56 protein-coding genes (2 of these 56 cut by a window edge) are annotated in these 56,863 nt (G+C 58.0%); 22 read left to right on the top strand and 34 right to left on the bottom strand.

The window, feature by feature from the left end; all coding sequences use genetic code 11:
- The 8 genes from K3J57_RS14295 to nosZ form a co-directional block, all read right to left on the bottom strand.
- Positions 1–315 carry the 5' portion of an ATP-binding cassette domain-containing protein gene (locus tag K3J57_RS14295; protein ID WP_259778403.1) on the bottom strand. The gene continues 546 nt to the left of window position 1, outside the view, so the window shows 315 of its 861 coding nt (coding positions 1–315); the start codon lies at positions 313–315; the stop codon falls past the left edge of the window.
- Positions 316–333: 18 nt separating this feature from the next.
- The gene (locus tag K3J57_RS14290) at positions 334–1,317 is read right to left on the bottom strand and encodes a NapH/MauN family ferredoxin-type protein (RefSeq protein WP_259785446.1); all 984 of its coding nucleotides are present in this window, start codon (positions 1,315–1,317) and stop codon (positions 334–336) included.
- Entirely contained in the window at positions 1,314–2,108 is a 795-nt protein-coding gene (locus K3J57_RS14285) for a 4Fe-4S dicluster domain-containing protein (RefSeq protein WP_259785445.1), read from the bottom strand. The genes K3J57_RS14290 and K3J57_RS14285 overlap by 4 nt, the downstream gene beginning before the upstream one ends.
- Entirely contained in the window at positions 2,105–3,331 is a 1,227-nt protein-coding gene (gene nosD, locus K3J57_RS14280) for a nitrous oxide reductase family maturation protein NosD (RefSeq protein ID WP_259796415.1), read from the bottom strand. Before nosD ends, K3J57_RS14285 begins: the two co-directional genes overlap by 4 nt.
- Before the next feature lie 203 nt (positions 3,332–3,534).
- The gene (locus K3J57_RS14275) at positions 3,535–4,716 is read right to left on the bottom strand and encodes a hypothetical protein (protein ID WP_259792679.1); all 1,182 of its coding nucleotides are present in this window, start codon (positions 4,714–4,716) and stop codon (positions 3,535–3,537) included.
- Between the two features lie 67 nt (positions 4,717–4,783).
- Positions 4,784–5,506 carry a c-type cytochrome gene (locus K3J57_RS14270; RefSeq protein WP_259773512.1) on the bottom strand — a complete coding sequence of 241 codons (723 nt, stop codon included), beginning with the start codon at positions 5,504–5,506 and terminating at the stop codon, positions 4,784–4,786.
- Between the two features lie 18 nt (positions 5,507–5,524).
- Complete coding sequence (locus tag K3J57_RS14265; RefSeq protein WP_259796411.1) at positions 5,525–6,181, bottom strand: c-type cytochrome; 657 nt, start codon at positions 6,179–6,181, stop codon at positions 5,525–5,527.
- A gap of 79 nt (positions 6,182–6,260) precedes the next feature.
- A complete protein-coding gene (nosZ, locus tag K3J57_RS14260) occupies positions 6,261–8,558 on the bottom strand; it encodes a Sec-dependent nitrous-oxide reductase (RefSeq protein WP_259785441.1) in 2,298 nt (765 codons plus the stop codon).
- 184 nt (positions 8,559–8,742) lie between these two features.
- Between nosZ and K3J57_RS14255 the strand changes: the two genes are divergently transcribed.
- Positions 8,743–9,204, top strand: coding sequence for a copper chaperone PCu(A)C (locus K3J57_RS14255; RefSeq protein WP_173486188.1), 462 nt, complete (start codon positions 8,743–8,745; stop codon positions 9,202–9,204).
- Between the two features lie 36 nt (positions 9,205–9,240).
- On the opposite strand, the gene menA is transcribed toward K3J57_RS14255, so the two are convergent.
- From menA to K3J57_RS14235, 4 genes are read right to left on the bottom strand one after another with little or no spacing between them, the layout of a single operon-like run.
- Entirely contained in the window at positions 9,241–10,158 is a 918-nt protein-coding gene (gene menA, locus K3J57_RS14250; protein ID WP_259792663.1) for a 1,4-dihydroxy-2-naphthoate octaprenyltransferase, read from the bottom strand.
- Complete coding sequence (locus K3J57_RS14245; protein ID WP_259785436.1) at positions 10,155–10,922, bottom strand: ubiquinone/menaquinone biosynthesis methyltransferase; 768 nt, start codon at positions 10,920–10,922, stop codon at positions 10,155–10,157. Before K3J57_RS14245 ends, menA begins: the two co-directional genes overlap by 4 nt.
- A 3-nt stretch (positions 10,923–10,925) precedes the next feature.
- On the bottom strand, positions 10,926–11,189 hold the full coding sequence (locus tag K3J57_RS14240) for a hypothetical protein (RefSeq protein WP_173486191.1): 264 nt from the start codon (positions 11,187–11,189) through the stop codon (positions 10,926–10,928).
- 2 nt (positions 11,190–11,191) lie between these two features.
- The gene (locus tag K3J57_RS14235) at positions 11,192–11,350 is read right to left on the bottom strand and encodes a hypothetical protein (RefSeq protein ID WP_173486192.1); all 159 of its coding nucleotides are present in this window, start codon (positions 11,348–11,350) and stop codon (positions 11,192–11,194) included.
- Between the two features lie 218 nt (positions 11,351–11,568).
- Here K3J57_RS14235 and K3J57_RS14230 point away from each other — a divergent pair, with 218 nt between their 5' ends.
- Complete coding sequence (locus K3J57_RS14230) at positions 11,569–12,255, top strand: Crp/Fnr family transcriptional regulator (protein WP_173486193.1); 687 nt, start codon at positions 11,569–11,571, stop codon at positions 12,253–12,255.
- Between the two features lie 9 nt (positions 12,256–12,264).
- Here the strand turns inward: K3J57_RS14230 and K3J57_RS14225 are convergent, their stop codons facing one another.
- From K3J57_RS14225 to K3J57_RS14195, 7 genes are all read right to left on the bottom strand, one after another.
- The gene (locus tag K3J57_RS14225) at positions 12,265–12,519 is read right to left on the bottom strand and encodes a cytochrome C oxidase subunit IV family protein (RefSeq protein ID WP_259785428.1); all 255 of its coding nucleotides are present in this window, start codon (positions 12,517–12,519) and stop codon (positions 12,265–12,267) included.
- Position 12,520: 1 nt separating this feature from the next.
- Complete coding sequence (locus K3J57_RS14220; protein WP_259792660.1) at positions 12,521–13,087, bottom strand: cytochrome c oxidase subunit 3 family protein; 567 nt, start codon at positions 13,085–13,087, stop codon at positions 12,521–12,523.
- Positions 13,084–15,036: a nitric oxide reductase activation protein NorD gene (locus K3J57_RS14215; protein WP_259773506.1), complete on the bottom strand. Its 1,953-nt coding sequence runs from the start codon at positions 15,034–15,036 to the stop codon at positions 13,084–13,086. Before K3J57_RS14215 ends, K3J57_RS14220 begins: the two co-directional genes overlap by 4 nt.
- A 6-nt stretch (positions 15,037–15,042) precedes the next feature.
- On the bottom strand, positions 15,043–15,852 hold the full coding sequence (locus tag K3J57_RS14210) for a CbbQ/NirQ/NorQ/GpvN family protein (protein WP_173486196.1): 810 nt from the start codon (positions 15,850–15,852) through the stop codon (positions 15,043–15,045).
- Between the two features lie 141 nt (positions 15,853–15,993).
- Positions 15,994–17,355, bottom strand: coding sequence for a cbb3-type cytochrome c oxidase subunit I (locus tag K3J57_RS14205; protein ID WP_259785426.1), 1,362 nt, complete (start codon positions 17,353–17,355; stop codon positions 15,994–15,996).
- Positions 17,356–17,372: 17 nt separating this feature from the next.
- Positions 17,373–17,825 (bottom strand): c-type cytochrome, encoded by a 453-nt coding sequence (locus tag K3J57_RS14200; protein ID WP_173486198.1) that lies wholly within the window; start codon positions 17,823–17,825, stop codon positions 17,373–17,375.
- A 169-nt stretch (positions 17,826–17,994) separates the two neighbouring features.
- On the bottom strand, positions 17,995–18,588 hold the full coding sequence (locus K3J57_RS14195) for a L,D-transpeptidase (protein WP_259773503.1): 594 nt from the start codon (positions 18,586–18,588) through the stop codon (positions 17,995–17,997).
- Between the two features lie 174 nt (positions 18,589–18,762).
- On the opposite strand from K3J57_RS14195, the gene dalA reads away from it, so the two are divergent.
- Positions 18,763–19,272, top strand: a complete 510-nt coding sequence (dalA, locus tag K3J57_RS14190) for a divisome-associated lipoprotein DalA (protein WP_259792656.1) — start codon at positions 18,763–18,765, stop codon at positions 19,270–19,272.
- A gap of 30 nt (positions 19,273–19,302) precedes the next feature.
- On the opposite strand, the gene lpxK is transcribed toward dalA, so the two are convergent.
- The 3 genes from lpxK to K3J57_RS14175 form a co-directional block, all read right to left on the bottom strand.
- Positions 19,303–20,292 (bottom strand): tetraacyldisaccharide 4'-kinase, encoded by a 990-nt coding sequence (gene lpxK, locus K3J57_RS14185; RefSeq protein ID WP_259796408.1) that lies wholly within the window; start codon positions 20,290–20,292, stop codon positions 19,303–19,305.
- An 11-nt stretch (positions 20,293–20,303) separates the two neighbouring features.
- Positions 20,304–21,533: a 3-deoxy-D-manno-octulosonic acid transferase gene (locus K3J57_RS14180; protein WP_259796406.1), complete on the bottom strand. Its 1,230-nt coding sequence runs from the start codon at positions 21,531–21,533 to the stop codon at positions 20,304–20,306.
- Positions 21,534–21,617: 84 nt separating this feature from the next.
- Positions 21,618–22,535, bottom strand: coding sequence for an alpha/beta hydrolase (locus K3J57_RS14175; protein ID WP_259796405.1), 918 nt, complete (start codon positions 22,533–22,535; stop codon positions 21,618–21,620).
- A 231-nt stretch (positions 22,536–22,766) separates the two neighbouring features.
- On the opposite strand from K3J57_RS14175, the gene K3J57_RS14170 reads away from it, so the two are divergent.
- From K3J57_RS14170 to K3J57_RS14125, 10 genes are all read left to right on the top strand, one after another.
- The gene (locus tag K3J57_RS14170) at positions 22,767–25,592 is read left to right on the top strand and encodes a molybdopterin oxidoreductase family protein (RefSeq protein WP_259796403.1); all 2,826 of its coding nucleotides are present in this window, start codon (positions 22,767–22,769) and stop codon (positions 25,590–25,592) included.
- Entirely contained in the window at positions 25,592–26,326 is a 735-nt protein-coding gene (locus K3J57_RS14165) for a 4Fe-4S dicluster domain-containing protein (protein ID WP_259792629.1), read from the top strand. The genes K3J57_RS14170 and K3J57_RS14165 overlap by 1 nt, the downstream gene beginning before the upstream one ends.
- Complete coding sequence (locus tag K3J57_RS14160) at positions 26,326–27,198, top strand: dimethyl sulfoxide reductase anchor subunit family protein (RefSeq protein ID WP_259796401.1); 873 nt, start codon at positions 26,326–26,328, stop codon at positions 27,196–27,198. The genes K3J57_RS14165 and K3J57_RS14160 overlap by 1 nt, the downstream gene beginning before the upstream one ends.
- Positions 27,199–27,276: 78 nt before the next feature.
- On the top strand, positions 27,277–27,888 hold the full coding sequence (locus tag K3J57_RS14155; protein ID WP_259776162.1) for a ribonuclease D: 612 nt from the start codon (positions 27,277–27,279) through the stop codon (positions 27,886–27,888).
- Between the two features lie 119 nt (positions 27,889–28,007).
- Entirely contained in the window at positions 28,008–28,172 is a 165-nt protein-coding gene (locus K3J57_RS14150) for a hypothetical protein (RefSeq protein ID WP_173486208.1), read from the top strand.
- A gap of 118 nt (positions 28,173–28,290) precedes the next feature.
- Positions 28,291–28,905, top strand: a complete 615-nt coding sequence (gene lptC, locus K3J57_RS14145; protein ID WP_259792624.1) for an LPS export ABC transporter periplasmic protein LptC — start codon at positions 28,291–28,293, stop codon at positions 28,903–28,905.
- Positions 28,905–29,402, top strand: a complete 498-nt coding sequence (locus K3J57_RS14140) for an LptA/OstA family protein (protein ID WP_375542810.1) — start codon at positions 28,905–28,907, stop codon at positions 29,400–29,402. The genes lptC and K3J57_RS14140 overlap by 1 nt, the downstream gene beginning before the upstream one ends.
- Positions 29,402–30,178: an LPS export ABC transporter ATP-binding protein gene (gene lptB, locus K3J57_RS14135; RefSeq protein ID WP_173486210.1), complete on the top strand. Its 777-nt coding sequence runs from the start codon at positions 29,402–29,404 to the stop codon at positions 30,176–30,178. Before K3J57_RS14140 ends, lptB begins: the two co-directional genes overlap by 1 nt.
- Positions 30,179–30,409: 231 nt before the next feature.
- Complete coding sequence (gene hpf, locus K3J57_RS14130) at positions 30,410–30,985, top strand: ribosome hibernation-promoting factor, HPF/YfiA family (protein ID WP_259796399.1); 576 nt, start codon at positions 30,410–30,412, stop codon at positions 30,983–30,985.
- 36 nt (positions 30,986–31,021) lie between these two features.
- A complete protein-coding gene (locus K3J57_RS14125) occupies positions 31,022–31,486 on the top strand; it encodes a PTS sugar transporter subunit IIA (RefSeq protein WP_259796396.1) in 465 nt (154 codons plus the stop codon).
- Between the two features lie 69 nt (positions 31,487–31,555).
- Here K3J57_RS14125 and K3J57_RS14120 read toward each other — a convergent pair whose 3' ends face one another.
- From K3J57_RS14120 to cysQ, 7 genes are all read right to left on the bottom strand, one after another.
- On the bottom strand, positions 31,556–32,971 hold the full coding sequence (locus K3J57_RS14120) for a sulfotransferase family 2 domain-containing protein (protein WP_259796393.1): 1,416 nt from the start codon (positions 32,969–32,971) through the stop codon (positions 31,556–31,558).
- A 26-nt stretch (positions 32,972–32,997) separates the two neighbouring features.
- A complete protein-coding gene (locus K3J57_RS14115; protein ID WP_173486214.1) occupies positions 32,998–34,695 on the bottom strand; it encodes a DUF5927 domain-containing protein in 1,698 nt (565 codons plus the stop codon).
- Positions 34,692–35,678 carry a glycosyltransferase family 2 protein gene (locus K3J57_RS14110; protein WP_173486365.1) on the bottom strand — a complete coding sequence of 329 codons (987 nt, stop codon included), beginning with the start codon at positions 35,676–35,678 and terminating at the stop codon, positions 34,692–34,694. Before K3J57_RS14110 ends, K3J57_RS14115 begins: the two co-directional genes overlap by 4 nt.
- Before the next feature lie 177 nt (positions 35,679–35,855).
- Positions 35,856–36,809, bottom strand: a complete 954-nt coding sequence (locus tag K3J57_RS14105) for a glycosyltransferase family 2 protein (RefSeq protein ID WP_311196487.1) — start codon at positions 36,807–36,809, stop codon at positions 35,856–35,858.
- A 111-nt stretch (positions 36,810–36,920) separates the two neighbouring features.
- The gene (gene galU / locus K3J57_RS14100) at positions 36,921–37,814 is read right to left on the bottom strand and encodes a UTP--glucose-1-phosphate uridylyltransferase GalU (RefSeq protein WP_259773490.1); all 894 of its coding nucleotides are present in this window, start codon (positions 37,812–37,814) and stop codon (positions 36,921–36,923) included.
- Positions 37,815–38,073: 259 nt separating this feature from the next.
- A complete protein-coding gene (locus K3J57_RS14095) occupies positions 38,074–38,877 on the bottom strand; it encodes a 3-deoxy-manno-octulosonate cytidylyltransferase (protein ID WP_259796391.1) in 804 nt (267 codons plus the stop codon).
- 28 nt (positions 38,878–38,905) lie between these two features.
- Positions 38,906–39,676 (bottom strand): 3'(2'),5'-bisphosphate nucleotidase CysQ, encoded by a 771-nt coding sequence (cysQ, locus tag K3J57_RS14090; protein WP_375542846.1) that lies wholly within the window; start codon positions 39,674–39,676, stop codon positions 38,906–38,908.
- 168 nt (positions 39,677–39,844) lie between these two features.
- Between cysQ and K3J57_RS14085 the strand changes: the two genes are divergently transcribed.
- Both K3J57_RS14085 and K3J57_RS14080 read left to right on the top strand, forming a co-directional pair.
- Positions 39,845–40,666, top strand: a complete 822-nt coding sequence (locus K3J57_RS14085) for an ABC transporter permease (RefSeq protein ID WP_173486217.1) — start codon at positions 39,845–39,847, stop codon at positions 40,664–40,666.
- The gene (locus K3J57_RS14080; protein ID WP_259792609.1) at positions 40,663–41,280 is read left to right on the top strand and encodes an SH3 domain-containing protein; all 618 of its coding nucleotides are present in this window, start codon (positions 40,663–40,665) and stop codon (positions 41,278–41,280) included. Before K3J57_RS14085 ends, K3J57_RS14080 begins: the two co-directional genes overlap by 4 nt.
- Before the next feature lie 14 nt (positions 41,281–41,294).
- Here K3J57_RS14080 and K3J57_RS14075 read toward each other — a convergent pair whose 3' ends face one another.
- The gene (locus tag K3J57_RS14075; RefSeq protein ID WP_259796390.1) at positions 41,295–41,888 is read right to left on the bottom strand and encodes an alpha-ketoglutarate-dependent dioxygenase AlkB family protein; all 594 of its coding nucleotides are present in this window, start codon (positions 41,886–41,888) and stop codon (positions 41,295–41,297) included.
- Positions 41,889–42,104: 216 nt separating this feature from the next.
- Here K3J57_RS14075 and dnaK point away from each other — a divergent pair, with 216 nt between their 5' ends.
- The 3 genes from dnaK to radC all read left to right on the top strand — a co-directional run bounded on the left by dnaK (position 42,105) and on the right by radC (position 46,083).
- Positions 42,105–44,027, top strand: a complete 1,923-nt coding sequence (gene dnaK / locus K3J57_RS14070; protein WP_259785395.1) for a molecular chaperone DnaK — start codon at positions 42,105–42,107, stop codon at positions 44,025–44,027.
- Between the two features lie 63 nt (positions 44,028–44,090).
- Entirely contained in the window at positions 44,091–45,236 is a 1,146-nt protein-coding gene (dnaJ, locus tag K3J57_RS14065) for a molecular chaperone DnaJ (protein ID WP_055187192.1), read from the top strand.
- A 106-nt stretch (positions 45,237–45,342) separates the two neighbouring features.
- Positions 45,343–46,083, top strand: coding sequence for a RadC family protein (gene radC / locus K3J57_RS14060; RefSeq protein WP_259796387.1), 741 nt, complete (start codon positions 45,343–45,345; stop codon positions 46,081–46,083).
- A gap of 84 nt (positions 46,084–46,167) precedes the next feature.
- Here the strand turns inward: radC and K3J57_RS14055 are convergent, their stop codons facing one another.
- From K3J57_RS14055 to secA, 3 genes are all read right to left on the bottom strand, one after another.
- Positions 46,168–47,727, bottom strand: coding sequence for a phosphate ABC transporter substrate-binding/OmpA family protein (locus K3J57_RS14055; protein WP_259776153.1), 1,560 nt, complete (start codon positions 47,725–47,727; stop codon positions 46,168–46,170).
- Between the two features lie 115 nt (positions 47,728–47,842).
- Positions 47,843–49,036, bottom strand: a complete 1,194-nt coding sequence (locus K3J57_RS14050) for a hypothetical protein (protein ID WP_259792601.1) — start codon at positions 49,034–49,036, stop codon at positions 47,843–47,845.
- A gap of 214 nt (positions 49,037–49,250) precedes the next feature.
- On the bottom strand, positions 49,251–51,944 hold the full coding sequence (gene secA, locus K3J57_RS14045; protein WP_259796386.1) for a preprotein translocase subunit SecA: 2,694 nt from the start codon (positions 51,942–51,944) through the stop codon (positions 49,251–49,253).
- Positions 51,945–52,123: 179 nt separating this feature from the next.
- Between secA and K3J57_RS14040 the strand changes: the two genes are divergently transcribed.
- The 4 genes from K3J57_RS14040 to K3J57_RS14025 all read left to right on the top strand — a co-directional run bounded on the left by K3J57_RS14040 (position 52,124) and on the right by K3J57_RS14025 (position 55,321).
- The gene (locus tag K3J57_RS14040) at positions 52,124–53,014 is read left to right on the top strand and encodes a peptidylprolyl isomerase (RefSeq protein ID WP_259796384.1); all 891 of its coding nucleotides are present in this window, start codon (positions 52,124–52,126) and stop codon (positions 53,012–53,014) included.
- Positions 53,015–53,025: 11 nt separating this feature from the next.
- The gene (argJ, locus tag K3J57_RS14035; protein WP_259796382.1) at positions 53,026–54,327 is read left to right on the top strand and encodes a bifunctional glutamate N-acetyltransferase/amino-acid acetyltransferase ArgJ; all 1,302 of its coding nucleotides are present in this window, start codon (positions 53,026–53,028) and stop codon (positions 54,325–54,327) included.
- Between the two features lie 190 nt (positions 54,328–54,517).
- Positions 54,518–54,916 carry an 8-oxo-dGTP diphosphatase MutT gene (mutT, locus tag K3J57_RS14030; RefSeq protein ID WP_055187475.1) on the top strand — a complete coding sequence of 133 codons (399 nt, stop codon included), beginning with the start codon at positions 54,518–54,520 and terminating at the stop codon, positions 54,914–54,916.
- Between the two features lie 264 nt (positions 54,917–55,180).
- Complete coding sequence (locus tag K3J57_RS14025) at positions 55,181–55,321, top strand: hypothetical protein (RefSeq protein ID WP_173486229.1); 141 nt, start codon at positions 55,181–55,183, stop codon at positions 55,319–55,321.
- A gap of 159 nt (positions 55,322–55,480) precedes the next feature.
- On the opposite strand, the gene infB is transcribed toward K3J57_RS14025, so the two are convergent.
- Positions 55,481–56,863: the 3' portion of a translation initiation factor IF-2 gene (gene infB / locus K3J57_RS14020; protein WP_259785385.1), read on the bottom strand. The gene runs 1,110 nt beyond the window's last position; only the last 1,383 of its 2,493 coding nucleotides appear in the window; its start codon lies beyond the right edge, outside the window — the gene reads right to left on this strand; its stop codon occupies positions 55,481–55,483.

The following is a 56,863-nucleotide window of genomic DNA, read 5'->3' as shown; positions in this document are numbered from 1 at the left end:
GACCGGATCCGCCGCCGATCCCTTGGCCGAAAAGGCCAGCAATTCCCCCACCGGCATTCGCAGGGGCGGCGGCATCTGCGGCACAAAAGCGACCCGCGACAGCATATCAAGATCGCGACGCCCCTTGCCTGCGCCATCAAACGCAATCCCGCCAGCAAAGCGGTAATGGCCGAGCAGGCACCGAAACAGCGTTGTTTTCCCTGCCCCGTTCGACCCGATAAGCGCAATCCGGTCACCGGCTTTGATCGACAGGGTCAGCTCATCCAGAACGGCCCGTTTTTCGAACCGTTTGGTCAGCTTGTTGATACGAATCATGCCCATGAGGACCTCTCGTTAAAGAATGTTGTCCAAGCCACGCAGCTTGAAGCTCAGCGCACCTTGCGGACAGGCATCAACGCACAGGCCGCAACGGGTGCAATCGGGCGCAATATATTCCTCGGTGTCCTGCGCATAACCCATCTTGGTGATGTCCAGCACATGCGGCACGAGGCACACCGCCCGGCATTCCCCTTCATGCACACATTTGTCGAGTTCGTATTTGATCTGGATCGGTGCAGCCGTGCCAATCACCCCATATGTGAGACCCATCGGGCAGGCATACCGACACCAGAAGCGGCGCGAGAAAAAGATCTCGATCGAGAGCAGGAACACGACCCAGAGGATGGCCAGCGTCGGGCCGTAGATCAGCGCGCGTGATACGATGCCAACCGGGTTGATATATTCAAACACGGTATAGCCGGTGACCAGCGCCAGCCCCATGAACACAAACCACAAGACCACGCGCATTCCGCGATGGAACGGGTGATCCTTGACCCAGCCACGCTTGGCCAGAAACAGGTGAACAGCCTCGGCCCATTCCGCCAGAAGGTGATAAGGACAGGCCCAGGAACAGAAGGCACGCCCGCCAAAGAACCACCAGATGATCACCACGGTCACCGTGCCGATCAAGAGGTTCAACATCACCTCTTTGAAGGCCAGCATGACCTGCATGGCAGCCGTGGGATCAGCCATGTGGAAGCCAAGGAAACGGGACGCGGTCAAGGCCCCTTCGACCAGCTGCACATCCCAGGCAAAGGACACGATGAACATCACATTGATCACGATGATCGAGGTCCAGCGCGCATATTTCCACTTCCGGTTCACCACCGGATATTCCAGCTCATGCGCAATCAGATCTTTGCGGATCTGTGTCTGTTCCGGCGTTTTTTGATGTTTTTTCATCTCCCGCGCGGCGTCGGTCTCTTCCTCTTTGGTGGGGCGGCGGCTTTCAGCCCCAAACATCATGGCGAGCTTGTGCAGATACCATTTCATGCTCATGAGACCGCTCCTTTCTGGCGTTCCAGACTCAGCTCCGTATCAATCACGATGGCCGCCGGTTCGGTCGGGCACATCATTTCACAGGTGCCGCAACCGACGCATTTATCCGTGACAATCGGTTGGTGACGCTTTTCATCCGGGGCATCCGAGAGGGGTTCGAGGTAAATGGCATCCTCGATCGGGCATTCACGCACACAAAGGTCGCACAGTTCCAGATCATAGGGGTGGTCGGCCACCTTGATCGGGGTCCAGCGGTCGATCTCGCGATAGCGCAGCAACCCTTCGAAATCCTGTCCGCGCGCATGACCTTCGAAGCCAAGCCCCTGCATGGCGAGACAGGCTGCAGGATCCGCCAGTCGGGCAAACCCGATTGAGACCTCTTCCTTGGTTGAAATATCATGCGACAGCGCGCCGGTCGGACAGGCCAGCACACATTGCACTGCGTCACAGCTGAAGTCACAGGCCTGCCCGCGGGCGTCGATATAGGGCACACCAAGACCATAGCCCTCATCGCCATCCGCCAGCTTGATCGCCTCGACCGGGCACACCTGCACGCATTGTCCGCATTTGATACAGGCCGCCAGGAACTCATCCTCGGGGATCGCTCCGGGGGGACGCAGGCGGTCATGCACCTCGGCCGCCACCGGATACCATCCGACAAGACCTGCCGCCACGGCCGCCACACCGGCGGCACCTGACCGCACCAGCATCCGGCGCCGTTCAAGCTCACGACGGGTCAGTCTTTTTTTCGCAGGTTTCTGCGGCTGGGCCTGAGGTGTGTCCTGTGTCATTGCATCAACATCTCCAAAGCGGATTTCGGCTGGGCGTCTTCCTTGGCTTCCGCCAATGTCTGGCCAGTGGATTTATCCATCATAGGGACCTGTTCGCGCACCAGAAGGCGCGGTTCGGAAAAGGGGGCAAGCCGTTCCACGAAATCCAGCGCCGCCAGGGCCAATCCCCCCCGGAAAAACGACGCATCGGGCACTTCCATCCAGATCCGGTCGGCGTAGTTGTAGATCTCGTAAGGTACGTCACCCTTGGCATCCGCATCCTTGTCGAACCCTGCGTAATCGTCCCAGTAATTGCCTTCCCAGCCCTCCCGCAGGGCGGTGCCACGTCCGCGCACGGAAACCTGGGTGAAATTCGACATCATCGCATTGCGCTGGAAGTGATTGCCGGTCCAGTCGGTGTGAAACTCAATTCCGATCCCGTTATAGGCAATCACGTTATCGGTGAAATAGTTGTCCATATCCGGGTCCCAGGGCGACGGGTCCAGATAAATCCCGGTGGCATTGCCGACAATATTGTTGTTATCGATCTGCGCCCCCGAGCTTTCCTTGAAGCCGACACCAACACCAGAGGCCCCCCAGGCGCGCAGGATCTGATTGTTCCGAACGATCGTGTTATTGGCATACATCAGGAACACGCCGACCACGCAATCCGAGATCTCATTGTCTTCGACAATGTTCTTATGCGCATACATGAAATGGATGCCATACCGGCTGTCGCTGATCTTGTTGCGGCGGAAAATATTGCCTTCGGAATACCAGATCACGATATCGCGGGCATCACTGATCTCGCTGTCTTCCACCTTGTTGTTGTTTGAATAGTAGATCCGCATCGAATCGCCACGCAGCCCCATCGACATGTCCTTGGAGCTGATATGAACCCGGCGGATCACATTGTTGTTCGCCTGGTTCATGTCGATGCCAAAAAGGGCATTTTCGATGGTCACATCCCGGATCGCGTTGAAGCTGCCATTGATGCGAAGGCCGGCATCAACTTTATTATGCAGTCGGCCAGAGTTCTGCAGCGTGAGGTTCTTGAGTGTAACCCCATCGGTTTCGATCGTGACAATGGTGCCGATTCCGCCACCATCAATCACAACCCCTTCGCGCCCATCGATTGTGATGGGGCGGGTCAGAACGATCTGTTCGGTATAAACACCCGCAGGAGGCACGATTTCGGCGCCATCAGGGGCGGCGTCGATCATGTCCTGCAGGGTATTGGCCATGACAGGGCCCACCCACAGGGTGAGGGCCAGCACCATCAGCAGTGCCGAAAAAATGTTGCGAACCAAATCAGCGACAGCGTTTGGGTGCGAAACACCGGCAGGGTTTTCAGGCCTTACCGGCGCTTCGGTCTTATGCTGAGCGGATTGAGAGCCGAAACGCCTTTGGGAACGGATACGTGGCATTGCTCTTATCCTTATTAAGGTTACATCTTCGCAGCGCCCGGTCCGGCCAGACGCACCTGCTTCAACCGGATCAGGGCCGCCAGCAACAACAAGGCAGAGGCACCCAGCATCAGGAAGAACCCGGTGGCAGGATAGGAATGGGTGGTGAACTGGGCCACTTTACCATCCCCGAACACGGTAGGCATGAAGGGCTTCAGGGTGAACGCCCCCATTTCATTCAGGCTGTGACCATACCACCAGAGCCATCCAGCATATTCCGCCAGGAACCCTACCGGCAATACCATCGGCGCAATGATCAGGATCCAGTGGAAAATGGACCGCACCGACCAGGCTGCCAACACCATCAGGGCCATGAAAGCCATGACAGCAGCATAAAGGATTTGGGCCACACCATCCATGGTGCGCACCAGGGGATCATTGCGTTCAGGTTCGTTGAACCAGCGGGCCAGGGATTTTGCGTAATGCCACTTGAACACCTGCATGATCGACCCATTCCACTCTTCACGCTTGTAAGAGGGGATTTTCTTCTGCTCGGTCTCATAGGCATATTTCAGCGTGGCAATCAAAAGCTCGCGCTCATCCCCTTCGGTAATCGCCTGCGCCTCGTCCCGTTCGCTTTCCTCAAGCGATTCTTTCAGCATCTGCACGATGGGTGGCAAATGCGATGAAGACGTGCTGTCGCTGGCATCCTGACCAAGCGAGACCACCATCCCATCAAGATAATTGGTTGTCGTCAGCCGTATGCCGTTCTCACCATACATAGCGAGTGTCATCCAGGCGGCCACTGCCCCAAACCCGCCGACGGCAACCACCATGCGTGGAATGCGACCGGGGGCCGCAAAGGTCAGGGCCATCACACCAAGCATGGTGAACAGGAAGGGTGAGAATGCTTTTTCAACCGGACCACCCGAGGCAATCGGATACATGCCGACATAGTGGTTGATCGTGTCCATCTCATGCACACAATCCAGCGCTTCGGTTTCGCGCACCTCCTGACTGTCACGGATTTCACATCCGTTTTGCACCGAATCCATGTGGAACAGAATACGGATCCCCTGCGGGAAGGTGGCTTCTGGATAGTTCGGGGCGGTCAGCGAAACCCACCAACCGGGCGAGAAAAAAGACGCGCCAATCAAAGCGACGGCGAGAACGGTAAGCACGCGGTAGACAATACCACGGCGGTCTTTTTGGGTGTTGGTCATCGGTGCGTGCCTTTTGGCATATCTTCAGGAAGGTTCGGGCGACCGCTTGGCCGCCCGTCCGTTTTACTTACCAGTCAAAGTCCGGGTTGACCCAGTCAGGATCACCAACCATCTCTGCAGGCGGCTTCAGACGGCTGACATAGTCCAGAACGGCCTTGGTATCGCGTTCCGTCATCCATTCGATCTGTTTCACCATATCCGGGTTCGCGTTGCGGCGTTTGCCATCGCGGATCCATTCATACTGGCGCACAAGATAGTTGTAGTGCTGACCGTAGATAGCGGGATAGAACTTCTCGTTCGAACCTTCGCCATTGTCGCCGTGACACTTCACACAGTTTTCTTTGTAAAGCTTCTCACCGTGCTCCAGATCATCCCCTGCGCCCACGCCCGGGTTCGGGTTCATCGGCAGTTTCGAGATATAGGCCGCCACGTCTGCAATCGACTGCGATCCGCCAATTTCCTGCGGCAGGGCAAACGGGTACATGGTCGGGTTGTCACGGTTCAGCGCGCGAATGTCAGCGAGCTGCTTGATGATCACGTTCGGGTGCTGACCCGAGATCTGCGGGAAGGTCCCGTCGGTCAGACCCCAGCCATTGAGCTGGTGACAGGCCGAGCAGACCTCATACACATAAAGACCGTTTTCCAGATCGGGCTCCAGACCCAGGGCTTCGTCCTGTTCGCCGCCCCCCTGGTTCCAGCCATCTGCCGGAGTATGGCTTTTATCCGCCATGGCTGCCGAGGCGCCCAGCGCCAGGGCGGCGGCGAAAATTGCTGTTACTGCCTTTTTCATGTCGCGCTTCCTTTCAGGTTATTTGCTTGGGCGTTCATTCTGGCTGAGCCAGGTTGCGATTGCCGCGATATCTTCGTCCGAGGCACGTTTGATCACGCCGAACATCAGTTTGGATTTGCCAGAGGTGCGCACCTTGTCGCGCATCTCGGTCATCTGGCGCACCAGATAATCACGATCCAAAGCGGCAATGATCGGATAGGCCTTGTTCGAGGCCTTGGTGCCATCCTTGCCATGGCAGGATTTGCAGCCCAGACGTTTGTAGGCCGCAGCCCCTTCTTCCAGGGTTGCCTCATCCGGTGCGGGATCCAGAACTTCGGGGGCAGCCGGGTCCTGGGCAGCCAGATATTTGGCGACCGCCTTGATATCTTTCTTGTCGAGAAGGTGCATGATATCAGCCATGCCCTGGATGTAAGGGTGCCCGGTGGCTTCGTCGACCGTGCCAACACGACCACCCTCTTTGATGATCTCAAGCTGCGAGATCAGGTATTTTTCGTTTTGGCCAGCCAGGGCTGGGTAAGACATGATCGGTTTGGCACCGTTGCGGCCATGGCAGGCCAGGCATGTCTTGGTCATATAGACCCGTTTACCGGCTTTAAGGGCATCGTCCTGCGCCAGTGCAGGGGCGGCCATGGTCCCGGCGATGCCAAGGATGAATGCGGAAATAAGAGCGCGCATAACGGTCTATCCTGATATTGGTTTCGGGGGAATGGGGGCGGCGCAGAACGCCGCCCCCTTGCCTGTCATGGGGTAAAGATCACTCGACCTTCACAGCACCGTTTTCGTCCAGGAAGTTTTTCGCACGCAGACCGATGTCAGCGGCTTTCACCTGATACTGCCACCACTGGCCGGCCCAGAGGGTCGCGTTCTGCCAGTCTTCAGCTTTGGCCAGCTCTTCGGCTTTGGCCTGTGCTTCAGCGGCAAAGCCCAGCTGGTCGGTGGCGTCTTCCACAAGCGAGACAACTTCCGGGAAGTCCTTGAAGTTGCGGCCGGTGATATAGGCAACCACGCTGTCGATGACGGCTTGGGTTTCCATGTTCACGGCAAACTGCTTGTCGTAATCGGCCTGACCGTAGGTGGTGCCTTCCGTCAGTTCAGCATTCTCTTCCACGAAGCCTTCCGGTTTCACAACCAGATAGCCTTGCATTTCGAGGTGCAGGGCCGAGCAGAACTCGGTGCAGTAGAAGGAGAACACACCCGGTTTGTCAGCGTGGATCTTCGCGGTTGCGGTTTTACCCGGCTCCAGCGAGAGGTTCACGTCGAAGGTCGAAACCGAGAAACCGTGGGTTTCGTCTTCGGCACGTTCCGAGTTGGTGATGATGAACTCAACCGTGTCGCCTTCGTTCACTTCGATGATTTCCGGAGTGAAGTGCGAGCGAATGGCGGTCATGTAGACCTTCACGTTGGTGCCGTCACGCTCGATACGTTCCTGACCCGGACGAACTGCACCTTCGTGCTTGCCGCCGGTGCGGGAGTTGGTGCCGTAGCGATAGCGGACCAGCGGTTTCAGCTTCTCGGCCGAAATGGCGGTTGCGTAGTGGGGTTCACCCAGCGGCACCGGCATATCGTAAAGCAGTTCCATCTTATCGCCCGAGATGTCGATCAGCTGGTGGTTCTGCGGGTGCAGAGGACCAACCGGGTTGAACCGGTCAATGGCCAGCTTGTTCAGCGAGATCAGGTATTTACCTTTCGGGTTAACCGTCTCACCTTCCATCGCCACAAGGTGGCCGATGTTGTAGTGGATCGAAATCTTGTCGAGGACTTTACCTTCACAGTAGTCCCATTTCGCAACTTGGCTGTCCACGTAAAGCGAGGTGTAAACCACACATTCCTTGCTGTCATACTGGGTGTGAAGCGGACCCAGACCCAGCGGAACCTGTACGTGAATAGCGTCTTCCATGGCGATCACAGGGATGCCATAGGGATCGGTGCCCGAGAATTTCTTGGCGTCGATCGCTGCTTTGATTTTCGAGAAGGAGTAAACCGAACCCTGGGTGTCGAGCTTACCACCAACGATGATGTATTCACCGTTTGGCGACACGTCCACACCGTGCGGCGATTTCGGTTCAGCAACCAGGAAGACCAGACCTTCGTCGATGGCGGTTTGCATCGAAATGACCGGGTGATCGTTGATCATGGTCACGTTACCGGATTTGTAAACCTCTTCGGCTTTCTTCCAGTTGATGATGTGCAGATAGTCGGTGTCAGCCTGCGAACAGCCTGCTTCGAACGGCGGACGGCCGCTTTCGATACCACCCACATAACGTTCCGCACAGAACGAGTTGGTGAAGGACCAACCGTCGGAAACACCTTTACCGGCATCCGACAAGTCTTGCGAGTAGGGCGGCAGTTCGATCGAGAAGGATTTGCCTTCGTCGATGCGGCCAGCTTCGCGGTCAAACTTCCAATAGGTGACAGCACCGCGGAATTTTTCGTTGAATTCGGACAGCGGTGCGAAACCACGGCCCAATACGCCCGGATATTGTGCAGCCTCGATCACATATTCCGAGTTCGGGGTCACGAAAGTACCACCATGCTCGGATTGCAGGATCGGGTTCACAACAATCTGCTGGGTTTCAAAGTCATGCAGCGAAATCACGCCCACACGCGGGGCGGATTTGTCGTTGATGAACAGGTATTCCCCGTCCACATCACCGTTGGTTTCGGTAATGGCCGGGTGGTGGGTATCACCCCAGTGAATTTCGCGGCCATCAATCTTGCCGGATTCCAGAATGGCTTTCGATTCTTCGTCAAATCCATAGCCTTGCCAGGGTTCCGGGGTGAACACGGATACGTATTTGAGAATACGCATCGACGGAACACCATAAACCATCACCTGACCGGACTGACCACCCGAGGAAAATACGATAAACTCGTCGCGCCCCCCGGTCGGCGTATATGTTTTTGCGGCGGCCAACAGGTCTTTTTGTGAAAGACCGCGGCGTTCCATCACCTCGTCCAGAGACTCAGCGGTGACCGCATTGGTCCCCATTGCAAGTCCCAGGGTGACGACGCTCGCTGTGGCGCCAAAGCGCTTGCGAATATTGCTGATCATTTTGCGTCCTCATGTCCGGGCAGTGAGCGCGTGTAGTCGGCACGCCTGGACCGATGCCCGGTGACCGGTCCACCGCCTTTTGATCACGAACCCGCGAGGTCCACCTTGATAAATGTTAAGAATAAAAAATGAAATGCGAATACGATTGGGTATACTTTACCCGTGAAACAAAGGACCGTTTCCAATGGATTTCCGCTCGCTGATCGCCGCCTCTGTTGCGGCGTGCTTTGTGATTGCACCCCCTGTTTTTGCCGAAGATGTTGCCACCGATAATCTGGAGATTTCTGGCGGTTTCAGCCGCGCCTCTCCCAAGATGGCCAAGGCCGGGGTGGGGTTCATGACCATCACCTCAAAAGGAGCGGCTGATCGCCTGATTGCCTTCACCTCTCCCTCCTGCAACCGCCCGGAGCTGCACACCCATATTCACGACAATGGCGTCATGCGTATGCGTCAGGTCGAAGCAATCGACGTGCCCGCCGGCGGGTCGGTCAAGCTTGAACCGGGCAGCTTTCACCTGATGTGTATCGACCTGAACGGTCAACTGGTGGAAGGAGAGATGCTGGAAGCGACCCTGAGTTTCGAAACGGCTGGGGATGTCGTGGTCAAACTGCCGATCAAAGGTCCCGGCGCGATGATGGCACAATGACCGGACCAGTTCTCTGAGCGCCACGCGCGGGCGGGATTATCCGCAAAAGACCCGCCCCGCGACAGCCGCCAGCAGCACCAGAAGCTGAAACAGGGCGGTGCCGGGAATCAACCGGTTCAAAGCCGAAGACACCGGCGTTTTCATCATCAGAAATGACAAGATCCCGGCCAACACCACCACCGGCACAAGCACAATCGCGCAGGGGGCAAAGGCAAACGCGCCGAGCACGGTAAACGCCAAGAGCACCACATAAGTCGCGCGCGACAGGGCCGGTCCGATCAGAATCGCCAGTGTCCGCCGTCCGGCAAGGTAATCTGTTTCGCGATCCCGATGATTATTGATCAGCAAGATCGCCGCAGCGGGAAGCCCAACCACCGCCCCCAGAAACAGCACGTCCCCCGTGACTGGCTGACCATGCAGATAGGTGGTCCCTGCCACAGCAACAACGCCAAAGAAGGCCACCACCAACAGCTCTCCCAACGGGGTGCCGGACAAGGGGCGCGGGCCCATCGAGTAGAAAAAGCCCAGCGCAAGCGACATCACACCGATCACCACAATCGGCCAGCCCCCTAATAGCGCGAGGTAAAGCCCGAGCAGCCCGGCGATCCCGAAAGCGCCGGCCGCAGCCCGGCGCACCTGCGCGGCCTCCAGCAGACCCATCGACGTCAATCTCGGCGGCCCCAGACGATTGGGTCCATCCACACCGCTTGCCGCGTCGGCTGCATCATTCCACAGATTGGTTCCGATCTGGATCGCCGCGGACGCCCCACCGGCGGCCAGCGCCACATCCGGGCGCCAGGCCCCGGAACCGGCCGCCATCCAGCTTCCGGCCAGGACCGGCACCAAAGACAGGCTCAGGGTTTTCACCCGCGCAGCGATGACCCATAAAAGCGGACGCGGCAGGGTCTGAAGCCGCGCGACAACAGGGTCTGCAATGGGGGAAACGCTGCTCATCTCACCTCTGCCACATGCATGCGCGCCACGCCAAACATGAACGAGCGCAATTCGGTAACCGCAAAACCTGCCGCCTGCAGCTCACGGGTGATCGCCCCCCCTTCCGGAAAGCGGCGGATCGATTCAACAAGATAGGAATACGCACCTTTGTCGCGTGCCACCAGACTGCCAAGGGCGGGAATGACGTAACGGGAATGGATGCCATAAAGCGGGGCGAACCATCCGGCCGGTTTGGAAAACTCCAGCAGCACCAGACTGCCACCCGGCTGTAACACGCGGGCGCATTCTTCCAGGGCCTGACGGGGATGGGTCATATTGCGCAACCCGAATGCCAGGGTGATGCCTGCTATGGAATGACCTTCGAATGGCAGATTCTCGGCTGGCGCATGCAGATATCCCAGCCGGTCCCCAGCCCGCGCACGGGCCTGTTCAAGCATTCCGGAACTGGCATCGGCCACGATCACTTCGCGATCGGGCGAGGCGTTTTTGATCGCGATTGCAATATCCCCGGTGCCCCCCGCCAAATCGACCAAGGGCCCGCTTATCCCGGCAAGTTTGCGCAGCGCCACGCGCACCATCACAGCTTTCCACATCCGATGGGTGCCAAAGCTCATCAGGTCATTCATCAGATCGTATCGCGGGGCGATTCGATCAAAAAGAGAGGTCACCGCATCGCGCCGCCCCTCTTCCGCAACCTCTTGATCACCGAAGGTTTTACGCAACTCATCCAGGCTTTGAGCCCGCGCTTTCTTGGCGATGCTCATGGGTCAGCCCTCGTCGTCGGAATAGCCTTCGGCCTCGTCAATTTTCGCGCGGAACCAGCGGCCCGTGATCCAGGCTGCAGGGATACCCAGCACAAGTGAAATCAGGATCGACGGGATTGGTGCGATAACGGTTTCCCAACCTGCGGATTGACCGATCAGGCTGGCAAAAAAGACATTGGTTGCCACGGCTCCCACCATGAACGGATAGCTGACCAGCGATAGCAGCCAGACCGGCCAGCGGCCGTCTCCGTTTCCAGAGCTTTCCATGATCACTCCTCGCGCTTGCGGAAAACCACTTTCTGCACGGCGTAGAGCGCCACAACCATGGCCACAACCGCCGCCGCAAGCCAAATGGTTGCCCCACCCACAGCATGCGAGTGACCATCAATCACCGCTTCACGCAGGGGGGTTTTATCATGGTGCGCCATTGCCGGTCCTGAAAGGGCCAAAAAAACAAGGGGTGTTCGCGCGAATTTCATGACTTTCCTCCGTCATAATTTCCCTGCAGTTTACCCAACGACCGAAAAATACGGCTTGATCTTCGTCAAAGCGGAGAAAATAAGCTAAGTTGTAGTTAGTGCCAGGTGAGACGTTTTGACCCAACCCGCCAGGAGGCAAGTTTTTGCTCAGCCAAGCCGAACTCAAAATGACCAAGCGATCCGTGCTGTTCGCGAATGTGCCGGACGATATGTTGCAGGGCCTTTTGAAGAAGTGCCACAAGACATCCTGTCCGCGCGGCAACACACTGTTTGTGCAGGGCGACCCGGCCAACTACATGTATGTGGTTCTGAAAGGGTGCGTGAAACTGACCCGGATCACCCCGGGTGGGGACGAAGTTGTCGTGGCGGTTTATCCCGAAGGCAACAGTTTTGGCGAAGCCATCGCACTGAAAGGTGGAAAATACCCGGTCACGGTCGAGGCGGTTCAGGACAGCGTCCTGTTGCAGGTCGAGACCCGCATCGTATTTGAAACCCTGCGCACCGAACCCGAACTGGCGGTCGCCATGCTCAGCTCGACCTTCAGCCACCTGCACGAACTGGTGATGGAGATCGAGAACCTGAAGGCGCTGACCGGCGCGCAACGTCTGGCCACCTTCCTGATTTCGCTGGCCCCGGTGGACGAGGGGCCGTGTTCCTTTGTGCTGCCTTACGACAAGATCCTGATCGCCAAGCGGTTGGGCATGAAACCGGAAAGCCTGTCCCGGTCCTTTGCAAACCTGCGTGCCCACGGGGTCGAGGTGCAACGCGAAGCGGTTCGGGTGAACGAGATCATGCAGCTCAAGACCTTCGTGTCTGACGACGAAGACCTGCCGGTCCGGGGGCGTCGCGCCTGACGGACCGCTTTATGCGGCCAGGTAAAGCCCGAACGCCACCAGCAGGAACAGGATCAAAAACGCGTTGAACCCCCGCTGCCAGCTTCCGGCACCGCGAAGGCCAAGGTAATCCAGCAGGATGATCCGCGCCTTCAGTCCGGACAATGCCAGAACCATTGCCACAAACCCCATCCCCGCCTGCGGGCGGATTTCGGTCAGCAGCACGGTGAGAACCGATAGGCCCAGCAAGATCAGATAAGCGCGGTTCAATGCGGAATGGGTCATGTCACCTCACCAGATAAATGATCGGGAACAACAGCACCCAGACCAGATCAACCATGTGCCAGAACATGGCGGCCCCTTCCAGGTTGCGGGGATTCGGCCAGCGCATCACAAGGGCGAAGATCACCAGCCCCGCCACCACATGCATCGCGTGAAACCCGGTCAGCAGATAGTAAAACGTGAAGAACTGGCTGGTTTCAATTCCGATTCCCAAGGCGGCCTTTGCTGAATATTCCAGATATTTGACCACCAGAAACACCACGCCAAGCAGCATGGCCCCAGAGAGCCAGAGGCGCATCCGATCGGGGCTGGCCACCGCGCGCGCTGCACAAAACCCGCTGCTGATCAGCACGATTGTGTTCACAGCACCTGCGACCCGGTTCAGGTTATCCTGATCCTGTGCAAACCCCACGGGATCCATGATCCGCACGCCCAGAAAGGCCAACAGCCCGGCCCCGAACACCAGAAGCTCGCTGACAATCAGGACCCAGATCATCAGATCCCCCGGCAGTTTCTCAAGCGGATGTTCGGTTTCCCCCCCCACTGGCATCGAAGCAGGGTTTTGGCTCATGCCACACCCCCGGTGATCTGCCGATAGATCTCGGGCAGGGCGGCGGTCAGGCGATTGGCATCCGGCACGATCGAAAACCCGTCGGAGCCAAAGATCCGGTTCACCCAGGCCTGGCCCTTCTGGTCCACCACAACACCGTGCACCGCCTGCCCCAGGCGACGCGCCTCGCGCACCGCCATCCGGCTGTCTTCAATCCCGTGGCGCCCTTCGTAATGATCAAGGTCATTGGGCTTGCCATCGGTGATGACCAGCAGAAGTTTGCGGGTGTTCGGACGTGCGTCCAATCCTTTTGACGCATGGCGCATCGCAGCCCCAAGGCGGGTGTAGAAGGCCGGGTTTACCCCCGCAATGCGCTGCTCCACCACCGTGCCCATTTTGTCGTCAAAGTCTTTGCAGCTTTGCACATAGACCCGGCCACGTTTCAGCGACGAGAAGGTGTTGATCGCAAAATCATCACCGCAGGCATCCAGCCCCCAGGCAAGGGCGGCAAGCGCCTCTCGCTCCACCTCGATCACGGACCGGTCGCCAATGGCGGCCTCGGTTGAACGCGACACGTCAATCAGCACCGAAATCGCCAGATCCCGGTCCTGCGTGCGGGCCGCACGATACACCCGATCCGAGGCGTGACCGGTCGCGCGCAGCTCTACCTGCGCGGCAATCGCGGCTTCCAGATCGAGCTCATCCCCTTCCAGTTGACGCGGCAAGATCACGCGTTTCGGGCGCAGCGCCTCGAACTGGCGTTTCACCGCGCGGATACGACGCTGGGCTGCGGGATCGGTCGAAAACTCGGCCGGTTCCTCACTGATATCCGCCTGGCTGGACAGAACCCGGCAATGATCAGGCAGATAGCAGCATTTGCGGTGGTCCCATTCGTGATACATATGCTCACCCGAGATCCGCTCTCGATCGGCATCTTCCGGCGACAGGTCGAGGTGGAATTTCAACCGCGTGGCGGTTTTCTTCGACACCTGCCCCAACGCGAGTTCATCCTGATCATCCGCGGCGCGTTTCGCATTGTCATCCTCGTCGTCTTCAATACGACGGTTCATGTTCATGTTCTCAACCCATGAGAAGATGGCCTCGAACTTGTGCAGGATCAGGCTGTCTTTGCGCTCGGCCAGGTCACTCTCGGACCGGCGGGCCTTTTTCATGCCCTGGCTTGCATCAGAACCGCTGCCCTGCTCTTCCGCTTCGGGAAGACGCTCAGATGTCCCACGTTGCGCCAGCGGGCGCAGGTCAGGCCAGAGCGGCACCGGGCGGTAGGGGCGATATCCATGCGGGGCCGCGAGATCGGACAGATCTGCATCGGGCTGACGCACCCGGGTCAGAAGGTCCCGTCCGGTTTTGCTTTTCGGCTCCGGTCCCCCCAGAAGATGCAAAATCACCTGCTCCAACGCCTCTTCGTAACGCGGAAGCGTGACAGAGGGGCGCATCGTCCGGCAGGCATCAATCAGGGTTTCATAAAACCCCTTGAGGCCGGGACAGTCGCGCAGGGTTTCGCGGGTCATATCGACCGAGGCGCGCAGCATCAGGATATCCATCCGCAGCGCATCCTCTTCGTGCACAGGTTCCGGCGCATGGGCCACCGAGGCCGCAAGCCAGAAATATAGTGCGGCATTTGCCTCACGTGCCGGGAAGTCGTTGATCTTCTCCGGCAGGCGCAGCGCCTCGCCATCAAAACTGGGGCGGGCAACACGCTCGCGCCAGGTGCCCAGCGCCCGCTTCACCGACAGGCGGTGATCCGAGGCCATGGGGCTTGCGGTTTTGATCTCGACGGCGAGCCCGCCGCCAAGACCACGGAAAAAGACCCCCAGACGGTTTTCGACCTCGGCCAGCGTGACCGTGGCAGCGTCATGTGTCTCAGGTTCCTGCAACCGGCTGGCATAGGCATGCCAGATCTTGCCGATTGTTTCTTCCGGTTCGAACAGATCGATTTCTGGGTGAGGCATCGATCATTATCCGAAAATTGCCGTGACCAGGTCGAGCAAGCCTTGCTTTACGTCCTGATCATCGGACAGGGGTTCAATCATGGCCGCTTCAATCGCCTGTTCAATCGGTGTGCCTGCCATGATCAGCGTGGCACAATAGATGATCAGACGGGTCGAGACGCCCTCTTCCAGATCCTGCCCCTTGAGGCCGCGCAGCTTGCCGGCCAGGCGCACGAGGTTTTTGGTGCGATCCGCATCAAGGCCACTCTCGCGCATCACGATATCCACCTCACGCTCAGGCAGCGGGAAGTCGAAATCAAGTGAGAGGAAACGTTGCCGGGTCGACGGTTTCAGCGTTTTCAGGATGTTCTGGTAGCCGGGGTTATAGCTTGCCACGAGCATGAAACCGGGGGCGGCTTCGATCTCTTCTCCGGTCTTGTCCAGCGGCAGAATACGGCGGTCATCCGTGAGTGGGTGCAGGACAACGGTCACGTCCTTGCGGGCTTCGACCACCTCATCAAGGTAACAGATGGCCCCTTCGCGCACGGCGCGCGTCAGGGGGCCGTCAACCCAGACCGTTTCCCCGCCTTTCAGCAGGAAGCGGCCAACAAGGTCCGCGGCCGACAGGTCATCATGACAGGCAACAGTATAAAGTGGGCGGCCCAGACGGGCGGCCATATGGGCAACAAATCGGGTTTTACCGCAGCCGGTCGGGCCTTTCAGCAAAACCGGGAGATCGTTTTTGAATGCGGTTTCGAACAGCTCACATTCGGAGCCGACCGGGGCATAGAAAGGGACGTCAGCCCCTTCCGTTTTTTCTTGTGGAACGGAAGACATATCTAAGTCCTTTGCAGATATAAGCGTGTCAGGGCAAATTCCGGGATATTCTTGAACTTGTTCATCCTACAACGCTTTGAGCTTTTCAGCTTGCGTAAGGGTCGGCCCCCTCCGGTCGAGGGAAAGGGCCGAGCCGATTTCTTAGGCTTCTTCGGTCGTGCCTTGCTCAATCACCTCACGGCGCGGGGCCAGTTGGGCATAGATGAACAGGAGCGCACCCAGCACCACAGCTGCACCGGATCCCCAGCGCATGAGGTAGAACAGGCCCAGACCTTCTTGCACGTCCATGAAGTTTTCACCCATGACACGTTGCAGGTGGGTTTGAACCGTACCAGCAAAGGTCAGGACGAAGGTCATGAATGCCATGCCGCCGGTCATCAGCCAGAAGCTCACCATGTTCAACACCTGGTTATACGGGTCGCGACCACGCAGGATCGGCATCGCATAAGTGAAGATGGCCAGGTTCATCGCAACATAGGCACCGTAGAAGGCCAGGTGGCCGTGGGCCGCGGTGATCTGGGTCCCGTGGGTATAGTAGTTCACCCCGTGCAGCGTATGCAGGAAGCCCCACACACCAGCGCCAAAGAAGGCCACGGTCGAGGCACCCAGCGCCCAAAGCAGGGCGGCTTTGTTCGGGTGATCACGCTTGCCTTTCCAGACCATCACGAAGCTGAACGCCATCATTGCGAAGAACGGAATGACTTCGAGCGACGAGAAGATCGAACCGATCCACTGCCAGTAACCGGGGGTCCCGATCCAGTAGTAGTGGTGGCCCGTGCCAAGGATACCCGAGAACAGGGCGGTGGCCACGATGATATAGAGCCATTTTTCAATGATCTCACGGTCAACACCAGTCATTTTCAGCATCAGGTAGGCCAGGATCGAGGCCATCACCAGTTCCCAGGTACCTTCCACCCACAGGTGAACGATGTACCACCAGAACATTTTGTCCAGCGCCAGGTTGTGCGGGTTGTAGAAGGCAAACAGGAACAGCAGCGCCAGACCCCAGAGGCCCAGAAGCAGCACGTTCGTGATTGCGGTCTTACGACCTTTCAGAACCGTCATGGTCACGTTGTAAAGGAACATCAGCGCGGCAACCACGATGCCCAGCTTGACCCAGACCGGCTGTTCGATGAACTCGCGGCCTTCCATGCCCAGGAACCAGTTGCCGTGGAACAGGTTGAACACATAGGTCACAACCACGCCCAGCGTGCCAACCAGCAGCAGGATCAGCTGCAGATAGGCAATCATCGGCGAATGGATCTCACGCTCGGCTTCTTCCGGGATCAGGAAGTAGGCCGCACCAAAGAACCCAAGCAAGAGCCACACCACCAGTGAGTTGGTATGCAGCATCCGAATGATGTTGAATGGCAGGATTTCCGAAAGGAAATTCGGCTGAACGTAAATCCAACCGGCGATAAGCCCGCCGGACACCTGCACTGCGAAGAGAATCATCGCAGCCAGGAAATACCAGTAGGCAATTTTCTGTGTTTTATATTTCATGATCTTTCCTCCGTGCCTCAGCCTGCCTCATTGGGCGGCCAGCCCTGGGCATCGATCTTGTTCACCCAGAGGAAGAAATTCGCGAGGTCGCGAATCTGTTCTTCGGTCAGGTTGAACTGTGGCATCTGGCGACGGCCTTCGATGCCTGTCGGCATCGCTTCCATCCAACCCTGCAGCGTGTCGAACGCACCTTCAGGATCGTCCTCGACGCCCCAACGTGCCATCACGTTTTGCAGTTCGGGCGCGAAATACGCCCCTTCGCCCATCAACGTATGACAGTTGATGCACGCGTTTTCTTCCCAGACACGCTTGCCCTTGGCTACACTCTCTGTCAGCTCCGCATGAACGGTCGACTTGTTCTTGATGTGGCTGACGGACTGGGCCGACAGGATCAGGAACACGACGATAAAGAACAGAGAGCCGCCATAGAACACATTGCGTGCCATGGTCTTTGTCATGACTTCCCGCATTTTAGTCTCCAAACTCAGCTTCTCCTGATCAAAATAGTCGGGCAGCCCTCACGGAATCTTGACAATTGTTAAGCAAAATACGGTTTGTTTCGCTGTGAAATGTCCGATTTTCCAAACAAAAAACCCCGCCGAAACCGGCGGGGCTTTCCACATGTCGTGGTCTGATCCGTCAGATAATCAAGACCTGCGTGCCGACCTTGGCGCGTGCAAACAGGTCGGCAATATGTTCATTGTAAAGCCCAATACAGCCATTGGACGAACGGCGACCGATCTTGCGCGTATCGTGGGTGCCGTGAATGCGGTAGTAGGTCCAGCTCAGATAAAGCGCATGTGTGCCCAGCGGATTATCCGGGCCAGGGCCAATGTAATCGGGCCATTCGGGGTTGCGCAATTTCATCGACGGGGTCGGGCGCCAGCTGGGGCCTTCGACCTTGCGCACAATCTTGGTGCGACCTTTGCGGGTCAGATCCTCGGTCAGCGGCACGGACGAGGGGTAGAGCTTGTATTCCGACTGATCCTCAGACCAGTAATGCAGCGCGCGCGACGTGATATCGACAAGGATCACACCGTTTTTCGTATTCGAAAAATAGGGGCGCCAGTCCAGCGACCGGAAGGACGAGATGTTGCGACGCACGCGCGTGCTGATATCCGCTTCCACCTCGGTGGTCTCTTCCCCGGTCTGCGCAAAAGCAGGCATAGCCACGGCAGAGGCAGCAGCCACGGACGACCCAAGAAACGCACGCCTGCTGAACCCATTTTTCATCCAGTCAGCCATCATCAATCTCCAACACATGCAAGCAGTTCTGGCCTTATATATGGCGCTTAAGCCGCAGTCGCAAATCAAACAGGCGTTATACCGCACAATTCCGCCGGTAGCGTTTGATCCCGGCAACATTCCTATATACAGGGGGACTATTCACGATTTCGGAAGAACCGCATGACACCTCGGATTTTCATCAGCCTGGCCCTCACCCTTCTGGTGGCAGCTTGCTCGACCACGGATGGCACCTATTCGCGCGCGGATGGAACCATCGCCAAGATCTATCGAATCAGCGAAAGGCAGCATTCGAAGATCCAGTACGGCATGCTGGATTCTGTCAACACACTGCGTCAGGCGGCGGGCGTCGGTCCTGTGACCCTGAATGCCCAGCTGAACGCAGCGGCCGCCACCCATTCCCGGGATATGTCGGTCCAGAACCGTCCGTGGCATTTCGGATCTGACGGCTCCTCTCCGATTGATCGGGTGGCACGCACCGGGTATCCGGGGCTGATGCTGGGTGAAGCCATTTCGGAAACCTATGAAACCGAACTGGAAACCCTGTCCGCCTGGATGGATGAACCGGGGACACGGGACGTCATTCTGGCACCTGCCGCGCAAAATCTGGGTTTTGCCTGGCATCAGGAGCCAAGCGGCAAGATCTGGTGGACGCTGCTTATGGGCAGCTGACCGGCTTTCCGGTTTCGACGTCAGACCACATCACCTTGCGCAGGACTTGAACGCGGCATCAAACGGCGCCCAGTCTGCAAGCTCAAGACGAACAGGCACCGTCAGGACGCGCCGCCGGAACGAAGGCGGCAGTCGCACTGCGTCCTTTTCGGTGGTCACAAGCTGCGCCCCAAGGGCTGCAGCCTCAAGCTCAAGACGCTTCATAAGGGCATCCGTCAGGGGTTGGTGATCCGCCAGGGCTTCAGACCGCAAGAGATTGGCCCCCATCCCCTGCAATGTTGCAAAGAATTTATCCGGGTGGCCGATGCCGGCAAAGGCCATCACATCCAGCCCGTCAAAATCCATCCCCATCTGCAACGGCTCCAACCTGCCTGTCATATGCGGCAGATGGATCTGAGCACCCCAGGCCTCGGCAAAGCGTTTTTGGGCTCTATCATGGCCGATAGACAGCAAAAGATCCGCGCGTTTCAGCCCCTCCTGCACCGGTTCCCGCAGCGGACCTGCCGGAATGCAGCGCGCATTGCCAAACCCTTTCACCGCATCCACCACCACAATGGACAGGCTTTTTTCCACATCGGGGTTCTGGAATCCATCATCCATCAGAATGACATCGGCACCGGCGCTTTCCGCTGCACGCACTCCTGCGGCCCGATCCTTGGAAACCCAGGTGCTGGTGAAAGCGGCCATCAACAATGGCTCATCCCCGACCTCGTCGGCTTGATGTCGGCGCTCGTCAACCTGCACGGGGCCTTCCAAACTGCCCCGATGCCCACGCGAAACGATATGGACCACAAGCCCCTTGGCCATGAGATACTGCGCCACGGCAATGGTGGTTGGTGTCTTGCCGGTTCCGCCCGCATTGATATTGCCAATACAGATGACCGGCACCTGGGCCCGATATCCGCTGGCCTGCACCCGGCGCGCTGTGCCCATGCCATAAAGCCAGCCCAGAGGGGCAAGCAATCTTGCCCGCCAATGCGGACGGTCCGGCGGGGTAAACCAGAAAGACGGAGTTTTCATAGCAACCTTCCCTAGAGACCGTTTTTATCAAGCAGATCCAGAACCATTTCCTCGATCATACCTGACAACTCGGCACCGCTGGTGATAATTTCCCATGCCGCCATGGCCATCTGCGCTGCATGTTCTGGCTGCAACAGGTATTCGACCTCTTGTGCAAGATGTTCGCGGCTTGCCACCCGGCGCGCAGCGCCCGCCGCCTCCAGACGCTCAAACGCGTCGGTATCCTGACCCAAAGCAGCGCCAAACACCACGGCGGAGCCGAGAGATGCCGCCGCGTTGGGTGACAGGCACCCCCCTCCGCTCAGCGTGTGACCGATAAAGGTGATTGGCGACAGGTGCATCCAAAGCCCCTCTTCCTCGGGCAGGTCGGCAATGTAGATATGCGCCTCGGGTGTGGGGGGCTGATCTTCGGAACGCAATGCCACAACCCAGCCGTCCTGCTCCAGCCTGCGCGCCAGAACAGGCGCGCGCGCGGGATCATCCGGCACGATGACCAACAGCAAGCGGTGTGATTTTCGCATGACCTGACGATGCGCCTCAACAAGCGCGGCCTCCTCCTCTGCCGCCGTGTTGAGCGCCAGCCAAAGCGGCCGGGCCCCCAGCACCTGCGCCATGTCGTCCCGTTCGGCCATGTTGCAGCTTGGGGGGTGCGTCTGACGCTGCAGCGCCCCGACCACGCGAATTTTTCCTGTCGACACACCAAGCCGGGACAGCATCGACGCCGCGGCCTCGTTTTCAGCAAGAATAGTATCGAATCCTGAGGCCAAGACGCGCATTGTCCCACGCCACCAAGGCAGCACCCCCCCGCTTGAGACAGGCGCACGCGCATTGATCCAGAGCGCCGGGATGCTGCGCTGATGAACAAGGCCCAGCAGGGGCGGGTCCAGCTTCTGATCCATCCACAGAACCAGATCCGGGCGCATGACATCCAGAAACTGTTTGGCCGATTTCAGGCCGCCATCAGGAAGCGCGCAGGAAAGCAGCACGTCCCCAAGGTCTTCCGGGGGATCCCAAGGCGCGTGTCCGCTCGGCAGAGTAATCAGGAAGCAAAGATCATCCCGGGTGCGAACAACCTGCCGGATGAAATCCTCCAATGCGGGCAGCTCTCCGCCATCCCCAACCTGACACCAGATCAACGGGCCGCCTTCGGGGCGGCTCAGCCCATCGCAAACCTCGCCCTCGGACCTGCGCCCGACGAAATGATGCATCAGTTGATACAGATAAATTCCCGGAGGCAACATGGCCTGCCCTTCTGCCCGTCTTTCGCGCGATCTCTGACTGGATCCTGCACGTCAATCTAAGCCAGCACGGGGCGGGGGAAAAGGTTAGAACGACCATTTTCCCTGTGAAAATGCAGTCAGCACGGCGATAATCCGGTCAAAACTCCGCCCGGCGCGCGCAACGCTGGTGCGGGCACGCAAATAGCCATGCACCAGCCCCTCCTCTTCACGCCAAACGGCACGCCCACCCGCATCGCGGACAGCATCGCAATACGCCCGCCCATCATCCGAAAGCGGATCACATTGCGCCGTTACGACATAGGTGGGCGGCAGATCGGCAAAGTCCTTGTCCCGCAGCGGGGATGCGGTGGGATCATCGGGAAAATCCTGTGTCCCATGGCGCAGCGTCGCGTAAAACTTCACATCCTCAAGCGTCAGCATCGGGGCGCTCGCATGTGCCAGATAGGACCCTTTTGTCATATCCCCACCAAGTCCGGGATAGATCATCACCAAACCGGCCAGCGGGACCTCCCGACGCAGGGTATGGGCGACGGCTGCTGCAAGGTTTCCACCCGCACTATCCCCGGCAAGAACAGTCACTCCCGGCCATGTTAGAGACGCATATCGCGCCACAGACAGTGCATCTTCATAGGCTGCCGGATGGGTATGTTCCGGGCATAGCCGGTAATCCGCAGAAACGACACGCAACCCGGTCCGGGCACAGATTTCAGCGCAGACATCATCGTGGCTTTCCAACCCGCCGACCACAAACCCGCCACCATGGAAATAAACCACCGTTCCCGAAACGGGGGCCGCTTCGTAAATTCGAACCGGCACGCCATCGGCCATTGCGTCATGCGCCGAGACCCCCTCCGGGTAGCCCTCAAAAAAGGCCCGGCACATGCGGTCATAGATAGATCTCTGCTCCGCAATCGTCAGGTCAATCGCATCCGGCGGATAATAGTCTTCCGTCTTGCGTATGAACGCCCAGGTCTCGGCATCAATGATGTTTTCGTAATCCATGGCAGAACGGTAGGAGCACCCGGCAGGTTTGGCAATACATGCCTGAAGCTGCACCACGCAACATCTTCAGATCAGGTAAAAAGATTGACACTGGTCCTATTTCCGATTTCCATCTGGCCCTACACTGAGCGGGGTCCTGCTGGTTGGGTTCAGAACCGACAGCAAAAGCGGGTCAGACAGTTGACGCTCGCGAAACCCGAAACTGATCATACCAGCCAGCGACAGGACAGTATGCCCAAGCTCGACCAACCCCAGATCGACACCTCACCTGCCGTATCCGATGAGGTGCGCAAGACCACCTGTTACATGTGCGCCTGCCGGTGTGGAATCAATGTGCACATGAAAAACGGCCAGGTCGCCTATATCGAAGGGAACCGGGACCACCCTGTCAATCAGGGCGTTCTGTGCGGTAAGGGATCTTCGGGGATCATGCAGCATTACGCACCCTCGCGCCTGCGCGCGCCCCTGAAGCGCGTGGGGGAACGCGGATCTGGCGAGTTCGAGGAGATCAGCTGGGAAGAGGCGCTTGAAATCGCGGCTGGCTGGTTGGCCCCGCTGCGCGAAAAAGACCCTTCGAAACTGGCGTTTTTCACCGGGCGCGATCAGTCACAAAGTTTTACGTCCTGGTTTGCCCAGGCCTATGGCACCCCGAACTACGCGGCCCATGGCGGGTTTTGTTCGGTCAATATGGCCGCGGCCGGCATCTATACAATGGGTGGCGCCTTCTGGGAATTCGGCCAGCCCGACTGGGAGCGCACCCGGCTGTTCATGCTGTTTGGCGTGGCCGAAGACCACGACAGCAACCCGATCAAGATCGGGCTGGGCAAGCTGAAAGACCGCGGCGCCAAGGTGATTGGCGTGAACCCGATCCGCTCAGGCTATAACGCGGTGGCGGATGAATGGGTGGGTATCACACCGGGCACGGATGGGCTGTTCATCATGGCCCTTATGCACGAATTGCTGCGCGCAGGGCAGGTCGACCTGGCCTATCTGGCACGCTACACCAATGCGGGTTTCATCATTGATGAAGACCCTAACTCGCCTGAAAAGGGGCTGTTTGTCCGGGGATCCAGCGGCAAGCCACAGGTGATCTGCCGCGACAGCGGCAAGTTGATGGACTATGACTGCCCAGGCGTCACCCCCAATCTCGCCGCGCAGATGGTCGAGGGTGACATCACCCATCGCACCGTGTTCCAATTGATTGCGGAACGGTATCTGAGCGCAGAATATGCGCCCGAAGCCGTGGCAGAGCGGACCGGCATTGACGCCGCCAAAATCAGGTCTATTGCCGCCGAACTGGCCCGTGTCGCCTTTGAGGAAGAGATCGTGCTCGATCAGCCCTGGACGGACTGGAAGGGGCAAAAACACGACAAGATGATTGGCCGCCCGGTGGCGTTCCATGCCATGCGCGGTATTTCAGCCCATTCAAACGGGTTCCAGACCTGTCGCGCGCTGCACCTGCTGCAAATCCTGCTGGGGTCGGTTGAGGTGCCCGGCGGGTTCCGCTTCAAACCGCCCTACCCCAAACCGCCAGAGGCACACCCAAAGCCTCATGCGGGCGTCACCCCCGGACAGCCGCTTGACGGCCCCCATCTGGGCTATCCGCTGGGGCCGGAACACCTTCTGCTGGATGAGGACGGCAACGCCAAGCGCATCGACAAGGCATTCACCTGGGAAAACCCGCTTTCGGCGCATGGCCTGATGCATATGGTGATTTCAAACGCCCATGCCGGTGATCCATACAAGATCGACACGCTGTTCATGTATATGGCGAATATGGCGTGGAACTCGTCAATGAACTCATCCGAGGTGATGCGGATGCTCACCGACAAGGATGAAAACGGCGATTATGTGATCCCGCGCATCATCTATTCCGATGCCTATAGCTCGGAAATGGTGGCCTATGCGGATCTGATCCTGCCGGACACGACCTATCTGGAGCGCCATGACTGCATCTCGCTGCTTGATCGCCCGATTTGTGAGGCCGATGGTGCGGCGGATGCCATTCGCTGGCCAGTGGTTGAGCCCGACCGGGATGTGCGCGGGTTTCAGACCGCGTTGATCCAGCTGGGCGCCAAGCTCGGCCTGCCCGGGTTTGTGGATGAAGACGGCGGCGCAAAATACAAAGATTACGCCGATTACATCGTGAACCATGAGCGTCGACCGGGCGTTGGCCCGCTGGCCGGGTTCCGGGGCAAAAACGGCGATGGCGACGGGCGAGGAGAGCCTAATCCAGCCCAAATCGACAAATATATCGAAAATGGCGGTTTCTGGGTTTCCCATGTGCCAGACGAAGCGGCGTTCTATAAACCCTGGAACAAAGCCTATCAGGAATGGGCCGTCGCCCGCGGCATTTTTGATGCCGAAGCGCCTTATGTGTTCAACCTGTATGTCGAACCAATGCGTAAATTTCAGATTGCCGCCGAGGGGCATGGTGACATCCAGCCGCCAGAGCACCTGCGCACAAGGGTCCGCCAGACCATGGACCCGCTGCCGATCTGGTATGAACCATTTGAGGATGGCAATGTGGACATTGAGGAATACCCGATCCACGCCCTGACCCAGCGCCCGATGCACATGTATCACTCATGGGGCACACAGAATGCGTGGCTGCGGCAGATCACCGGCAAGAACTACCTTTATCTGCCCACCAAGATCTGGGAAGCTAACGGGTTCAAACAGGGCGACTACGCCGAGGTCAGCTCGGTCAATGGCACCATAACGGTCCCGGTGGCCCATCACGCTGCCCTCAATGAAAACACGGTCTGGACCTGGAACGCGATTGGCAAACGCAAAGGGACCTGGGCGTTGGATGAAAATGCCCCGGAAGCCCGCGAAGGCTTTCTGCTCAATCACCTCATCCACGAACTTCAGCCCCCCAAAGGGGACGGGATGAGATGGGCCAATTCAGACCCTATTACAGGGCAAGCCGCCTGGTTTGACCTGCGGGTGAAGATCCGCAAGGCCGACCCGAAGCCGGCAGAAGCGCAGCCTGCTCATCCGCCGATCAAATCTCCGGTGGGCAAGGGCCCGCATGTTGTTGCGAGGAAGATCTGATGACCTGTTTGCCCACCACCACTCAGAAAAAGCTGGGTCTGGTCATTGATCTTGACACATGCGTTGGATGTCACGGCTGCGTCACCGCCTGCAAAGGCTGGAACACGCAGAATTATGGCGCGCCGCTTTCGGATGTCGATGCCTATGGCGCCGATCCGTCAGGCACGTTTCTGAACCGCGTTTTCAGCTATGAGGTTCAACCCGAAAATGGCGCCGCCCAGACCGTGCATTTCCCCAAATCCTGCCTGCATTGCGAAGATGCCCCCTGTGTGACGGTCTGCCCGACCGGGGCCAGCTACAAACGCGCCGAGGATGGCATTGTGCTGGTCAACGAAGACCGCTGCATCGGCTGCGGTCTTTGCGCCTGGTCCTGCGCCTATGGCGCGCGCGAACTGGATCAAGACGCCGGGATCATGAAGAAATGCACCCTCTGCGTGGATCGGATCTATAATGAAAACCTGCCGGAAGAGGACCGGGTGCCCGCCTGTGTGCGCACCTGCCCGGCAGGCGCGCGGCATTTCGGTGATTTGGGGGATCCGACATCCGATGTCTCGAAACTGGTGGCTGAGCGCGGCGGGTTTGACCTGATGCCGGATCAGGGCAACAAACCGGTGAACAAATACCTGCCACCGCGCCTGAAAGACCGGCTGGACACACCGGCCCTTTCCCCCGTGACCGAAGATGAACCCAAGGGCTTCCTTGGCTGGCTCGACAAAGCTTTGGAGCGTATCTGATGCATCCCGCACCCAGCGTTATCCTTTTCACCACCCTGTCCGGTCTGGGCTTTGGCCTTCTTGCCTTCCTGGGGCTGGACATTCCTTCCGTTCGGGGGGGCACGGCCCTGGCCTTTTTTGTGCTGGCTTATGCGCTGGCGGTGGGCGGGTTGCTGGCCTCGACCTTTCACCTCGGCAACAAGAAAAACGCTATCTATGCTTTCAGCCAGTGGCGGAGCAGCTGGCTGTCGCGCGAGGGGTGCACCGCCGTCCTGACGCTGCTCCTGTTTGCGCCAGTGGGGTTTGGCCGTGTTTTCCTTGATACCAATCTGGGCCCGCTTGGTGCAATCGGGTCACTCTCGGCACTGGTCACGGTGTTCACCACTTCGATGATCTATGCCCAGCTGCGCACGATCCCGCGCTGGCATCAGCCGATCGTGCCGGTGATGTTTCTGTTGCACGCACTTGCTGGCGGGGCACTATTGGCAGGGCAGAGCCTGTTTGCGGGCCTCCTTCTGCTGGCGTTGACGGGTGTCATGGTCTGGATGTGGCGCGAGGGGGACCGGCGCGAAGCAGACGGGGCGGACACGATGGAAAGCGCCACCGGGCTGGGCACTATCGGCAAGGTCCGAATGTATGAAAGCGCCCACACCGCCCGCAACTATGTCATGGATGAAATGATCCACCGGGTTGGCCGCAAACATGCAGAGAAGCTGCGCAAGATCGCCGCAGTTCTGATCGGCATTCTGCCCGCAATCGCGCTGCTGGCACTGCCTGCCGGGCATCTGGTCAGCGCGGTGGCCTTCCTGCTGCACCTTGTGGGGATTGCGGTTGGGCGCTGGCTGTTCTTTGCCGAGGCCCGCCATGTGGTTGGGCTCTACTACGGAAAATAACCCCGCTTTCCCCCTTTCACTCCTCCCCCAAAAACCGCTAGGTAGGACAGGTGTTTTCTTGGGCATTTGAGGGCTGACATGACCAACACGCTTTACAAACGTGACCTGCCGGATGGGCTGGATCTTGGGCCGGTGGTGGCCATCGACTGTGAAACCATGGGGCTGAACCCGCACCGCGACCGGCTGTGTGTGGTGCAGATGTCCGGGGGGGATGGCAACGCGCACCTGGTTCAGATCGAGAAGGGTCAGACCTCTGCCCCCAACCTGGAACGTATGCTGACCAACCCCAATGTGCTGAAAATCTTTCATTTCGGCCGGTTTGACATCGCCGCCATGCTGAATGCCTTTGGCGTGGTCACGGCACCGGTCTATTGCACCAAGATCGCCTCGAAACTGGTGCGCACCTATACGGATCGGCACGGGCTGAAAAACCTTCTGGATCAGCTGCTGAAGGTGGATATTTCCAAACAGCAGCAGATGAGCGACTGGGGCGCGGAAGAGCTGAGCAACGCGCAGCTCGACTATGCTGCCTCGGACGTGCTTTACCTGCACCGTCTGAAAGAAGAGCTGGACGCGCGCCTGGCACGCGAAGGGCGCACAGAAATGGCTCAGGCCTGCTTTGATTTTCTGCCGATGCGCGCACAACTTGATCTGGCAGGTTGGCCGGAACAGGACATCTTCGCCCATTAGACCCGGTCGGGGCGGCACGCCCTTCTTGATAATCTTGCTGGAAAAAGCCTCACCGGTGAGGCTTTGTTAACCCTTTTCTGCCCTACTGCTTTCATGTGACAGTTACAGGGATTTTCCTCATGACGCAGATTGCAGCTCTCGCAATGCCGAAACCCAGGACCAAACCCGGAAGACGCACCATTGGGGATCGCCGCCTGATCTCGGGCTGGTGGATCCTGCCGGTGGCCGCCCTGGCAATCCCCATGTGGATTGTGCTGCTCCGCATCTTTCTGTCGCTGTTCTAAGGCACACCGCCCCGCGGGTCTGTTTCATCAAATGAAACCGGCAGAAAGCGCGGCGGAATGCGGACATGACCTTGGCAACGGGCGTGAAGTTGCTAGATAGGAGGGGAAAGGACGTGGAATGCCCTCTTATAACAACAGTTATTCACGCATGGTTGCCTGGCTGAAAGTTCTTCTGCCACTGATTGCGCTTGGGCTGCTCTCCACCATCTTCCTGATCTCGAAATCCATCGACCCGACCAAGTCGCTGAGCTATGCGCGCATAGATCTGGATGCGATCATGCGAGAGGAAAAAATCGCCGAGCCAACGTTTTCCTCGGTCACCCGAGATGGGGCCGCCATCACCTTTTCCGCAAAAAGTGCCATCCCGGAAAGTGAGAACACCTTCTCCGCCCAGGAGATGAAAGCGCGGATCGAAACACCGGATGGCGCCAATGTGAAAATTGACGCACAGCACGCATTGATCAACGGCGCTGAAAATCTTATCGACCTCAGTGGCGGCGTAACCCTTTTGACATCAACGGATTACACCATTCACACCGATGCGCTGACCGCGTCAATCGACGCAACCGATATTCGTTCAAAAACACCGGTTTCCGCCGAGGGACCGTTTGGAACACTCACTGCCGGGCGGGCCCGAATTTCACAACAGGGCCATCAATCCGGAAGCTATCTTCTGGTATTTCAAGATGGTGTAAAACTGATATATCATCCCCCAGAAAAGGGAGTTGAATAGTGCTGAATTTGGTTAAGTCACTTACCGTCCTGATATCGCTGCTGGCGGCGGGGCATGCGATGGCACAATCGCAGATCGCGTTTGGCGGCCTCAAACATGACAGCTCGCTCCCGATCGAAGTCTCCGCAGACCAGCTTCAGGTGAACCAGGCTGATGGCACGGCCATTTTCAAGGGCAATGTCAAAGTGGGCCAGGGCGACATGCGCCTGTCTGCCGGTCAGGTGCGTGTGGAATATGCGACCGGCGCGAACAGCACCGGAGAGATTTCCCGACTGTTTGCCAGCGGAAATGTGATCCTGGTCAATGGCGCTGAGGCGGCAGAGGCCAATCAGGCCACCTATACAATCGACAACGGGCGGGTTGTGATGACCGGGAATGTCCTGCTGACCCAGGGCAACAATGCCCTTTCCTCAGACACACTGACCGTTGATCTGAACACCGGCACCGGCATCATGGATGGCAATGTGAAGTCCATCATTCAGACCGGGGGAAACTGATGCCAGAGCTTGCGGTAGATAATGGCACCCAAGCGGACAAGCCGGACGATCAGCAGGGGTTGCGCGTCACCGGGCTGCGCAAAAGCTATCGCAAGAAAACCGTGATCCGCGATGTGACCCTTGAACTGAACCGGGGGGAAGTGGTTGCCCTGCTTGGGCCGAATGGCTGCGGCAAGACCACCACATTTTATTCCATTGCCGGGCTGGTCACGCCAGAGGCCGGCCAGGTGACCATTGACGGGCGCGATGTCACGCTGCTGCCGATGTATCGCCGTGCCAAATACGGGATCGGGTACCTGCCGCAGGAAATGTCGATTTTTCGCGGCATGAATGTCGAAGACAATATCATGTCGATCCTCGAAATCTCGACCCAGGGGCAACACAAGCGACGCGAGCGTCTGGAAGAGCTTTTGAACGAGTTTTCAATAAGCCACCTGCGTCAGGCCCCTGCCCTTGCCCTGTCCGGGGGCGAACGTCGTCGGGTGGAAATCGCCCGCCTTCTGGCCGCCAATCCCAAATACCTTTTGCTCGATGAGCCTTTTGCCGGTGTGGATCCCATTGCCGTTGGCGAGATTCGCAGCCTTGTGCATGACCTGAAAGATCGCGGCATCGGGGTGCTGATCACGGATCACAATGTCCGCGAAACGCTTGAAATCGTCGATCGCGCCTACATCCTGCATGATGGCCATATGCTGATGAATGGCACCACAGATGAGGTGGTGCAGGATGAAAACGTCAAGCGTGTTTACCTCGGGCATAATTTTTCAATCAATTGACCGAATACCTGACAAAATTCCAGCGATCTGCTTGACACCCCCGGCGATGTGGCATCGAATGGTGGGGATGAAAGACAATACGACTCTTCGTCGTGCCGCCTTGAAAACAGGGCATGCACCCAGACCGGCACCGCAAAACGGCGCCCCATTTTCTGCAAAAAATATGAATTTCCGCCCTGTCCCATCCGGGGGCCGGGCCAGTTGTAACCTGCAAATACCATAGGAGGTAGGATGCAATATCAAATCAGCGGTAAGCAAATCGACATCGGCGATGCCCTGCAAGTTCACGTGAAAGATGAGCTGGGCGGTGTTGTTCAGAAATATGCTGAACGCCCGACTGACGCTCAGGTGGTTTTCTCGAAAAACGCACATGAATTTGTATGCGAAACCACCGTCCACCTCTCCACCGGCCTGACCGCACAAGCCAAGGGGCACGCAACGGAAATCTACTCCGCTTTCGACCAATGCACCGAGAAAATGGAGAAGCAGCTGCGCCGTTACAAGCGCCGGTTGAAAGATCATCACCGTGACCGCGTGGACCCGGTTGAAGTTTTCGGTGGCTCCTCTTATATCCTTGCATCAGAGGAAGGTCCGGAAGAAGCCGACAACGCTCAGCTCGAGCCCATGATCATCGCTGAAATGGAAACACGGATCCCGTCGTTGTCCGTTGGCGAAGCGGTCATGCAGATGGAGTTGGCGCATGCCCCGGTTCTGGTGTTCCGAAATGAGAAAACCGAAGGGGTGAACGTGGTCTATCGCCGTGATGACGGCAATATTGGCTGGGTCGACCCACAAAACAACGCGTAAACCGCCCGCATTCTTGACGGGCGGGGAGTAAAATTGATGGAGCTTTCGAGCATACTTCAACCCTCGGCCGTCAAGGTCCTGACGAATCTGTCTTCAAAAAAGCGCTTGTTTCAAGAGCTTGGAGAGATCGCAGCCTCGAATTACCAGCTCGACGCCAGTGGTGCTTTTTCCGCGTTGCAGGAACGCGAAACGCTTGGGCCAACCGGCGTGGGGCATGGTGTTGCACTGCCGCATGCCCGGATGACCGGCCTCGAACGCGTGGTCGGCTGCTTTATCCGCGTTGAAAAACCGTTTGATTTTGACTCTGTCGACAAGCAGCCAGTGGACCTGATTTTTGCGCTGTTTGCACCGGAAGACAGCGGCGTGGATCACCTTAAGGCACTGGCACTGGTGTCGCGCACCCTGCGCGATCAGTCCATCTGCACAAAGCTGCGCGCCAACAACGATTCGGCAACACTGCACGCGCTATTGACCGACAGCCTGTCCAACAAGGCCGCATAAGGCACAATTTCAGGGAAGTTCGGCAAGATCATGCAGGCCCGCAACCCTGCGGGCCCTGTTCCCTTCGGATCATTTCCCCCAGGGTTTGAAGCCGAACATCATGTAATCGCGCTGGTAGGTTTTGCGCAGCTTCTGTTCCAGATCCGTGTCATAGACCTGCGCCAGAGCGAAAGGCAGGTCAGCCTGTTCCGGCTCGGGAAAAGGGCTGTCGCCAATGCCCAATTCATCTTTCAGACCGCGCAAACCTTGCGTCAGCTGGTCCTCTCGTAGCAGGTGGTCCGGCAGGGCAAACCCCGCAAACCCCTGCACCACCGCCGTCTGCGATGCCCAGGCCGCGTCCACCCGGATACCGGTTTGCCCCTTCAGGTTCCGGTCGACAAAATCAATGAACTGGGAAAACACCCGTTTATGCTCTTCCAGCGTCCAACGCTCATCAGGCGCCCCATCCGGCAGATCAACCCCATAGCTCTGCCGGAGAGCCGCCTTGATCTCGTGATATGTCTCCGGTCCCTCGGCAACAAGATGTCGGCAGAACACCGTATGCAGCCGCGCAACCGGGTGGCGCAAAACGGTGAACGTCCTGTGGCCCTTATGCTGGCGCTTCCATTGCCGTAACGCTTTTTGGGTAAAATCCGTGGATGTGTCGCCAAAGCTGTTCATCCAATGCACGATGCTTGCCGCTGGCGCACCCTTGATCGGCATGAAAACCGCCCGCATGGCGTCAGATGACACATAGGTGGTCACCGCGGGCGGCCGCCCGGTTTCAAAATTCGGGATACGGTAAAGATCAAAAATATCTATCCGCTGAACGGTCTGCTCCACCATATCAAAGTTGGTGACCTTGTCTTCGATGGTCTCGGGGTTTTGTTTCTTGAACTTCCCGGAAAAGGCGGACAGCTGGTGCTCTTCCCCCAGATAGCGCGCAAGCCCATTGACCACATCCAGATCCTGCGCGTCATTATAGTCGATATAGAACGCGGTCTGACCGCTGCGCTGCAACCGGCCCTTGATGGTCAGCTGGAAATCCTTCATCCGGTAATACAGCCGCTCAAACTCCCACCCAAGAAAGCGCGCGCGCTTCTTGATCACATCATTCACGTTATTGAGCTGCCACTGATCGGTTTCATTGGCAATTCGGCGCGACACATAGCTTTCCACGTGATTTCGGGTCAGCACAACTTTGGCACAGCGAGGGTCATCAATCAGTGCCTCAAATACACGGGGGTCATGGTCGTGGAAAAACCGAAATCCGGGGATGCCATCCGTGCCCTCTTTCATCGCCTCCAGAAGCCTCATCGGATCGCGATCGCGTTCACGGGTGGAGACACCAAACAGGCTGTCCGTCTTGGGCGAGACCATAAAATAGGGGTTGAATGCCTCTCCATAACATTTCAGGCCGGGATATTGATCCAGGTTGCTTTCCAGGAAATTGGATCCGGTGCGCATTTCTGCAAAAATAATGAAGCAATCGAATTTTCGTGCCATCTGCCTGCCCGTTCAACCCGCTTGGGTTACTTAATCAAATAGGGTTTCCGTGTGTCCCGTGTCGGGGTCTGCGGGTCCGCGCCAGAAGGATAGTCGCCCATCAGGTAAGGTTGCATCCCCTGGTTTTTGAGATTTTGCAAAAACTGCCCAAAGCCATCAAGCCGTTTGAGATTCGGCACTTCGGTCAGGCGTGTATTCATGCGCCCTCCGATCTCGTCCAGGATCAGCTGCAAGGGTTCCATCGGGTTTTGCACGAACTCCGCCAAGGTCCAGATCCGCACCCGCGCACGCGCATATCCCGAGCGCAGGATGTCGATGTGATCGCTTTCGATCTTTTGCAATCGGGCGGCTTCGCGCCGAATATCGGTGAAATTGCGGGACGAATGAAACAAAGGCACAGCCCAGGCGCCGGAAATCACGCTGATATAGGCGTTGGGGTCCTTGGCCACATCCCAGCTGATGGCCTGATTGTCCGCCGGTCCGAACTGAAAGCTCTGCCGTTCGCCCCGGGTGGACCAGACAAGATTGGTCAGGAACGCCCGGGGGTTATAATCGCGCAGCGTCGCGCTGTCGGTCAGGGCACCGCTGAAATCCCGTTGCCCTTCGGAAAACTGGACCCTTTCCTTGTCATAGAGATGCCCATGCACCCGCCCACCTATGGTGCGCTCCAACCAGGGTTCGAACTCTTCGAACACCTCAGTAAAGCCCTCAAAGATCGCATAAGGCGTTCCGGTCAAACCGTTTTCAAACCCCATTCGCGGGAAACGGCTCTGCATGAACAGGCCGGGGCGGCCCCGGGTGCGCCGCTCCACCGCCTTGGAGAAGATCCGGTCAATCTTACCCGGATTTGGTTCGGCCCCGGTCATGATGGCCGCCGCATCCGACAGAAAACTGTCATATAGCTTTTCTGCCTTAGGCCAGATCTTGCGCGCAACAAAACAGTCTGACCGGCGCAAAAGCTGCAGGTGGTCATCGTAAAAGATATGCGGCTTGCCCTGATAGTCGAATTTCGACAGGGTCAGGGACCGGCTTTCGATATCGGTCGAATGCAGGCGCACCAAAGTCTGGTAGTAGCTTTCATCGGGGATCCAGACCTTCTTGAAATACCGGTCATAGGTTTCCCGATCCGGGTCATTCAGGATCTCGGACAGGGTCCTTCGCGTGAGGCACCACCATTGACTGCCAAGATGAGGGACCAGCCCGTCCGGGATCTTGCGTTTGAACCTCAGCTTGCGCTGCAGGGCGACATACCGGTCAAACAGCCAGCGGTGACGTTTCCAGGAGAAGGGAAACCGCAAGGTGAACCGTTCATGGTCGAGCCCCCCAACCGTCCACGGAACATCCTCGGTGGTGACACTTTCGATGAAGTTGGTGCGCGGCCGGGCTTCGAGATAGCGCAGCATCTCCGGAACCGGGCGCAGCGGCAGACAGGATCCCGAGGCCAGAAACACATGGCTGACATCCGGGAAACTTTTCAACATCAGCTCAGACGCGGTCTGGCTGGCGCCCACCAGTGACCAGGTGCCCCATTCGCATTTGTGCCGCCCACAGAATCGCACATTTTCCAGATCCCGCACCGCATTGACAAACCCGGCATAGGTGCGGCGCTTGACGCGTTTATCCACGTGGATCACAACCGGACAGCCATGGGCAGACCAGTGGCGCACCAGCTGCTCGGCGCGGTCCAGCGTGTCGTGCACCAACATGACAACCCCAAGCTTCATGCCCAGTTCCCCTTCGACATGATCCCGAGAATTTCCAGCTGTCGCCAGTTGATATATTTCTCACTCCACTTGCACCACAAATCCGGGTTGTCCTTCATGTGCTGGTGATACGCGCGGTATTCATGCCCACCGGCGTAATGCTGGCGGCGCTTGAGCTCCTCTTCGGCCTTTGCGCTGAACGTGTCGAGAAACTTGGCATGCAGCAAGCAGCCCGACGCCTTTTCCCCACCCCATTCGTCATAAACCTGATTAAGACCACGTGGCAGGATTGTATGGGTCGAACTGAGATAGGCATAGGCGCGATCCCATTTCACCAACGGGATCTTGTTCAGGGCCGGCGCATTGGCCGGATCATCGCGGAAAAAGGCACGGGTGCGCGCGCCCCCCTGGATCCAGAGGTTCCCGTAATAGGGATTTTTCTTGATCATGTAGTTGCCACTGTCAAACCAGCAGGCAATTTCAAACGGATCCTGCCCCGCACGGTATGGCTGCGCATCCAACTGCCCTTTTGGATACATATCCAGCAGCATCGCCCCAAAAGATCGCACCCCGGAACTATCGAGCCAATCCGTCAGCGCGCGCAGGGGGCGGGTATCGCAGAAGGGATAAACCAGAAACTCGTCCGGATCGACAACCAGCGTCCAATGGCCATGACCATATTTCCATTGCAACCAGTTCAGCCAATCCACCCCGAAATGGGATTTCTTGTAGCTGGCATCGGTGCTCCAGATCGAAACATCTTCCTGTTCGGCCAGGTATTCCCGCCCACCATCATCCGACCCGTTATCGACGATCAGAAAGTGGCTGACCCCGAGGTCACGGTAATATTTCAGAAAATAGGGCAGACGGATGCGTTCATTCCGCAGGGTGGAAAAAACAAGAATATCGTCGGGACGAATGGCCCGTGTGCGGTTCTCAACCTCACTCAGCTCACGTCTCTTGCGAAATGCACGTAGCTTTCGATGCTTACGCTTCAACCGCAGGCGATATGATGTCCAGACGCCCAATCCCGTATCCTGCCTATTTTATCCCGCCACACATCCCATGAAACCACGCTGGTTTCGGGACAACAGATACCGCTATCCTACCCATATTGATCGCATTTCACGAACAATGCCTTAAAATAATCCATACATGTGACAGATCTGACGGTAAACTCTTTAGAACACATCGTTTTTGCCGGGGTCCCAGTTTCCGGATGACATCAGCCCCAGGGCCTCCAATTGCTGCCAGCCCTGATACCGTACGGAGCGATCACACCACAGGTCCGGGGCGGCGACCACCTGATTGTAATAGGCGTCAAACTGGTCGGGTTGGCCGAAATGTTCCTTGCGCCCCTTCTCCTCAGATGAACGGTCAAGCACGCCGGGAAGGAATTTCGTGTGCAGCAACACCCCGGACAAACGGGAATCGCCGGACACACTTTCAGGTCCATCCCATTGCAGGTTCATCTGCGGTGGCAGCAAGGAATGCGACGAATTGGCATAGGCATAGCGTCGGTTCCATTTGACCAGAGGCAGCTTATTCAACGTCGGACCTCGCGCCGGTTGCGTCGCAAAAAACACCCGTTCACGCGCCCCCCCCTGCACCCAGAGGTTCTGCATTCTGGGCTGGCGCTGACAGCGATAAGGTCCCGGATCAAACCACTCGATCACCTCGGTCGGATCCTGCCCCGGACGGTATTCGCCCTGCCCGATGGCCCCCTTGGGATACAGATCCAGCATCAGCGCCCCCAGCGCCACTGCTCCTGTCCGATCCAGATGATGGGTCAGGTCCTTAAGGTCATGCGTGTCCCAGTGGGGGTAGATCAACAGCTCATCCGCATCCGCCGTCAGGCACCAATGCCCGTGGCCGTGGCGAAATTGCAGCCAGGTCAACCAGTCAACGCCAAACCGCGCCGCCTTGTAGCTGTCATCGGCTTGCCAGAGAGACACATCCGGTTGATCCGCCAGAAAGGCGACACTGCCATCATCACAGTCATTCGCGACGATCAGAAAATGATCGACCCCCATCTTGCGATAATGGGACAGGAAAAAGGGCAGGCGCGCGATTTCATTGCGCAACGTGGTGAAAGACAGGATCTGCCCGGGCCGGATCTGCCCCGTCCGATCCATGACGGGCGTCAGCTGCCGACGTGATCGGAGGGAGCGAAACAACAGGCGACGGCGCTTGAGGCGCATCCGATAGGCAGACCACAGGCTAGATGCGCCACCTGTCATTCAAACTCACTCAGCCGCTTTTTGCTGGGCAACCAGATCGCTCAGATACCCCGAAAATTCCTCGCGCAGCTCTTCACGGGCCAGACCGAAGGCAACGGTCGCCTGCAGGAACCCGGCCTTGGAGCCGCAATCATATCGCTGCCCCCGGAACCGGTAGCCGAAGACATCCCGTTGCTGGTTCAGTTCTTCTGCAATGGCATCGGTCAGCTGGATTTCCCCGCCTGCGCCACTTTTCATCTTGTTCAGGCTGCGCAGCACATCTGGCGTCAGGATATAGCGGCCAATTACGGCCAGGTTGGAGGGCGCATCTTCCATCGCCGGCTTCTCTACCATCCCGCGGGTCGAGACGAGGCTGCCGTGATCTTCCTTGATATCAAGCACACCATAAGAAGAGGTTTTTTCAGGCGGCACTTCCATCGCTGCAACCATGCAGCCGCCGGTTTCCTCATAGGCTTCAACCATCTGCTGCAAACAGGGTTTTTCGGCCGCGATCACGTCATCGGGCAGGATGACGGCAAAAGGTTCATTGGCAATCAACCGGCGCGCGCACCAAACCGCATGGCCAAGGCCCAGCGCCTTGTGCTGACGAATATAAGCAATCGCACCGCTGTCCATATTGGTGTCTTTCAGCACCTCAAGCAGCTCATCCTTGTTTTTCTTGCGCAGCTCCTGCTCAAGCACGGGGGAAATGTCGAAATAGTCTTCCAAAGCCCCTTTGCCGCGTGACGTGACAAAGATGAATTCCTTGATCCCGGCGGCCCTGGCTTCGTCAATGGCGTATTGGATCAGCGGTCGATCCACCAAAGTCATGATTTCCTTCGGAATGGATTTCGTTGCGGGCAGGAAGCGCGTCCCCAAGCCTGCGACTGGAAAAATGGCCTTCGTGACTTTCCGTTTCATAGCTGTCCCACTCATTTTACACCTGTGCATATCGATCTGCCCGCCAGGCTTTCCAACCCGTTTAACAGTCGCGATACACTAAACCGCATTTTCATTAACAATAACCTTCACCCGCTTGATTTGTAACCTGTTGTTTACGCCTGTGTCATACTTACGCGGCAGAATGGCGGCATTTGCAACAGTTGGCACGGAAACACTGTATGCGACACCCTTCGCACCCTATCCAGGGGGGAATTGGGCAAGTATTCCCCCTGACGTCCTATTCGACCCCCATCGCCTTCAGGATCCGTTCAATACGCGGAACATCTTCCGGGTTGTTCAGTTCCCAGAACTCTCGCCCACGCGCCTGCATTTCAACACATTGGACCGGGCGTTCGCGTTCCAGAAAACGCAGCTGCTCCAACCCCTCCAGCATTTCCAGCGGACCGGGTGCCCAGCGCGGATAGGCGGCCAGCGCCGACGGGCGATAGGCATAGACCCCCACATGGTGGAACACAGGCGTTGGCGCATCTGCGGCAATCTCGGCTCCATCGGTATGGGGGATCACTTCTTTCGAGAAATAAAGCGCCTTGCCCTCGGCACCGAACACAGCGGTTGTGCCACCAACCCGCCCCGCGCGGCGGTCTTCCAGAAAACCCGCAAGCGCCCGCCCGTCTGCACGCAGAACCGGGGTGGCCACCTCGGCGGCCGGGTGATCCACCATGGCCTGCACCAGATCTTCGACGAACCAATGCGGGGTCAGCGGCGCATCCCCTTGCAGGTTGACCACCACATCATATCCCCCCCCCAGCGCATCCAGCGCCTCAGCGCAACGCTCGGTTCCGTTCCGGCATTCAGACGAGGTCATCACCACCTCGGCACCGAACCCCTGGGCCACATCCGAAATCCGACAATCATCAGTCGCCACGACCACCCGATCAATCCCCGCCACGGCCTGCGCCGCATCCCATGCTCTTTGAACCAGAGGCCGGGTCAGCCCGCTCGCCCCGCGCAAGGGGGCAAGCGCCTTGCCCGGGTAACGGGTGGAGGCATAGCGGGCCGGAATGACAATCAGGGTTTTCACAAGGCTGCGCTTTCTTGGGTCAGGGCCGTCAGGCTGGCTTCAGATCCACGCCGTTGGCGTAGGCGATGAAAAACGGGTTTTCATAGATCGGCTTGCCATAGGTCAGCGGAGAATGATCGTCAAAACGCACCACGGCGCCACCGGCCCCGTTCAGGACAGCATGGCCCGCGGCAGTGTCCCATTCCATCGTGCGCCCGACCCGCGGGTAAAGGTCCGCCTCGCCGGTTGCCACCAGACAGAACTTGAGGCTGGAACCTGCTGATTTGCTGTCTTTCACATTGTATTTATTGATGTAATCATCCGTGGCCTGATCGCGATGCGATTTTGATGCCACCACCATCAGCGCATCATTATCAGGGGTGGAGACATGGATTTCTTTCACATCCCCCTGGTGTTCCTTGCGAAACGGACCAAGCTCTTCGACACTTTGACCATCCGCACGGGTAAAGAACATCCGGTCACGGGCAGGGGCATAGACCACGCCGCGAATGGGGGTGCCGTCCTTGACATACGCAATGTTCACGGTGAAGTCACCGCGACGGTGGATGAACTCCTTGGTGCCATCCAGCGGATCCACGATCAGAAATTCATCCGCCTGCTGGCCATGGCTGTCGGCCTGTTCTTCGGTGACCAGAAGCACATCCGGAAAGGCCGCGCGCAGACCTTTGGAAATCAGCGCATCCGCTGCTTCATCCGCTGCGGTGACCGGGCTGTCATCCGATTTCGATTTCACCTCGAAATCATCCGAGTTGTAGATCTCCATGATCACATCCCCGGCTTCCAGCGCCAGCCTGCGCATCACTTCTTCCAAACGATCAAAATCCAAAGACCTGCTCCTTTTCACGCGCCAATTCAGCGATATCGGCGTTGTTGCCATGATTTTCTTCCTCACTTATGGTTTCAAGGTAAAGGAACAGCAAGAATTCCCCGGTAAATTAATGTGTAACCGAGGCAAAAAGGTCATCTGATGTTTCAGAATACCAAGCAGAACTCATCGCGCCTGCAAGCGGCGCTTTCCATGGCTGAAGTCATCTATGTGGCCACGGTGCGTTCTGTGCGTGCCACCCATTCAAACGCGCTTGTCGGCCTGCTGATCAATATGTTCCAGACAATGTTGCTGGTGGCCGTATTTTACCTGATGTTTTCGGTCATTGGCCGAACGGCCCGCATTCAAGGTGATTTCCTGCTCTACATCATGTCCGGGATCTTTCTTTACATGACACATGTGAAATCTATGGGGGCGGTTGCGGGCTCTGCCGGCCCCACGACCGCGATGATGCTGCATGCGCCGATGAACACTTTCATCTCCATCGCCTCTTCGGCCCTCAGCGCGCTATATATCCAGTTCCTGTCGGTGGTGGTCGTGCTCGGTGTCTATGAGCTCTGGACCGGAAATGTAGAGTTTTATGATGTCAAAGGAGTCTTTGGCATGTTCATCCTTGCGTGGTTTTCCGGGGTCTGCGTCGGCATGGTGTTCCTCGCCCTGAAACCATGGTTCCCGCAATTCACGTCGATCTCGTCTCAAATCTATTCGCGCGCCAATATGCTGGCATCCGGCAAGATGTTCCTAGCCAATACACTGCCGTTTTACCTGCTGGTCATGTTTACATGGAACCCGCTGTTTCACATCATTGACCAGGCCCGCGGCTTTACCTTTGTGAATTACAATCCGCATTATTCCAGCATCTCATACCCCGTCATCGTTTCGCTGGTATTGCTGATGATCGGGATGCTTGGGGAAAATTACACCCGCAAACACGCATCTGCCAGTTGGGGAGCACGTCATTGAAACTGAAATGGATTATCCTGCTGATGATTGGATGGGCGCCCCTGCCCGCAACCGCCAATCCCCTGCCCGCCCTGTTTGACGTTGTGGACGTCACTTCAGATGACGTTCTGAATGTGCGCGCCCTGCCAGATACCGGATCAGAGATCATCGGAACACTCGCCCCTGATCAGACCGGGATCGAAGTCACGACAGTTTCCGAGGATCTGAAATGGGGACAGGTGAATGCCAGTGAACAGGCGGGATGGGTCTCTCTGCGCTACTTGATGCGCCAGCCGGGGCAGGACTGGGGGCAAATGCCCTGGCCGCTTTCCTGTTATGGGACCGAACCGTTCTGGGATCTGTTCACAGACGGCGAAAATGAACTTGTGCTTGAGCATATGGACGCAGAGAAAACACGCTTTCTCATCACCATGACCACCGGCGTGGTTGGGCGGGCGGATCGTTTCTGGATCCGTGGCGAAAACGAGGCGGGCGAGGCTTTGCTGACCCTGCGCCGTGAAGAATGTCATGACGGTATGTCTGATCGGGCCTATGGGCTGGGCCTGGACAGCCTGATTGACCATGAAAACGGACCATACGCCCTGTCCGGCTGCTGTTCGATCCTGCCGCGCTGAGTGTCATCTGAGTGTCATCGCACCACGCGCAAGGTCAGATTGATCCGTCCGTGATCCCGCAAAAGATCACTTGAACCGAAACGCAACCGGTCTATCCCGTGATAGGCCAGCCGGGCCACGCCTGCCAGCACAAGCACGTCCCCGGAATGTAACCAGACCGATTGCGTCCGGCCACCCCGCCTCTCGCCCCCAATGCGAAACAGGGCGTCATCCCCTAGGCTGATCGACACAACGGGGTACGAGAAATCCCCCTCGTCCCGATCCTGATGCATCCCCATCCTGGCCCCCTCTCCATAGAAATTCACAAGACAGCTGTCCGGGGGCACATCACAGCCCGAGACCTTGCGCCAGATCGCCAGCACCTCGTCCGGGATTGGCGGCCAAGCCACACCTGACGGGTGGCGAGGATCGTAACGATAGCCCCGCCGGTCACTCACCCAGCCCAACCGCCCGCAAGAGGTCATCCGCACCGACATCTGCTTGCCGGATGCCGTGACCGGGTGGAACAGTGGCGCGCAGGCCACAACAGCGCGGACCCCATCCACAAGGCGCGCCTGCTGGTCACCATCCAGCATCCCTTTGAAAATCTTCGCTCCCCCCAGATCCATTCCTGCCATTCCTTACGCTTTCCTTTCCAAAACCCTGATAATGACTCGTTTTTTTGCGCCAATCCCCCGCTTTGGACGCTTGCAGCACCCAATCAGCCTACTTATATACGCTTCGACGCTGGGAACGGACGATCCGTTACCGGCTTGAAATTGGGATCAGGGGCCGATGCTTTGCAAGGTCGGTTCCTACAACATCGCCTGGAAGAGGATAGAAGCATGGCTAAAGTCATTGGTATTGACCTCGGGACCACCAACTCCTGTGTCGCCATCATGGATGGCTCGCAGCCGCGGGTCATCGAAAATTCCGAGGGTGCGCGCACGACCCCCTCGATTGTTGCCTTCAAAGACGACGAGCGCCTTGTGGGCCAATCGGCCAAACGTCAGGCCGTGACCAACCCGGACAACACCGTGTTCGCCGTGAAGCGCCTGATCGGCCGCAACATGAATGACCCGGCTGTCGAAAAAGACAAAAAGCTGGTGCCCTATGCCATCGTGGATGGTGGCAATGGCGACGCATGGGTGGAAGCTGCCGGGCAGAAATATTCGCCCTCGCAGATTTCGGCCTTCATTCTGGGCAAGATGAAAGAAACGGCAGAAAGCTATCTGGGTGAAGACGTCACTCAGGCCGTGATCACTGTGCCCGCATATTTCAACGACGCTCAGCGTCAGGCCACCAAAGACGCCGGCAAAATCGCCGGTCTGGAAGTCCTGCGCATCATCAACGAACCGACCGCAGCCGCACTGGCATACGGTCTGGACAAAGCCGAAACCCAAACCATCGCGGTCTATGACCTTGGTGGCGGTACCTTCGACGTGACCATCCTGGAAATCGACGACGGCCTGTTCGAAGTGAAATCAACCAACGGCGACACGTTCCTTGGTGGTGAAGACTTCGACATGCGCATCGTTCAGTATCTGGTCGATGAGTTCAAAAAGGAAAACCAGGTCGATCTGTCGAAAGACAAGATGGCTCTGCAGCGTCTGAAAGAAGCCGCTGAAAAAGCCAAGATCGAACTGTCGTCGGCCTCGCAGACTGAAATCAACCAGCCCTTCATCTCGATGGGCTCGGACGGTGCGCCGCTGCACATGGTCATGAAACTGACCCGCGCCAAGCTGGAAAGCCTCGTGTCGGACCTGATCAAGCGTTCGATCAAACCCTGTCAGGCCGCACTGAAAGACGCAGGTCTCTCGACCGGCGACATCGACGAGGTGGTTCTGGTTGGCGGTATGACCCGCATGCCGAAAGTGATCGAAGAGGTCACCAAGTTCTTCGGCAAAGAGCCGCACAAAGGTGTGAACCCGGATGAAGTGGTTGCCATGGGTGCCGCCATTCAGGCCGGTGTTCTGCAGGGTGACGTGAAAGACGTGGTTCTTCTGGACGTGACCCCGCTGTCGCTGGGCATCGAGACGCTGGGTGGCGTGTTCACCCGCCTGATCGACCGCAACACCACGATCCCGACCAAGAAGTCGCAGGTCTTCTCGACCGCGGAAGACAACCAGAACGCCGTGACCCTGCGCGTGTTCCAAGGTGAACGTGAAATGGCTGCCGACAACAAGATCCTCGGCCAGTTCAACCTGGAAGACATCCCGCCGGCTCCGCGCGGCCTGCCGCAGATCGAAGTGACCTTTGACATCGACGCCAACGGCATCGTGGAAGTGGGCGCCAAGGACAAAGGCACCGGCAAAGAGCAGAAAATCACCATCCAGGCCTCGGGCGGTCTGTCGGATGACGACATCGAAGCCATGGTGAAAGACGCCGAAGCCAATGCCGAGGCCGATAAAGAGCGCAAGGAGCTTGTCGAAGCGCGCAACCAGGCCGAAAGCCTGATCCACTCGACCGAAAAGTCGATGGAAGAGCACGCTGACAAGGTGGATCCGACCACGATCGAGGCGATCGAACTGGCCATTGCCGCGCTGAAAGACGACCTCGAGAAAGAGGATGTCACCGCCGAGAAACTGAAATCGGGCGTTCAGAACGTGACCGAAGCCGCCATGAAGCTGGGCGAAGCGATCTACAAATCGCAACAGGCCGAAGCAGAAGGCGAAGAGGCACCGGAAGAAGCCGACGGCCCGCGGGCTGCGGATGACGACATCGTCGACGCTGATTTCGAAGATCTGGACAACGACAAACGGTCGTAAGTCTCCTTAGGTAACGGGCAGGTCCGCCCCCCGGCGGGCCGCCCCCTCCTCAAAGGAGTAGCTATGTCAAAACGTGATTATTACGAGGTGCTGGGGGCCGCAAAAGGCGCGTCCGCAGATGAGCTCAAGAAAGCCTATCGCAAGAAGGCAAAAGAGCTGCACCCCGACCGCAATTCCGACAATCCCAACGCCGAGGCCCAGTTCAAGGAAGTGAACGAAGCCTATGACGTTCTGAAGGACGCCGACAAGAAGGCGGCCTATGACCGCTATGGTCATGCAGCCTTTGAAGGCGGCATGGGTGGGGGTCGTCCCGGTGGCGGTTATGGCCAGCAGGGTGATTTCGCCAGCGCGTTCTCAGACGTGTTTGACGACCTGTTTGGGGACTTCATGGGTGGCCAGCGTGGCGGCGGCCGGTCACGGGCGCAACGCGGCTCTGACCTGCGCTACAACCTGCGTGTTTCGCTGGAAGATGCCTTCACCGGCCTGCAGAAAACCATCAATGTGCCCACCTCGGTCAGCTGTGACGAATGTGACGGCACCGGTGCGGAAAGCGGCGCGGAACCCACCATGTGCCCGACCTGTTCCGGCATGGGTAAAGTGCGTGCACAGCAGGGCTTCTTTACCGTTGAACGCACCTGTCCGACCTGTCAGGGCATGGGGCAGATGATCAAGAACCCGTGCAAATCCTGCGGCGGGGCGGGGCGTAAGGAAAAAGAACGTTCGCTTTCTGTGAACATCCCGGCAGGTGTTGAAACCGGCACCCGCATTCGTCTGGCTGGCGAAGGCGAAGCCGGTCTGCGCGGCGGTCCAGCGGGCGATCTTTATATCTTTATCGAGGTCACGCCGCACGCGATCTTTGATCGCGAAGGCAATCATCTGCACTGCCGTGTGCCCGTGTCGATGACCTCTGCCGCGCTGGGCGGGGACATCGAAGTGCCCACCATCGACGGTGGTCGGTCGCGGGTGAAGATCCCATCCGGCAGCCAGTCCGGTCGTCAGATGCGTCTGCGCGGCAAAGGTATGCCCGGCCTGCGCGGCGGCCCCACAGGTGACATGTATATCGAACTGTCGGTGGAAACCCCGGTCAACCTGACCTCGAAACAGAAAGAACTGTTGCGGGAGTTTGAAAAACTGTCCGAGGAAAACAACCCGGAAAGCTCGAACTTCTTCTCGAAAGTGCGTAGTTTCTGGGACGGGATGACCTCATAAAGCACTGGGTTTTCGCCCTCGATTAACCATTGCTTTACCAAAACCATGTGAGGGTTGGTGCATGACGCACCGACCCTCTTCTTTTGGCCCCTCTTCCTTTGGCGAAATGCCCCAAACGCTATTTGACAGCGATGAGGCCCTCCCCGTTCCGGTCAAACCGGAAAAAGGGCGCCTGCCTTCCTATATCAAGGATCACCGCAAACGCCTGCGGGATCGGTTCATGAAAGGCGGGGCTGCGGCCCTGCCCGATTACGAAATGCTGGAGCTGGTTTTGTTTCGCGCCATCCCACGTCAGGACGTCAAACCGCTGGCACGACGCCTGCTGGACCGGTTTGGGGACTTCAACGGTGTCATCTCGGCCCCTGCTTCGCGACTTCAGGAAATGCACGGGGTTGGGGCCTCAGTCGTTCAGGAGCTGAAGATCGTAGAGGCCGCCGCCCACCGGCTGGCCCGATCACGTATCCTGCAGCGCCATGTCATTTCTTCCTGGGATAGCCTGATCGATTATTGCCACACCACCATGGCGCATCGGGAAACCGAACAGTTCCGGGTGCTCTATCTCGACAAGAAAAACGTGGTGATTGCGGATGAGGAACAGGCGCAAGGCACGGTGGACCACGTGCCTGTGTATCCGCGCGAAGTGGTGAAACGGGCGCTTGAGCTCAACGCTTCGGCCCTTATCCTGGTGCATAACCATCCCTCCGGGGATCCAACCCCGTCAGACAGCGACATGCAGATGACCCGTCAGGTGGAACAGGCCGCATCTGCCCTGGGGATCACGCTGCATGATCATCTTGTGGTTGGCAAATCGGATCAGCTCAGCTTTCGGGCGCATGGCTATCTGTAAGTCGTTTCCAGTCACGGCTGTGATCCAACACGAACCGGAACGCATCAAAGCAGCGCGACATGCGGGCTGTTACGCCCCCCAACCTCACTTCACCCAGATTTCCACCCGACGGTTCACACCGCGCCCCCAGGCCGTTTCGTCACATGCCATCGGCAGGGCCTCTCCGAAGGCCTCCACCAGCGTCTCCACCCTTGTGGGATCCAGAGTTTCGGCTTCCGCCAGCACGGCCTGTCGCACCGCCTCCGCGCGCTTGCGGGCAAGCGAGAGATTTTGCGCCGCAGCCCCCTGCCCGTCCGAGAAACCAACAAAGCTCAGGCGCCGACCATCAAAACGCCCAGCCTCCAGGCTCCGGGCCAGAAGTTGAACATTGGAGCGCGACGGTGCATCCAGAAGCGTTGACCCGCCTTCAAATCGAAACGTCAGGGACAGGCGGCTTTGCCGGGTGACAAAACCGGAAAGGCGTTGCAGCTCTTCCAATGTCACCTCTTCCCCAGCCATTGCAATGGCATTTGCCAGTCGGTCACCCTGATGAGACAGCGGCACCACGGACATCGCCTGGTCCACAAACCCCGCCCGGCGGATCACCAGCTGGCCTGCATCACTGCGCAGATAGCTCAGAAATTCCCGCCCGACCTGCGGCAGGCGGCGTTCGGGCAGGTAAAGATACATTGGCGTGGTCAGGGGGTAATCTTCGGCCTTGATGGCCAGTTCACTGGCATCGACACCAAAACCGCACCTCCCAGAGAGCTGCACGATCTCATTGCTGCCGGGATTGGTGAAGGCGGCAATTCCGATCCCGAACGGATCACGCGCAACCGCATCCAGAACGGCCCGGTCGCTTCCCAAAGACACAACGCGTTCGGACATCTGGCTTCCCTGCGCCGAAATCACTTTGCGCGCAAACACAGGTGTGAACCCGGCACCCCGCGCCCGCAAATAGGGTGTGATTGGCGCATCTTCCCCGCCAACCTCCTTCCAGTTGGTAATCTTGCCCGCGTAAATCGCGGCAAGCTGCGCCATGGACAAGCGGCGCACGGGGTTGCCCGGCGATACGATCGGAACCAGGGCATTCAGCGCCAGCACACGTTCCTGTCGGCGGCTTGTCAGGTCACCAAGCCCGGCCTCATAGGCCATGACACGCTCCCGCGAGGTCACTTCACGCTGGGACAACACCATATCCGCTTCATGCCCCAACAGATCGGCAAACCCTTCATCGGACGAGGTTGCCCGGATCGTGATCCGCGCCGCTTCCTGATTGGTGTCGCCTTCATAAAGCGTGTAGCGCAGGGCGGTTTCCGGCAGCTCCTCTCGGGTCAATGCATAACCCTGACGCAGCGCAAACCCCTCAACCAGAGCCGGGCTCAGAACCGACGCCATTTCATGGGCGCCAGAGATCACGAGATCAGCAACATAAGGGCCCAGATTGGGGCATCCCGGCCCTTCGCAGCGCACACCGGACCCGTCAACTGTCAGGATGCCATATTCGGTTTCGATCCGGTAAAATGCGCCATCATATCCAACAAGATTCCCGGACAGCGTCATCGCCCCATCCCGAGCAATCAACGAGATGTCGTTTGCACCAGCTTGCCCAGCCTGCATGGCGAGAAAAAGTGCGGCACCAATGGCCGCACGCAGATATGTCATGATGTGCCCCTGAGCGATCCGGTTCAACTGGGGCGAAGTATGCCGCAACTGTTTCGGGGGCAACAGGCCCCAGAAGTGGCGAGGTGCAGCCTGTTGCCAAGCTGCACTTTCCGCGTCAGTTCAGAGCGATTGTCAATTCTTGCGCCATGTCGCTGAACACCAGGTATTCGCCAACACTGTCACAGCCGGGGGCTGCGATCCGGACCGGCATTTCCCTGGGGTGGTCCTTTCCATTGGCACGCAGGAAGACCCCTTCGATTTCGCTGTTGCAGGTGGTTTCCAGAATATGTGCCTCGATTGACATTTCAGGGCCAGACAGCGAGCGCATCATATAGGCCGGGAAGGTATAGATATCCGCCGCATAGCCCTGCGCAACCGAGCCCAGCACGGTGACAAAGCCACCCTGCCCGCCCATGGCGCGGGTCAACCCGCCGGGATGGTCCGCCCAAAGATGGCCTTCGTCCCCATAATCTGCGCCCTCTTCAAACGCATGAAGCTGAAGCCCCGTGGCGCCCTGCCAAACCAGAGCCGCCCGGCGATATTGCGCCGCCTCAGGAACGGTCAATTCAAGATGCGCCGCAGAGGTCTCGGCGAGGTAGGCGGAAACTTTGGCGTCACGCGTCAGCGCGGGCACAGTGACCTCTACGCGCCCCTCCTCGTCCAGATATTCGGTAAAGCGAAGCCCCTCATGCGAAAATTCCACCTCTGCATTGGCATTGCACGGCGCCTCTACCGTCAGCGTCATCATCGCCAGATCCTCAACCCGCCCGGTCAGGGACGGGGTGCAGTGATCGGTTGCCAGTGGCGCTGGTTCCGCAACAACAGGCTCGGCACCTGGCGAGAGATCCAGCGCGGCGAGATCGAAGCTTTCCTCCGGCTGCGGCGCTACCTCTGGAAGGGTTTCAGCAACAGCGTTTGGTTCCGGCTGCACAAGTGCGGGCGTCACTGCGGGGTCTGGATCAGGAAGATCCTCAGCCAGGTCAACCTCATCAGCTTGCGGCAGAGGGTCAGCCTCAGGCGCCGATGCCTCAGCCTGTGCCTCAACCTGTTCTTCGGCCTGTGCCTCAACTGCCGGCGTTGGCAGAACTGAAGCGGTTTGCACCGGCTGAGGCTGCACAACTGGGCCCGCAGCCTGGGATTGGGACTGCCCGTTCTGCATATAATACCCGGCACCCAGCGCAATCACCAAAGTGGCTGCTGCCGTTCCAAGGCGTTTTTTATCGATCCCCTGAAGGTCGATCTTTTTCAGTCCCTGAAAATCAATGCTTTTCAGGTCAATCTCTTTCAGCTGGCCCAAAAGCTCTCGCATGATGGCCTCCCATGAGTTTTGTTCAGCCTAAAGATGTCAGGGGAATGTGCCGGTTTTTGGGAGGTTATGAGGAGTTTTAAGATTTTCTGAACAGATTTTTCGCTTTGTTTTCAGAACGCTAAACAATCACGTCTTATTTTTGCCAGATCTGAAACAAAAACACGCCCCGGGGCGGGAAGGCACCGGGGCGTGACATGAAACGGTTATGGAAAGCTCAGAGTTTGCCGTGACAATGCTTGAATTTCTTGCCCGATCCGCAAGGGCAGGCATCGTTCCGAGACGGGTTGCCCCAGGTGGCCGGGTTCGTTTCGTCAAACCCTTCAGCCTCCTGAATTTGGGACTGTTCCATTGCCTGCTCAGCCGCATCCGCTGCCGCCATGTTCTGTTGCTGCTGCTGGATCATCTGCTGCATCATGGCCGCCTGCTCTTCTTCGCTCATCGGGCGAATTTGCGACAGGCGTTTGGTCACATCCAGACGCAGGCCATCCAGAAGGCTTTCAAACAGCTGGAACGCCTCATTCTTGTATTCATTAAGCGGATCACGCTGGGCATACCCGCGGAACCCGACAACCGAACGCAGGTGGTCCAGCGTCAGGAGATGTTCACGCCATTTCGTGTCGATGGTCTGCAACAGGATCTGCTTTTCGATCGAGCGCATGTTCTCGGGACCGAAATCAGCGGCTTTCTTGGCCATCATTTCGTCCGAGGCGTCACAAAGCCGTTCGCGGATCACATCGTCATCCACCCCCTCTTCCTTTGCCCAGTCGATCACTGGCAGATCGGAATTCAGGTTTTCAATGACGGCTGCATACAAGCCCTCGGTATCCCATTGATCCGCATAGGATTTTGGCGGCAGATAGCCATCCACCATATCGTCGATCATCTGGTGACGCATGTCAGACACGATTTCTGACAGGTCCTCGGCCTCCATGATTTCCATACGCTGACCAAAGATCGCCTTACGCTGATCGTTCATCACGTCATCGAATTTCAACAGCTGCTTGCGGATGTCGAAGTTGCGCCCTTCCACTTTCGCCTGCGCGCGTTCCAGCGATTTGTTCACCCAGGGGTGCACAATTGCTTCGCCTTCTTTCATACCCAGGGTCGAGAGCACCTTTTCCAGACGTTCAGAACCGAAGATCCGCATCAGGTCATCATCAAGCGACAGGAAGAACGCCGAGCGCCCCGGATCCCCCTGGCGCCCCGAACGACCCCGCAGCTGGTTGTCGATCCGACGGCTTTCGTGGCGCTCTGTCGCAAGCACAAACAGACCGCCTGCATCCTTCACCGCCTGTTCGTCATCCTTGTGGGCAGCTTCAACCTGTGCCCGGATATCAGCGGGATCCGCATCCGGGTTGGCCTCAATCGCTTCCATGATCTTGAATTCGACATTGCCACCCAGTTTGATGTCGGTCCCGCGGCCAGCCATGTTGGTGGCGATGGTCACGGCGCCAAGCTTACCGGCATCCGCCACGATCTGCGCTTCACGCTCGTGCTGGCGAGCATTCAGGACGTCGTGCTTCACACCGGCCTGATCCAGAAGCTGCGACAGGTATTCCGATTTCTCGATCGAGGTGGTGCCGACCAGGGTCGGTTGCCCCTTTTCATGCGCCTTCTTGATCTCTTCCACGATGGCTTGGTATTTCTCGGCGCTGGTCCGATACACCGCATCATGTTCGTCAATCCGGGCAATCGGGCGGTTGGTGGGCACTTCCACCACACCCAGACCGTAAATCTCGTCAAATTCCTCAGCCTCGGTCAGCGCGGTACCGGTCATGCCGGACAGCACGTCATAAAGGCGGAAATAGTTCTGGAACGTCACCGAGGCGAGGGTCACGTTTTCCGGCTGGGTCTTGCAGCCTTCTTTCGCTTCGATCGCCTGATGCAGGCCATCGGACAGGCGACGCCCTTCCATCATCCGGCCGGTGAATTCGTCAATCAGCATCACCTCGCCATTGCGCACGATGTAATCCTTGTCGCGCGCAAACAGCTTATGCGCCCGCAGACCCTGGTTCAGGTGGTGCACAATGGTGGTGCTTTCCGCGTCATAAAGCGACTGCTCTTCCGGCAGCAGCCCCTTCACATGCACCAGCTCTTCCAAAAACTCGTTGCCTTCCTCGGTAAAGGTGGCACTGCGCGCTTTTTCATCCAGCGTGTAATGCTCTTCCCTCAGTTCCGGGATCAGGCCATTGATGGTCACGTAAAGCTCGGACCGGTCTTCGGACGGGCCGGAAATGATCAGCGGCGTGCGTGCCTCGTCGATCAGGATCGAATCCACCTCATCGACAATCGCAAAATTGTGACCGCGCTGCGCCATTTCCTTGAGGTCGGACCTCATATTGTCGCGCAGATAGTCAAAGCCCAGCTCGTTATTGGTGGCATAGGTCACGTCACAGGCATAGGCGGCGCGCTTTTCCTTGTCCTCCTGCTGGGGATAGATCACACCGGTGGTCATGCCCAGCGCGGCAAAGACATTGCCCATCCATTCAGCATCCCGGCGCGCAAGGTAATCGTTCACCGTCACCACATGCACACCTTTGCCGCTCAGCGCATTCAGATAGGCCGGGAAGGTCGCCACGAGGGTTTTCCCCTCACCGGTTTTCATTTCCGAGATATTGCCCTGATGCAGGAAAATCCCGCCCATCAGCTGGGTGTCAAAGGCGCGCAGACCCAGCGCACGCCGGGCCGCCTCGCGACAGTTGGCAAAGGCTTCGGGCAGCAGGGCATCCAGTTTCTCGCCCTCCGCCACGCGGGATCGGAATTCTTCGGTCTTTGCCTTGAGCTCATCGTCCGAAAGGGCTGCAAATTCTTCTTCAAGCGCGTTGATCTTTGCCACGATCGGGCGGATCGCCTTGATCTTGCGATCATTAGGGGTGCCAAACACGGCGCGCGCGATTTTTCCAAGCATATTTTTGTGCCTCAATACGGTTTGTCGCTGGTCAGACCAGAGGGTTCTTGCCCGTCCCCGCTCCGCCCCCTATCTAGGGGCATGAGAACCAGCGCACTCAAGCCTCAAAGCGATGTAAGCGTCAGGTGCAAAATAGTCAATGTTGCCGGGGCCCCCGGCGCGCTTGGAAGGAGAATTCCATGGTCAAACGCAACGCAATCCTGCTGGGAACCGCCCTCGCTGCCATGCTGGCGGTTCCGGCCCTTGCACAAGAAACTGCAAGCGACACGCAGGAGACCCCGGAAGTGGCAAAGATCGATGCCACCGGGTCCACCGTTCTGGCCACAGTGAATGGCGATGACATCACCCTCGGCCACCTGATCGTCGCCCGTCAGGCGTTGCCACAGCAATATCAGACCCTGCCCAACGAAGTGCTGCTGCAGGGGCTTTTGGAACAGGTGATCCAGCAGACCGTTCTGGGGCAGGCCATGGGCGAACTCAGCCGCCGCGCCAAGCTGGAGCTTGAAAACCAGCGCCGCGCCATGGTGGCCGAAGAAAAGATCGACGCGGTGATTGCAACTGCCGTCACCGAAGAGGCCCTTCAGGCCGCTTATGACGAGGTCTTTGCCAACGCCGAGCCCAGCCCGGAATACAACGCCTCACATATTCTGGTTGAGACCGAAGAGGCCGCCAAGGAACTGCTCACCAAGCTGGAAGCCGGCACGGATTTCGCCGAACTGGCCAAGGAGTTTTCCACCGGCCCATCGGGTCCCAATGGCGGCGAGCTGGGCTGGTTTGGGCCGGGTATGATGGTCAAACCGTTCGAAGAAGCCGTGGTGGCCCTTGAACCCGGTCAGGTCTCAGCCCCGGTTGAAACCCAGTTTGGCTGGCATGTGGTCAAGCTGAATGACAGTCGCGTCAAAGGGGCCCCCACCCTTGATGAAGTGCGTGAGGAACTGACTGCGAAAATCGAAAACGACGCGGTCGAACAGGCGGTGCAAGGCCTGCTCGAAGCGGCCACGATCAAACGGATCGACCTCGAAACCGTTGATCCCGAAACACTTGGCAACCTGTCCCTGCTCGGGAAATAAAGGGAAGTATCATGGGCAAGTCAGACCAGATCAAAGCATTGAAAAAGAAGGTCAAAAAGCTGAAGAAAAAGCTTGCGGCCGCAAAGAACCACGTGAATGCAATCTCACCGCTTGCACCGGCCAGCTTTCCTGACCTTCCGGTTATCGCAGGCGTGCGGTTTGCAGCGGCCAAGGCCGGTGTGAAATATGCGGACCGTCTGGATGTGATGCTGGCGGAGCTCGCACCGGGCACCACCATTGCCGGTGCCTTCACCAAATCCTCCACCCGCTCGGCTCCCGTTCTGGATTGCCAGTCCAAGCTGGGCGGAGACACGGCTGAAGGTGCGGCCTTTTTGGTCAATGCGGGCAATTCCAACGCCTTTACCGGCGCAGCAGGCACCGGCTCGGTCGAGGCGATCACCGGGGCGGTTTCAAACGCGCTGAACGTCCCGGCCAACCGCGTGTTCACCGCCTCCACCGGCGTGATCGGAGAGCCGCTGCCGCATGATCGGATCATTGCCAAAATTGATGAACTGAAAGGGTTGCTGGTTCCGGATGCGATGGAAAGCGCCGCCCAGGCCATCCGCACCACTGATACTTTTGCCAAGGGCGCCAAGGCCGAGGTGAAAATCGGTGATCGCATCGTGCATATCGCAGGTATCGCCAAGGGATCCGGCATGATTGCCCCGGACATGGCCACCATGCTGGTGTTCATCTTCACCGATGCGAAAGTAGCGCAGGATGACCTGCAGGCGATGCTGTCGGACCTGACCGACACCACGTTCAACGCCATCACGGTGGACAGCGACACCTCGACCTCGGACACGCTGCTCTTGGCGGCGACAGGCGCGTCTGACATTGAGGTTGACCAGAGCAACGAGGCCTTTCGCTCTGCGCTGAACGAGGTGATGCTGGATCTGGCGCATCAGGTGGTGCGCGATGGCGAAGGGGCCACCAAATTCGTCGAGATTCGCGTGACCGGCACCAGAAACGACGCCGACGCAAAGACCCATGCACTGGCCATTGCCAACTCACCCTTGGTCAAAACCGCGGTCGCTGGTGAGGACCCGAACTGGGGCCGCATCGTGGCGGCGATCGGAAAATCCGGCGCTTATGCGGAACGCGACAAGCTGTCGATTTCCTTTGGCGATGTGCTGGTTGCGGAAAAAGGCTGGGTCTCTCCGGATTACCGCGAGGAAGACGGTGCTGCCTGTTTCAAAGGAGATGAGATCGTGATTTCCGTCGATTTCGGCCTTGGGGACGGCAAAAGCACGGTCTGGACCTGCGATCTGACCCATGCCTATATCCAGATCAACGCCGACTACCGGTCTTAAAGCGTTTCGGGATAAACTTGTGACACATGTTTATTCCGAAACACCCACGACATTGAGATCTATTGCAACGTTTCGGTTTTCCCTGTCTCAGGTTAAAATCGAAACGCTTTAACCTTTGCTTAACAAAACCAGAAAACTCGTTTTCTAGTATTCTGGTTTTGTTACCGCGTATTTGGAAAATCAGATGAGCATCAAAACCGTCCTCGTATCTGCCGTGGCCCTGATTGACGCTGACGGGCGGGTCCTGTTGGCACAGCGCCCGGAAGGCAAATCCATGGCCGGTCTTTGGGAATTTCCCGGCGGCAAAGTCGAGCCAGGGGAAACGCCGGAGGCCGCCCTGGTCCGCGAATTGCACGAGGAGCTGGGCATTGACACCTGGTCGTCCTGCCTTGCGCCCCTGACCTTCGCCAGCCATTCCTATGATGATTTCCATTTGCTGATGCCGGTTTTTGCCTGCCGCAAATGGAACGGGCAGCCGCATCCCCGTGAGGGGCAAGTGCTGAAATGGGTGCGCCCGCAAGCCCTGCGCGACTATCCAATGCCGCCAGCGGACCTGCCGTTGATTCCCATTTTGCGCGACTGGTTGTGACCCGGCCCCTCCGAAAATCGCCGCCAATCCCCGGATTGGCGCGAAATTTCGCTCAATATCCCCAAAAATAGCGAATTTTAAGAAAACCCTACACAATGCTAGGTTTCAGACTACACTGGTGTCATCAATCTAAAGCATATTGGTTTCATCCTGAGACCCGGGAAAACCGATAGAGCGCGAAGGATTTAATATTGCGACCTTTCGGAGCAAACGCATGCCACGCGTTTTTCCAAAGACGCCAGAATGACTATGGGGGATGTGGTCATGTTGAGAACAATTATGATTGGCAGCCGTATCATGGCACAGGGCCAATATGTGAAAACACTGACAGATGGGCGCATGGTGCTGCGTGTTGATGGCAGGCTGATGGTCGGGCATCCTGTGACGCAGGACAAAGCGGCCTGACATATCCGGCCCGCGTCACGTAAAGCGTTTTGCGAAAAGCTGACAACAGAAGCCTGACGCGAAATGCGGGGAACCGATCTCTGCCTTTGACTGAATACAGCAACTGAAACAAAAAAGGCGCCCTCAGCGGGGCGCCTTTTGCGTTGGTATCCATCCGGATCAGTCCAGGGTGCGGGCGATCTCTTCACGTTCGAAGATCTCGATCACATCATTCGGACGGATGTCGTCGTAGTTCTCAAATGCCATACCGCATTCCTGACCCGACAACACTTCCTTGACCTCGTCCTTGAAGCGTTTCAGCGTCTTCAGCGTGCCTTCGTGGATCACCACGTTGTCGCGCAGCAGGCGCACACCAGCGGACCGGCGGGCCACACCTTCGGTGACCAGACAGCCGGCAACCTTGCCGACGCCCGATACCTTGAACACTTCGCGGATCTCGGCGTAACCGATGAAGTTTTCGCGCACTTCCGCAGACAGCAGGCCTGAGGCCGCCGATTTCACATCATCCACAAGGTCATAGATGACCGAGTAGTAACGGATCTCAACACCCTTCTGGTTGGCGCTGTTGCGGGCCGGCGCATTGGCACGAACGTTAAAGCCGATCACCGGCGCACCCGAGGCTTCGGCAAGGCCGATATCGGTTTCCGTGATCGCGCCCACACCATAGTGCAGCACGCGCACGCGCACCTCGTCATTGCCGATCTTCTCCATCGCCTGAACGATCGCCTCGGCAGAGCCCTGCACGTCAGCCTTCACCAGGATCGGCAGTTCCGCCACATCCTGATCGGCTTTCGCCTTGGCCATCATCTGCTCCAGCGTGGTCGCCGCACCGGCGGCGGCGCGTTTGTCCTTGGCGGCCTGTTCGCGATATTCTGCAATCTCGCGGGCTTGCGCCTCGGTTTCCACAACGTTCAGAACGTCACCCGCTTCCGGGGTCCCGTTGAGGCCAAGCACCTCAACCGGCACCGACGGGCCAGCTTCTTTCACGCGCTCACCCTTGTCATTGACCAGCGCACGCACACGGCCCCACTGTTCGCCCACAACAAAGATATCACCCTGTTTCAGCGTCCCGTTCTGCACCAGAACGGTGGCGACCGGACCGCGCCCAACATCCAGCTGGGCTTCGATCACGGCACCTGCGGCGGCACGATCCGGGTTGGCCTTAAGCTCAAGGATTTCAGATTGCAGCGCAATCGCTTCCAGAAGCTCATCAAGACCCTGACCGGTGATGGCGGACACTTCAACATCCTGCACTTCACCCGACATTTTCTCAACGATCACTTCATGTTGCAGAAGTTCAGCGCGCACCTTGTCCGGGTCGGCAGCGGGTTTATCGCATTTGTTGATCGCCACAATCATCGGCACTTCAGCGGCCTTGGCGTGGTTGATGGCTTCGATCGTCTGCGGCATGACGCTGTCATCCGCGGCCACAACCAGAACAACGATATCCGTCACCTGGGCCCCACGGGCGCGCATCGAGGTAAAGGCCGCGTGACCCGGCGTGTCGAGGAAGCTCAGCGTGACGCCATCATCGGTTTTCAC

Origin of the sequence: Aliiroseovarius crassostreae, assembly GCF_025137635.1 — a bacterium.
Classification (GTDB): Bacteria; Pseudomonadota; Alphaproteobacteria; order Rhodobacterales; family Rhodobacteraceae; genus Aliiroseovarius; species Aliiroseovarius crassostreae.
The sequence above is the reverse complement of the archived record's forward strand: the minus strand, read 5'-3'. Positions and strand labels throughout refer to the sequence as shown.

What these genes read in the sequence shown, in the direction of transcription:
- K3J57_RS14200 (WP_173486198.1), bottom strand. Translation starts at nt 17,825, where the DNA reads ATGCGGGAAGTCATGACAAAGACCATGGCACGCAATGTGTTCTATGGC.
- K3J57_RS14195 (WP_259773503.1), bottom strand. Translation starts at nt 18,588, where the DNA reads ATGAAAAATGGGTTCAGCAGGCGTGCGTTTCTTGGGTCGTCCGTGGCT.
- radC (WP_259796387.1), top strand. Translation starts at nt 45,343, where the DNA reads ATGCCCCAAACGCTATTTGACAGCGATGAGGCCCTCCCCGTTCCGGTC.
- K3J57_RS14215 (WP_259773506.1), bottom strand. Translation starts at nt 15,036, where the DNA reads ATGCCTCACCCAGAAATCGATCTGTTCGAACCGGAAGAAACAATCGGC.
- K3J57_RS14075 (WP_259796390.1), bottom strand. Translation starts at nt 41,888, where the DNA reads ATGGATCTGGGGGGAGCGAAGATTTTCAAAGGGATGCTGGATGGTGAC.
- K3J57_RS14025 (WP_173486229.1), top strand. Translation starts at nt 55,181, where the DNA reads ATGTTGAGAACAATTATGATTGGCAGCCGTATCATGGCACAGGGCCAA.
- K3J57_RS14115 (WP_173486214.1), bottom strand. Translation starts at nt 34,695, where the DNA reads ATGAAGCTTGGGGTTGTCATGTTGGTGCACGACACGCTGGACCGCGCC.
- nosD (WP_259796415.1), bottom strand. Translation starts at nt 3,331, where the DNA reads ATGGCCAATACCCTGCAGGACATGATCGACGCCGCCCCTGATGGCGCC.
- cysQ (WP_375542846.1), bottom strand. Translation starts at nt 39,676, where the DNA reads ATGCGCAGGCTGGCGCTGGAAGCCGGGGATGTGATCATGGAGATCTAC.
- K3J57_RS14055 (WP_259776153.1), bottom strand. Translation starts at nt 47,727, where the DNA reads ATGACATATCTGCGTGCGGCCATTGGTGCCGCACTTTTTCTCGCCATG.
- K3J57_RS14205 (WP_259785426.1), bottom strand. Translation starts at nt 17,355, where the DNA reads ATGAAATATAAAACACAGAAAATTGCCTACTGGTATTTCCTGGCTGCG.
- hpf (WP_259796399.1), top strand. Translation starts at nt 30,410, where the DNA reads ATGCAATATCAAATCAGCGGTAAGCAAATCGACATCGGCGATGCCCTG.
- K3J57_RS14225 (WP_259785428.1), bottom strand. Translation starts at nt 12,519, where the DNA reads ATGACCCATTCCGCATTGAACCGCGCTTATCTGATCTTGCTGGGCCTA.
- dnaJ (WP_055187192.1), top strand. Translation starts at nt 44,091, where the DNA reads ATGTCAAAACGTGATTATTACGAGGTGCTGGGGGCCGCAAAAGGCGCG.
- K3J57_RS14240 (WP_173486191.1), bottom strand. Translation starts at nt 11,189, where the DNA reads ATGGAAAGCTCTGGAAACGGAGACGGCCGCTGGCCGGTCTGGCTGCTA.
- lptC (WP_259792624.1), top strand. Translation starts at nt 28,291, where the DNA reads ATGCCCTCTTATAACAACAGTTATTCACGCATGGTTGCCTGGCTGAAA.
- K3J57_RS14235 (WP_173486192.1), bottom strand. Translation starts at nt 11,350, where the DNA reads ATGGCGCACCATGATAAAACCCCCCTGCGTGAAGCGGTGATTGATGGT.
- K3J57_RS14290 (WP_259785446.1), bottom strand. Translation starts at nt 1,317, where the DNA reads ATGAGCATGAAATGGTATCTGCACAAGCTCGCCATGATGTTTGGGGCT.
- K3J57_RS14160 (WP_259796401.1), top strand. Translation starts at nt 26,326, where the DNA reads ATGCATCCCGCACCCAGCGTTATCCTTTTCACCACCCTGTCCGGTCTG.
- K3J57_RS14155 (WP_259776162.1), top strand. Translation starts at nt 27,277, where the DNA reads ATGACCAACACGCTTTACAAACGTGACCTGCCGGATGGGCTGGATCTT.
- K3J57_RS14105 (WP_311196487.1), bottom strand. Translation starts at nt 36,809, where the DNA reads ATGGATCGGACGGGGCAGATCCGGCCCGGGCAGATCCTGTCTTTCACC.
- argJ (WP_259796382.1), top strand. Translation starts at nt 53,026, where the DNA reads ATGGGCAAGTCAGACCAGATCAAAGCATTGAAAAAGAAGGTCAAAAAG.
- K3J57_RS14180 (WP_259796406.1), bottom strand. Translation starts at nt 21,533, where the DNA reads ATGTTGCCTCCGGGAATTTATCTGTATCAACTGATGCATCATTTCGTC.
- dalA (WP_259792656.1), top strand. Translation starts at nt 18,763, where the DNA reads ATGACACCTCGGATTTTCATCAGCCTGGCCCTCACCCTTCTGGTGGCA.
- K3J57_RS14230 (WP_173486193.1), top strand. Translation starts at nt 11,569, where the DNA reads ATGACCAAGCGATCCGTGCTGTTCGCGAATGTGCCGGACGATATGTTG.
- K3J57_RS14175 (WP_259796405.1), bottom strand. Translation starts at nt 22,535, where the DNA reads ATGGATTACGAAAACATCATTGATGCCGAGACCTGGGCGTTCATACGC.
- menA (WP_259792663.1), bottom strand. Translation starts at nt 10,158, where the DNA reads ATGAGCAGCGTTTCCCCCATTGCAGACCCTGTTGTCGCGCGGCTTCAG.
- K3J57_RS14285 (WP_259785445.1), bottom strand. Translation starts at nt 2,108, where the DNA reads ATGACACAGGACACACCTCAGGCCCAGCCGCAGAAACCTGCGAAAAAA.
- nosZ (WP_259785441.1), bottom strand. Translation starts at nt 8,558, where the DNA reads ATGATCAGCAATATTCGCAAGCGCTTTGGCGCCACAGCGAGCGTCGTC.
- lptB (WP_173486210.1), top strand. Translation starts at nt 29,402, where the DNA reads ATGCCAGAGCTTGCGGTAGATAATGGCACCCAAGCGGACAAGCCGGAC.
- K3J57_RS14170 (WP_259796403.1), top strand. Translation starts at nt 22,767, where the DNA reads ATGCCCAAGCTCGACCAACCCCAGATCGACACCTCACCTGCCGTATCC.
- K3J57_RS14040 (WP_259796384.1), top strand. Translation starts at nt 52,124, where the DNA reads ATGGTCAAACGCAACGCAATCCTGCTGGGAACCGCCCTCGCTGCCATG.
- dnaK (WP_259785395.1), top strand. Translation starts at nt 42,105, where the DNA reads ATGGCTAAAGTCATTGGTATTGACCTCGGGACCACCAACTCCTGTGTC.
- K3J57_RS14120 (WP_259796393.1), bottom strand. Translation starts at nt 32,971, where the DNA reads ATGGCACGAAAATTCGATTGCTTCATTATTTTTGCAGAAATGCGCACC.
- K3J57_RS14150 (WP_173486208.1), top strand. Translation starts at nt 28,008, where the DNA reads ATGACGCAGATTGCAGCTCTCGCAATGCCGAAACCCAGGACCAAACCC.
- K3J57_RS14085 (WP_173486217.1), top strand. Translation starts at nt 39,845, where the DNA reads ATGTTTCAGAATACCAAGCAGAACTCATCGCGCCTGCAAGCGGCGCTT.
- K3J57_RS14165 (WP_259792629.1), top strand. Translation starts at nt 25,592, where the DNA reads ATGACCTGTTTGCCCACCACCACTCAGAAAAAGCTGGGTCTGGTCATT.
- K3J57_RS14210 (WP_173486196.1), bottom strand. Translation starts at nt 15,852, where the DNA reads ATGTCTTCCGTTCCACAAGAAAAAACGGAAGGGGCTGACGTCCCTTTC.
- K3J57_RS14220 (WP_259792660.1), bottom strand. Translation starts at nt 13,087, where the DNA reads ATGAGCCAAAACCCTGCTTCGATGCCAGTGGGGGGGGAAACCGAACAT.
- K3J57_RS14270 (WP_259773512.1), bottom strand. Translation starts at nt 5,506, where the DNA reads ATGAAAAAGGCAGTAACAGCAATTTTCGCCGCCGCCCTGGCGCTGGGC.
- K3J57_RS14265 (WP_259796411.1), bottom strand. Translation starts at nt 6,181, where the DNA reads ATGCGCGCTCTTATTTCCGCATTCATCCTTGGCATCGCCGGGACCATG.
- lpxK (WP_259796408.1), bottom strand. Translation starts at nt 20,292, where the DNA reads ATGAAAACTCCGTCTTTCTGGTTTACCCCGCCGGACCGTCCGCATTGG.
- K3J57_RS14275 (WP_259792679.1), bottom strand. Translation starts at nt 4,716, where the DNA reads ATGACCAACACCCAAAAAGACCGCCGTGGTATTGTCTACCGCGTGCTT.
- secA (WP_259796386.1), bottom strand. Translation starts at nt 51,944, where the DNA reads ATGCTTGGAAAAATCGCGCGCGCCGTGTTTGGCACCCCTAATGATCGC.
- K3J57_RS14050 (WP_259792601.1), bottom strand. Translation starts at nt 49,036, where the DNA reads ATGCGAGAGCTTTTGGGCCAGCTGAAAGAGATTGACCTGAAAAGCATT.
- K3J57_RS14125 (WP_259796396.1), top strand. Translation starts at nt 31,022, where the DNA reads ATGGAGCTTTCGAGCATACTTCAACCCTCGGCCGTCAAGGTCCTGACG.
- K3J57_RS14255 (WP_173486188.1), top strand. Translation starts at nt 8,743, where the DNA reads ATGGATTTCCGCTCGCTGATCGCCGCCTCTGTTGCGGCGTGCTTTGTG.
- K3J57_RS14245 (WP_259785436.1), bottom strand. Translation starts at nt 10,922, where the DNA reads ATGAGCATCGCCAAGAAAGCGCGGGCTCAAAGCCTGGATGAGTTGCGT.
- galU (WP_259773490.1), bottom strand. Translation starts at nt 37,814, where the DNA reads ATGAAACGGAAAGTCACGAAGGCCATTTTTCCAGTCGCAGGCTTGGGG.